The following is a 56,261-nucleotide window of genomic DNA, read 5'->3' on the forward strand; positions in this document are numbered from 1 at the left end:
TGATGTCCGCAGACACCCCAGCCACCACAAACCTGTGGCGAGGGAGCTTGCTCCCGCTGGGCTGCGAAGCAGCCCCAACCTGGTCACCCTCAATCAACCTGACCCACCGCGCTGCATGATTTGGGGCCGCTGCGCAGCCCAGCGGGAGCTTGCTCCCTCGCCACAAGAACCGGCGGAGGCGCATGCCCTGACACCAATAGCCCAAACACTGAAAAAAACCTGTGGGAGCGAGCTTGCTCGCGATAGCGGTACACCAGTCGACATCAATGTTGCCTGAGCTGGCCCCATCGCGAGCAAGCTCGCTCCCACAAAGGGTTGTGTCTGGCCAAACGATTCCTGTTGTTTTTTTTCATGCCTGACGCTTTGCCCACCCCCTGGTCAAAACGCCCAAGAAATAGAGCAAATTGGCATATTTCACTGCCAACCCCGCCCCCCTAACCTAGATCCCAACAACCTCATCACCCGGATCAAGGACATAACAAAAATGACTGAATACAAACTGGCGCTGGTCGGCTTCGGCGGTGTGAACCGGGCATTGGCTCAACTGATTGCCGAGCGCAACCAGCAGTGGAAAACCGAACTCGGCTTCACCCTGAAAATCGTCGGCGTGACCGACCTGTTCCTCGGTTCGGTGATGGACCGCCACGGCCTCGACGCCGCCTCACTGGCCAAACTGCCCACCACCAAGGGCGCCATGGCCCAGCTCCCCGGCGGCACCCTCGATGCCCTCAATGAAGCGGTGATCAAAGACTGCGGCGCCGACATCATCGCCGAAGCCACCTTCACCAACCCGGTGGACGGCGAGCCCGCCACTTCGTTCTGCCGCTGGGCCCTGGAGCGCGGCAAACACGTGGTCACCACCAACAAAGGCCCCATCGCCCTGCACGGCGCCGAGCTCAAAGCCCTGGCCCAACGCAACAACGTCGCCTTCGAATACGAAGGCTCAGTGATGAGCGGCACCCCCGTCATTCGCCTCGCCAAACAGTCCCTGGCCGGCAGCTCGATCAGCGGTTTCGAAGGCATCCTCAACGGCACCTCCAACTTCGTCCTCACCTGCATGGAAGGCGGCCTCGGGTTCGCCGAAGCCGTCAGCCAGGCCCAAGCCCTGGGCTACGCCGAAGCCGACCCAACGGCAGACGTCGAAGGCCACGACGTGCGCCTCAAAGTGGTGATCCTCGCCAACGAACTGCTGGACGCCAAACTCACCGTCAACGACGTCACCTGCCGCGGCATCTCCGCCCTCAGCCTCGCCGACATCGAAAAAGCCCGCCACGACGGCGCCCGCTGGAAACTCATCGGCGCCGCCACCCGCCAGGCCGACGGCTCCATCAGCGCCAGCGTCGAACCGCGCCTGCTGAGCAACGACCACCCACTGGCGAGCATCAGCGGCGCCACCAACGCTGTGTCGTTCACCAGCGAACTGCTCGGCGCCGTCACCGTCTCCGGTCCCGGCGCAGGCCGCACCGAAACCGCCTTCGCACTGCTGTCGGACATCATCCACATCCACCAATCGGCAACCCGTAAACAGGAGCACACCCTGTGAACGTATCGCGCCTGGCCCTGGCGGTCGTCGAACCGCACATCGAAGTCCTCAACCCATTTGACGGCAGCATCGTCGGCACCGTCGCCGACGTGTGCGCCTCAGAAGTCCCACACCTGCTCGAAACCGGACGCAACGGCGCAAAAGCCTGCGCGGCACTCCCACGTCATCGCCGCGCCAGCATCCTCGAACAAGCCGCACTGAACATCGAACGCGACGCCAAAGCCTTCGCCCGACTGATCGTCGACGAAGCCGGCAAGACCCTCAAACAGGCCGAAAAAGAAGTCAAACGCTGCGTCAACACCCTCAAGCTCTCCGCCGAAGAGGCCAAGCGCAACGCCGGCGAAATCGTACCGTTCGATGCCTACGAAGGCGCCGAATCGCGCCAGGGCTGGTTCACCCGCGAACCCCTCGGCCTGATCGTCGCCATCACCCCCTACAACGACCCGCTGAACCTGGTCGCCCACAAACTCGGCCCGGCCATCGCCGGCGGCAACGCGGTGATCCTCAAACCGTCCGAGCTGGCGCCGTTGTCGGCCCTCAAACTGGTCTCGTACCTGATCGCCGCCGGCCTGCCTGAAACCGTGGTCACCGTCGCCACCGGCGGCGCCGAACTGGGCAAAGCCCTGGTCGCCGCCCGCGACGTGCGGATGATCTCCTTCACCGGCGGCTTCGTCACCGGCGAACAAATCGCCCGCACCGCCGGCCTGAAAAAACTCGCCATGGACCTCGGCGGCAACGCCCCCGTCATCGTCATGGGCGATTGCAACCTCGACGCCGCCGTCGACAGCTGCATCTCAGGCGCCTTCTGGGCCGCCGGGCAAAACTGCATCGGCACCCAACGCCTGCTCATCCACGCACCGATTTACGCCGCCTTCCGCGAACGCTTCGTCAACCAGGCCCAAGCCCTCGTCGTTGGCAACCCACTGCTCGCCAACACCGACATCGGCCCGATGATCACCGAACAAGCCGCGCAGAACGCCGAACAGGTCGTCAACGAAGCCCTGCAACAAGGCGCCACCTTACTCTGCGGCCACCGCCGCCAAGGCACCTGCTACGCCGCCACCGTCCTGGAAAACGTCGATCATTCCAGCCGCCTCTGGCGCAACGAAGCCTTCGCCCCGGTGGTGGTGTTGCAGCCGTTCGACACGTTTGATGAAGCCATCGCCTTGGCTAACGAACCTGAATACGCGCTTCACGCCGGGATTTTCACCAACGACCTCAGCACCGCGATGAGCGCTGCCCGACGGATCGAAGCGGGGGGCGTGATGATCAACGACTCGTCGGATTTTCGGTTTGATGCGATGCCGTTCGGCGGTTCCAAGTACGGCAGTTTGGGCAGGGAAGGGGTGCGCTTCGCGTACGAGGAAATGACCCAGCCGAAGGTGGTTTGTCTGAATACGTTGGGGTGAGGGGCGAGTCAGTCCGAAGGAGTGGCTTTACCTTTCATGTCGCTAAAACGCCATTTTGACGACACGTTCTCTTCTCATGTCGCCGGCAGCGACATGAGAAGAGAACGTGTCGCAGAAATCAAAAAACAGCGACACGTTGTGGCAGCCCTCTGTGGAAGCGGGCTTGTTCACGAAAAGGCCAGTAAACCCAACCCCGCAACCAAGTCAAACCCCTGTGGGAGCAAGGCTTGCCCGCGATGGCGGCACACCAGTCAACATCACTACCGCTGACTCTCCACCTCACGAATAGCTCACGACGACCCGCTTCCTTTCATATCGCCGACGGCGACAAATCAAAGCTTTTTGTTCGGCTCCCCACCCTGCATTGGCCTTTGCGCAAAACCCGCAGCCTCAGTTAACCAATCCCCCTATGCACTGCTTTTCACCCATTGCCCCCTCACGCACGCTTTCCACCGATCTGCGTCCAGAGCACCGACCGTGCAGCCAACGTCGTCAATCTCTCCATGAACTAACTTCTTCAAACGTTCACAGCTGAAACGTATCAGCCCAAACAAAAACTCAAATTATGCACAAATGCATTTTTATGCTTGACCCGCATGCATAACCCCCTATAAGGTGGCTTCACTGTATGCACATACAGTATTTCTAAAGCATCATTTATTTGAATCCATTCATGGACGAGGTATTACCTTATGAAAACCACCACTGAAAAATTCGGTGTAACCCCCCATCAACCCAGCCTCTGGACCCGCGCCGACGCGTTGAAAGTCCGGGCGGATGACCCCACCACCACTCAACCACTGGTCAGCGCGGATTTCCCGACACTGAACAACGACGTGTTCATCTGGGACACCATGCCCCTGCGCGACTTGGACGGTAACGTGACGTCCGTCGATGGCTGGTCGGTGATCTTCACCCTGACGGCCGATCGTCATCCAAACGACCCGCAGTACCTCGACGAGGACGGCAACTACGACATCCTCCGCGATTGGAACGATCGCCACGGTCGGGCAAAGATGTACTACTGGTTTTCTCGTACCGGCAAGAACTGGGAATTCGGTGGCCGCGTGATGGCCGAAGGCGTTTCGCCGACCGCTCGCGAATGGGCCGGCACGCCGATCCTGTTGAACGACCGAGGTGAAGTGGATCTGTATTACACCGCCGTCACTCCAGGCGCGACCATCGTCAAGGTGCGCGGCCGGGTAGTGACCACTGAACACGGTGTCAGCATGGTCGGCTTCGAGAAGGTCAAGCCGCTGTTCGAAGCTGACGGCAAGATGTATCAGACCGAAGCACAAAACGCGTTCTGGGGTTTCCGCGACCCATGGCCTTTCCGCGACCCGAAAGATGGCAAGCTGTACATGCTGTTCGAGGGCAACGTGGCCGGTGAGCGCGGCTCGCACAAAGTAGGAGAGGCAGAAATCGGCGACGTGCCGCCGGGTTATGAAGATGTCGGCAACTCGCGCTTCCAGACCGCCTGCGTCGGCATCGCCGTGGCCCGCGACGCGGACGGTGACGACTGGGAAATGTTGCCGCCACTGCTGACCGCCGTCGGGGTAAACGACCAGACCGAGCGCCCGCACTTCGTGTTCCAGGATGGCAAGTACTACCTGTTCACGATTAGCCATACCTTCACCTACGCCGACGGTGTAACCGGGCCGGACGGGGTGTACGGTTTCGTCGCGGACTCGCTGTTCGGCCCTTACGTGCCGCTGAACGGTTCCGGCCTGGTGCTGGGCAACCCGTCCTCGCAGCCATTCCAGACCTACTCGCACTATGTAATGCCAAACGGCCTGGTGACCTCCTTCATCGACAGCGTACCGACCGACGAAACCGGCACGCAGATTCGTGTCGGTGGCACCGAGGCTCCAACGGTGGGCATGAAAATAAAAGGGCTGCAGACGTTCGTGGTGGCCGAGTACGACTACGGTTACATCCCGCCGATGCTCGACGTCACCCTCAAGTAACAGCAACGCCGGGGTTTCAGGCAGCGGTTTTGCGGTCGATGACAAAACCGTTGTGGATATGATCGAGATATCCCGCCTGATTCATTGCGACGTCGCTCGCAAGCCCCACTGAACAACGTGTCGTAACCCTCTTCGCGACTGGCTGCAAGGATGCAGCCAGTCGCGAATGCGTTCCCCAGCGACATACGTACACAAGCGCCTCTGTGGGAGCGAGCTTGCTCGCGATAGCGGTGTATCAGCCACATTCCGGCCCGCTGTTTATCGTCACTCCACGAGACCAGCCACGACCGACATCGCCTTGCGCCATTGCCTACAACTACGCCAGAATCCGCCGGCTTGTGCGTCTTGGAGGGCATCGGTAGTTTGAGTCCTGTCACTGAGCATCAGTGATCGGGTTTCGCAGCCCGGACTCTATAAGCGCACAACGTCACCTTCGAAAGCAGATCGCCCATGTCTGTGATTTCGTCAGAGGTGGCTGTGCGTGGGAGACCTTCGGGTCTGCCGGTCCCTAGAGTCCCGGTCTGCGAACCCGCGTACAGCTGCCACCCAATACTTCGTTTCGCAGCGAATGGTGGTAGCTCCAACAGACTCTAGGAGCTTTACCATGGCTAAAATCACACCGAATCCGCCAGCTACAGATGAACATGTGTCGCGCGCTCAGTCTGCTCGTAACAAGAAGCTTGATGATGCCGCTAACCGGGCTTTGGATTACTACCTGAAGCCTACGCCGAAGAAAGAAACGTCTGACAACCCCAACAGCATCTTCCGTATCGCACCTGATGTTGATTCGGAATGCCTGCTTGCCAGTCTCAGTGAAAACCTGGCTGCGGCCAATGCCATGATCAATGATCTGGCGTTTGACCTTGAGGGTTCGCGACGGCGTGTTGCGATGGGGATTTTGCAGGTGATTGAGGTGAGTGAACTGTTGGCGAATCGGGCTTTGGATATTGTTGAGGTGAGATAGGGAGGGGCATTGGTTGCCTTTCTGACGTAAAAAGGTCTTGCTTGGCAAGACCTTTTTTGTGTCTTCGAAGTCCTCGAAGCGATGAGCTCTAATTTGTGCAAGAGGTACTTGCACAATTGTCTTTGTTGAGTGCCACAGCACCTGCGAAGGAATGTCGATGGCTGTCCCGCTTTCAGCACATTACCTTGGTTTTCCTTAGAAGTAGCTGTCCTGCTTCAATCGTTTCAGAGCGGCGTCCTTTAAAGTCTTCTTCGACTGCATCTCACAAGGTAGCGTTTCAAAGGTGTAGCCTCTTTTCTCAGGGGTTGCTACGACTACACGATTTTCGCTGATTAGCGCAGCTCGTGCCTCCTCTGGTCTGCCTGGAATTGCGCAATCTCGGGGGTGAATGTGAAATGAAGCAAAAACGATGGTTTCTTGTAGATAGTCATCGGCGTCCCTAAGAATGTATTCCCACGAATTCCAAGCAATAACTACCGTATAAACGGATCCAACGAATACCGCGAAAAGCATTCGTGTGCGACGGTGATGGCCGAGTCCTGGTCTGTAGAGTTTCCATTGCTGTACCGTTAAATAATTTTTTCTGATCGTTCCAATGAAAGTTGGAGTGGTTAAGGCGATAGCAATGGAAGTGATGACGACCGTCAAGCTGACAATAAATGTCGTAATGAATGCCCACAGAGAAACCAAGATAAGCATAGACAAGGACTTTTGCGCAACTGGAAGCTGAGCTGCATCGACCCTGGTGAGGTTAATGATGAACGAGTCGGCGTATGCGCTAGCGACAAGCCCCAATCCTACTGTAGCTAGAGCCGTGAGAATGGTCATCCACCATGCATGTATTTTGAATTTTTCTACAAGCTTAAAATGCCTGATAGAAAGCACCGATGAGCTAAAGCAGATAACAATAAAAAAAACTTGAGCGACGTCTTTTCTGATCGGTCCTCCTACCATGTGCCAGAACATGAGCATGTGGAGGGCGGCAACCGAGCCCAGCGTGATAGCCGCCCAATATTCTTGAGGGCCCCACCATCTGATGTTGTAGTTGAGTTTCCAGGGGAAATGCTTTGAATGCGTTCTAATGAACATTGGTTGGTCGGTAAACCGGTCGATTGCTGCAAGGATAAGCGCGATGAGTAGATAGGTAGCTAGGTACGGAAGCATTGATCTGAAAGTCCTTTTCCAAAAATGGAAGGCTTTATCTCACAGACGTTGCTCGATTCCTAGTTCCGCAGGTAGGGGGGAATTGTTGACCGTTAAATATGAAAAAAGCTTTTCACTGATTTACCTCCGTGAGTCGGCCCAGTTCAGGATTTGTTTTTGGCTGCTTGGTAGCGGTCCTTGACCTCTGCGACACTCAGCCACTTACGGCGTGAATGCACCACTCGATGGCAATTGGCACATAACAAAGCGAGGTCCGCGAGCTTGGTTTTATCGCCAGGTTGGAGCGTATGCAGTGGCTTAGTGTGGTGCACATCGATAACACCTTCGATGTCCGGGCCATATGTTTTGCTGAAGTTGAAATCACAGGCTTCGCACTGGAGAACACCGTGCTTCTTGAGGGCTTCGTCCTTTTTTCGTTTTACGAGTTTTTTGTCCCTTTCCCGTACACGGTGCACGCGAGTTAGCACTTTTCCTTCCTCTGCTTCGAAGAAGCCCGGTTCTTCCTCCGCACTTAGATCCATTGGCGTAGTAGAAGAAGTGGTTCCGACGTTCGCCTTGATGGCTGCTACGACTTCGGCCAGACGCTCGGGATTATTAGCAAACTCCAGCCATACCAATTCCTCGTCCTTATTTCCTTTTGCAAGACCTGTGCGACCAGTGTTGGTGTAGCTCGGATCCCAACGACGGAAATTGTTGAGCTTCATGTAAACACCGTTGGTGTTACGAAAACTCTGGTTCTTGCTCAAACCGGTGGCGGTGCCGATGAGATTGAGGCTCTGCGATAGGGCTCGGACTTCTGGATGGTTAACGCCAGGTAAACCATTGCGGTGAAGAAGATACAGGTTCAGGGCTAGGACGAGTTCGTCACGGCTCCAGGGCGGGTTGGATTGATTGCTGTTAGGTGAAGAGGACATGGCGGGGGCTATCCGTAGGGTTCCCGTTTCGCTGTAGGACGCAGCGCAATATGTCGTCAGAATATTCTCTTCTGGTGGCGTTTGGGAATCATACGGTGTTCGATGACCTTTGCTGTCGAGCACGGGATACTTACGAGCGACGTTGTTTGGTCATCAGGCGGGATTTTGGATGGGGGGTGAAAAAGCTCAGACATTAAAAAGCCGGCTTATGGCCGGCTTCTCGTTGACTGATTCAGCTCGTTTTTGACAAACCTTACCAGCCTTCAAAACGTACATCCGGCTCTTGCGGCCGGCTGTGGGACTTGGTCAGAAAGTGATCTGCCTTGTCGGTGCGAGGCGTGGGCTCGCAAATGTGGGGCGGAGGATACGCGGGTTTGGTTCGGAAGCCCAGTGGTAAGTGGTGTGGAATCATTGGGTTATCGGTGATTCGGGGGAAAAGCAGGGGGGCTGCTGCGCAGCCCAGCGGGAGCAAGCTCCCTCGCCACAAAAGCTCTCTGCCACAAAAGCTCCTGCCACAAGAGCTCTCTGCCACAGAAGCTGCGTGACACAAAAGCTCCTTAGCGCAAGGAGCTTTGCTTGTCTGCCCGTTCGAGTGGGTTAGTCGAACACCGGCGGTCTCTGTTTGTTGAGGGTTGACCACCAGAACACCCAGCCGATCACGTGGATGTGTTGCGCGTCGATCTGTTCGGCGCTGAAGACCTCGTCGGGATACGCAGCGCTGTTGTGGCTGCGCAGGCGCAGTCGGTTGCCGGGGATTCTGTGCAGGTATTTGATACGCAGCATCCCGTCGTGCTCAAGCGCATAGATTTGGCCGTCGACGATTTGGGTCAGGCCGCGGTCGATGGCGAGGGTGGAGCCGTCGGCGATGCGTTCGGCCATGCTGTCGCCGACCATGGTGATGCAGATGGCGTCGTTGGGGTTTATTTCCAGGGATTCGAGGTGGCTACGGGGCAGGCGGATGGATTGGTCGGGGATTTCGGTGATGTGGGTTTTGGTTTCGCCGGTGGCGATGGGGACTTCCTTATAGAAAGGCAGTTCGATGTCCGTGGGTTCCGCCACGCTGTAGACGCCATCGTTTTCGGCCGCCTCATAGGTGGTGCCGGGGCCGAGGCCCAATGGGGTCTGCGGGCCTTCGCCGCGGGCGAGCCATTCGGGGCTGACGGTCAGCAGGCTGGCGATGGAGTGGATGCGCCCGGGTGGGATGCCACGGTTGAACCAGTTGTTCACGTGCTGGGATTTCACGCCGTATAACTTCGCGAAGTCGGCGGAACGGATGTTCGCTTCTCTTAGAAGGGCTCTGAAGCGGTCGCCACTGGAAAGTATTTTCATAAACGGAAAGTTTAGAGGCGACTGTGTTTTCGGCAATAAACAAGTCGTTCAAATATATAAGACGATCTTTCCGTTTGCGGGATCTGAAAGGTGCGGGCTAAACGTGCTTAAACGGTGTTAATACAGTTTCGTATTAGGAAGCATTAAGGCATAAAAAAACCCCGGGGCAAACCGGGGTTCTTTTTAAAGTTTGCTTCAGCCTTTGTAGGCGGCAGCCGACTTGATGATCGCTTCGCGGGCGGCATCAGCACCGGCCCAGCCTTCGATCTTGACCCACTTGCCTTTTTCGAGATCTTTGTAGTTCGCGAAGAAGTGCTCGATCTGCTGGATCAGCAGCGGTGGCAGGTCGGTGTATTCCTTCACGTCGACGTACAGTTGCGACAGTTTGTCGTGTGGCACTGCGATGACTTTTGCATCGCCGCCGCCGTCGTCGGTCATGTTCAGGATGCCGACCGGACGGGCGCGGATGACCGAGCCTGGGGCCACTGGGTAAGGGGTCACGACCAGCACGTCGAGGGGGTCGCCGTCGTCGGCCAGGGTGTTGGGGATGTAACCGTAGTTGGCCGGGTAGAACATGGGGGTGGCCATGAAACGGTCAACGAACAGGCAGTCGCTGTCTTTGTCGATTTCGTATTTGATCGGGGCGTGGTTGGCCGGGATTTCGATCGCGACGTAGATGTCGTTCGGCAGGTCTTTGCCAGCCGGAATCTTGCTGTAGCTCATTGGGCGGTGCCCCCGTTAGTTGACCAAATGACTGGTCGGATTGACCAAAAAGTGGCGGCGATTATAGGCATATTCAGCCGCTGTTGCCACGTTACCAGGGTCGTAGAGACCTTAGTATGACGCCTGATAGACCGGATCTTCGGCCTGAAGTTGCCGCAACCGGGCCAACGGATCCTGGCGGTAGAACGCCTTGAGCTGTTCGTAGACCTTGGGATAGGCCTGGTGCAGCAGGTCTGGGGCGCTGAAGAAGTATTCGCTGGTGACGGCAAAGAACTCCGCCGGGTTCTCGGCGGCGTAGGGGTCGATGACGGTTTCTGCTTCGGGGTTGTGGTCGAGTTGGCGGTCGAGGTCGTCGAAGGCTTGCTGCATGGCCTCGGCCCAGTCGCTGACGCGCATGTCGGCGTGCAGCGGTGGCAGGCCGTTGGCGTCGCCGTTGAGCATGTCGAGTTTGTGCGCCAGTTCGTGGATCACCAGGTTGTAGCCGTCCCAGCCGCCGCTGGCCATCACGCCGTCCCAGGCCAGGATGATCGGGCCTTGGGGCCAGGCTTCGCCGCTGTGTTCGCCGTCCCATTCGTGCTCGATGCCGCTGGCGTCGCGGTAGCGCTGGGGGCTGAGGAAGTCGTCGGGGTAGAGGACGATTTCGTGGAAGCCCTGGTACCAGTTCAGCTCGCCCAGGTGCATCAGCGGCAATTGGGCCTGGGCGGCGAGCAGCAGGCGTTGTTCCTGGTGCAGTTCGACGCCGGGCAGGGCGCTGAGGTGTTTATCGTGCAGGAACAGGATGCAGGCTTCCCGCAGCCATTGGTCCTCGGCGGCGCTGATGCCGTCGAGGAAGCTCAATTGCTGGCGCACCCGCTGCCAGGTGTCCTCGGCCACGGGGTGTTTGGCGAGGGGGCGTCGGCGGCGCCAGTTGCTCAGGGACCACATGGCGATCAGCGCGGGTGGGCTTTCGAGGCGCGCTGGCTCAGTTTGCTGCGCACCAGGCTGATGATCATCGGCAGCAGCGACACCAGGATGATGCCGACGACCAGCAGCGACAGGTTTTGCTTGATGAAGGGCACGTTGCCGAAGAAGTAGCCGAGGGTCACCAGGCCGCCGACCCAGAGGACGGTGCCGAGGACGCTGAAGCCGAAGAAGCGTGCGTAAGGCATTTTGCCGACGCCGGCGACGAAGGGTGCGAAGGTGCGGATGATCGGCAGGAAGCGCGCCAGGGTCACGGTTTTGCCGCCGTGTTTGTCGTAGAAGTCGTGGGTTTGCTGCAGGTAGTCGCGGCGGAAGATTTTCGAGTCGGGGTTGCTGAACAGTTTTTCGCCAGCGGTGCGGCCGATGAGGTAGTTGGTGCTGTCGCCGAGGATGGCCGCGAGCATCAGCAGGCCGGCCAGCAACAGTGGGTCCATGGCGCCACCGGCGGCTACGGCGCCGGCGATGAACAGCAGGGAATCGCCCGGCAGGAAGGGTGTGACCACCAGGCCGGTTTCACAGAAGATCACCAGGAACAGGATGGCGTAGACCCACGTCCCGTAGTTGGTCACCAGCATGTCGAGGTAGACGTCGAGATGCAGAATGAGGTCGAGGGGATTGAAATCCATGCAAAGCACCTGTGGTGGCGGCCCGACTCGGCAGGCTTGTGGGTCTGGCTTTGAGTATGGCTACAGAGTGTGTAGCTTTTTCTTACAAGCCGGGAAGAGCGGCATTATACGGCGAGGATTGTGAAGCGCGTGTTGAGTTTGTAGCGGGGGATTTCGGTGGATTTGTGGGCGGTGGAGCTCTTTGTGGGGGTGGGCTTGCTTGCGATGGCGGTGGGGCAGTCAGTATTGATGTTGCCTGGTGGATCGCTATCGCGAGCAAGCTCGCTCCCACAGGGGGTTGTGGTGAACATTGGTTTTTTGTGCATGCCTCAAAACCAGTGTGGGAGCGAGCCTGCTCGCGATGGCGGCGGGTCAGTCAGTATTGATGTTGCCTGGTGGATCGCTATCGCGAGCAAGCTCGCTCCCACAATGGGATCGGGTACGACTGGGAGAGCCAGGCCGGCTGTCAGGCCGCCTCGCGAGCAAGCTTTGCTCCCACAGGTCTGATGGGTGTATGAGCGGGAGAGCCAGGCCGGCTGTCAGGCCGCCTCGCGAGCAAGCTTTGCTCCCACAGATTTGACGGGTGTACGACTGGGAGAGCTAGGTCGGCCGTTAGGCCGCCTCGCGGTGGACGTTGATCTCGGGGCCCCGTTAACCACGCTGGCCGAACGCGGGCATTGTGGAGTGGGCATCCCGGCATGGATGCCGGGATAGCCGCGCTGGGCCATGGATGGCCCTTCGCGGCGGGCCCACGGAGCAATGCCGGAGTGAGGGCACACCGAGCCTAGGCGAGGTGCCGAGTGGTGGGGCAAAAGCGCTTTGGTTACTTTCGACTGGGCCGGCTTCCGGGCTTTTCGAAAGTGACCCGCCGTCAGGGCGGAACCCTAAGCCGCCCTCACCGCAGCAATGGATATGTCCCCGATCATTGCTCTGAACGGCTCAAATCCCGTCGCTGATCGGCAACACGTAGTTCTTGAACTCGGTGTCTTCCTTGAACCCAATCGACTCGTAGGTCTTCTGCGCCACTTCGTTGTTGCTGCTGGTGGAGACGCGCATGCGGACGGCGTTGGTTTCCTTGGCCATTTTTTTCGCGGTGCGGATCAGGTTGTCGGCCACCAGTTGGCGGCGGGCGTCTTCGGCGACGTAGATGTCGTTGAGGATCCACACGCGCTTGAGGGACAGGGATGAGTAGCTCGGGTAGAGCTGGCAGAAGCCCAGCAACCGGTGGTTATCGTCATCGGCCAGGGCCAGGTAGATCACCGACTCCTTGCGGCGCAGGCGTTTTTCGAGGAAAGCTCGGGACGAATCCGGGTAGGGCAGGGAGCCGTAGAATTCCCGGTACTTGACGAACAATGGGGTCAGCAGGTCCAGGTGTTCCAGGGTCGCTTGGATAATCCGCATGGTAGGTCTCGTCTGCAAAGGTCGACAGATATTCAGACAACAATGTCGCGCTGCCGTGCTTTTGATGCTGCCTGAAAGCGGATCAAAAACGCAATCGGATAAACGGATCAGTTTCGGGGCGGCGCCAGTAGGAAGTTACCTTTCATATCGGCAGCGTTTTCCGAATCCAGAGTGTGAACCTGGGCTTCGTCCTTCAGATTGACCCCCGAGAGCTGGCGGCGACAGGCTTCGCGCATCAGGTAGATCAGGCGGTGGGCGGCCATGCCGTAGCTCAAACCTTCGAGGCGAACATTGGAGATGCAGTTGCGATAGGCATCGGTCAGGCCGACCTTGGGCGCGTAGGTGAAATACAGCCCCAGGCTGTCGGGGGAGCTGAGGCCGGGGCGTTCGCCGATCAGGATCACCGACATTTTCGCGCCGAGCCGCTGCGCCACTTCATCGGCCACGGCAACGCGGCCTTGCTCCACTAAAACTATTGGCGACACAGACCAACCGTCAGCAGCGATCTGCTCTTCCAGCCTCGCCAGGAACGGCAGCGTATGGCGATGCACCGCCAGCGCCGACAGGCCATCCGCCACGACGATGGCCAGATCCACGCCGCCAGGGTGGGCCGTCGCGTAATCCAGCAGGACCTGCGCGGAGGCGTCGTCGAGCCGTCGGCCCAGGTCCGGGCGCTGTAGATAGCTGTGTCGGTCGGTCGCCGCGCTGTGGAGCAACAGGCTCTCACGGCCGCGCTCGCTCAGTTGCGCGCGAATGCCCTGGTGATCGAACGCCAGGTGCACCGCATCGCGGGCCTGGGCGTGGGCGAACTGGAAATCTAGTTGCGCCGAGGTCGGTAGGCTGGTGCCGGTGCGACCCAGGGCGATGCGCGCCGGGGTCAGGTTGCGCAGGTTCAGCCAAGGGTTTTGTGGGTCGACAGGTTTTTTATCCATGGGCAGTTCTCTCATCCCAAATGCGCGAGGGCGTGACGGAACGCCGGTGGCAGGTTGTCGCCGAACCGCACCCGGCCATCGGCCTGGGTGAAGATGCCCATGTTCGCCAGCCACGTTTCGAATTCCGGCGCCGGCTTCAGGCCCAGGGTCTGGCGGGCGTAGAGGGCGTCGTGGAACGAGGTGGTCTGGTAGTTGAGCATGATGTCGTCGGAGCCGGGGATGCCCATGATGAAGTTGATCCCGGCCACGCCCAGCAGGGTCAGCAGGGTGTCCATGTCGTCCTGGTCGGCTTCGGCGTGGTTGGTGTAGCAGATGTCGCAGCCCATCGGCACGCCCAGCAACTTGCCGCAGAAATGGTCTTCGAGGCCGGCGCGGATGATTTGTTTGCCGTTGTACAGGTATTCCGGGCCGATGAATCCTACAACCGTGTTCACCAGGAACGGGTTGAAATGCCGTGCCACTGCGTAGGCCCGCGTCTCGCAGGTCTGTTGATCGACGCCGTGGTGGGCGTTGGCCGACAGCGCGCTGCCCTGGCCGGTTTCGAAATACATCAGGTTGTTGCCCAAGGTGCCGCGATTCAGGCTGAGCCCGGCGTCGTAGCCTTCTTTCAAGACGCTCAGGCTGATGCCGAAACTGGCGTTGGCCGCTTCGGTGCCGGCGATGGACTGGAACACCAGGTCCAGGGGGACGCCGCGGTTCGCCGCTTCGATGGAGGTGGTGACGTGGGTCAGCACGCAGCCCTGGGTGGGGATGTCGTAGCGCTGGATGATGGCGTCGAGCATTTCCAGCATCGCGCAGATCGAGGCGGTGCTGTCGGTGGCCGGGTTGATGCCGATCATGGCGTCGCCGTTGCCGTAGAGCAGGCCGTCGAGGATGCTCGCGGCGATGCCTGCGGGTTCGTCGGTGGGGTGGTTGGGCTGCAGGCGGGTGGACAGGCGCCCGCGCAGGCCGAGGGTGCCGCGGAATTTGGTGACCACGCGGATTTTCTGCGCCACCAGCACCAGGTCTTGCACGCGCATGATCTTCGAGACGGCGGCGACCATTTCCGGCGTCAAGCCCGGGGCCAGTGCCCGCAGGCTCTGTTCATCGGCGGCGTCGCTGAGCAGCCAATCGCGAAAGCCACCGACGGTGAGGTGGCTGACGGTGGCGAAAGCTTGTTTATCGTGAGTGTCGACGATCAGCCGGGTGACTTCGTCGACCTCGTAAGGAATCAGCATTTCTTGCAGGAAATGGCTGAGGGGCAGGTCGGCCAGGGCCATTTGCGCGGCCACGCGCTCGCCATCGTTGAGCGCCGCGACCTCGGCCAAAAAATCCCCGGAACGCGCCGGGCTGGCCTTGGCCATCAGGTCTTTGAGGCTGTCGAAGCGGTAGGTCTGGGCGCCGACGGAATGGGCGAATGCGGCCATGGGGCGGTGTCCTCCTGGTTCTCTAAATAACTCAAATACACCGCAGATCCAACCCTGTGGGAGCGAGCTTGCTCGCGATAGTGGAATGTCAGTCGACAAATACTCTGCTGACCCACCGCTATCGCGAGCAAGCTCGCTCCCACAGAAGAGCAAAACCGCGTGCACTTCTATATGGCAGGCACCGGACCTTGGGCCCGGTGCCGGTGCAACTTCAGATACCTGTGAGCATAGCGTCCGCCGGTGCATCGGAGCGTTGCTTGGCGGTCAGTTGGAAATACAGGTAGCCGACAATCATGAAGCCAAGGAACACCAGCCCGATCACGGTGTTGAACCAGGCCATCGCAATCAGGCACACCACCGCCAGGAACAGCGCAATCCCCGGCACGATCGGGTAGCCCGGGGCGCGGAAGGTGCGTTCCAGGTTCGGTTCGGTCTTACGCAGCCTGAACAGGCTGAGCATGCTGATGATGTACATGACGATGGCGCCGAATACCGACATGGTGATCATCGCCGCCGTCAGCGTCATGCCTTGCAGGTTGACCAGGCCATCGCTGTAGATCGCCGCGATGCCGATCACGCCGCCGGCCAGGATCGCCCGGTGCGGGGTCTGGAAGCGCGACAGTTTCGCCAGGCCGCGGGGCAGGTAGCCGGCCCGGGCCAGGGCGAAGAACTGCCGCGAGTAACCGAGGATGATCCCGTGGAAACTCGCCACCAGGCCGAACAGGCCGATCCACACCAGCATGTGCATCCACGTTGAATTGTTGCCGACCACGGCCTTCATGGCTTGGGGCAGCGGGTCGTTGATGTTCGACAGGGTGCGCCAGTCGCCCACGCCGCCGGCCATGATCATCACGCCGATGGCCAGGAACACCAGGGTCAGGATGCCGCTGACGTAAGCGCGGGGAATCGTGCGTTTCGGGTCCTTGGCTTCTTCGGCGGCCATGGCCGCGCCTTCGATGGCGAGGAAGAACCAGATCGCGAAGGGGATCGCCGCGAAAATGCCCGGGATCGAGGCGAGGGTGAACTCATTGGAGCCCGACCAGCCGTTGAGCACGAAGTTACTGAAGCTGAAGCCCGGCGCGACCACGCCCATGAACACCAGCAACTCGGCGACCGCCAGCACGGTGACCACCAGCTCGAATGCCGCGGCAATGCTGACGCCGAGGATGTTCAGGGTCATGAACACGATGTACGCGCCGACCGCCGCCAGCTTGGGGTCCAACTCGGGAAATTGCACGTTGAGGTAGGCGCCAATCGCCATGGCGATGGCCGGAGGCGCAAAGACGAATTCGATCAGGGTGGCGATCCCGGCGATCAACCCGCCTTTCTCGCCGAAGGCCCGTCGGCTGTAGGCAAAAGGCCCGCCAGCGTGAGGAATTGCGGTAGTCAGTTCGGTGAAACTGAAGATGAAGCAGGTGTACATCAACGCCACCATGAGGGCGGTGACGAGAAACCCGAGGGTCCCTGCGGTGCCCCAGCCGTAGCTCCAGCCGAAGTATTCACCGGAAATCACCAGGCCGACGGCAATGCCCCATAAATGCAGGGTGCCGAGTGTGGGTTTGAGTTGAGTGGTAGAAGTCATAAGTCCTCTCTTTCTTTTTTATTGTTTGATCTGTTGGACTTTCGGGATTGCTGTGGAGCGGGCACGCAAGGCTCATGCCAGAGCGGTGGGACGGTAGTTTGATGTTGTCAGTGAGGGCGCTATCGCGAGCAAGCTCGCTCCCACAGTGGATCTGTTGCCAACCCTGGAAACGAGTTATCCACAGATCCCTGTGGGAGCGAGCTTGCTCGCGATAGCTATCTAAAGGGCGAAGCAGTCTGACCTGCCTCGCCCCCAGGGCTTAGAAGAACCCCAACGGATTGATGTCGTAGCTCACCAGCAAATTCTTGGTCTGCTGGTAATGGTCGAGCATCATCTTGTGCGTCTCACGACCCACGCCGGACTTCTTGTAGCCACCGAACGCGGCATGCGCCGGGTACAGGTGGTAGCAGTTGGTCCAGACGCGACCGGCCTTGATCGCCCGGCCCATGCGGTAGGCGCGGTTGATGTCGCGGGTCCAGAGGCCGGCGCCGAGGCCGAACTCGGTGTCGTTGGCGATCGCCAGGGCTTCGGCTTCGTCCTTGAAGGTGGTGATGCTCACCACTGGACCGAAGATTTCTTCCTGGAACACGCGCATTTTGTTGGTGCCCTTGAGCAGGGTCGGCTGGATGTAATACCCGGTCGCCAGGTTGCCCTCGAGTTTTTCCACCTTGCCACCGGTCAGCAGCTCGGCGCCTTCGCCCTTGGCAATTTCCAGGTACGAAAGAATCTTGTCGAATTGCTGCTCGGACGCCTGGGCGCCGACCATGGTCTCGGTGTCCAGCGGGTCGCCGCGTTTGATCTGCAGGACTTTCTTCATCACCACTTGCATGAATTCGTCGTAGATCGACTCCTGCACCAGGGCGCGGGATGGGCAGGTGCAGACTTCGCCCTGGTTGAAGAACGCCAGCACCAGGCCTTCGGCGGCTTTCTCGATGAAGCTCGGCTCGGCTTGCATGATGTCTTCGAAGAAGATGTTCGGCGACTTGCCGCCCAGTTCCACGGTAGACGGGATGATGTTTTCGGCGGCGCATTTCATGATGTGCGAGCCCACCGGGGTGGACCCGGTGAAGGCGATCTTGGCGATGCGCTTGCTGGTGGCGAGGGCTTCGCCGGCTTCTTTGCCGAAACCTTGCACCATGTTCAGCACGCCGGGCGGCAGCAGGTCGCCGATCAGCTCCATGAGCACGCTGATGCCCAGTGGGGTTTGCTCGGCCGGCTTGAGCACTACGCAGTTACCGGCGGCCAGGGCCGGGGCGAGTTTCCAGGCGGCCATCAGCAGCGGGAAGTTCCACGGGATGATCTGCCCGACCACGCCCAGCGGTTCATGGATGTGGTAAGCCACGGTGTTGCCGTCGATCTCGGCGGCGCTGCCTTCCTGGGCCCGCAGGCAACCGGCGAAGTAGCGGAAGTGGTCGGCGGCCAGGGGGATGTCGGCGTTGAGGGTTTCGCGCACGGCCTTGCCGTTGTCCCAGGATTCGGTGATCGCCAGCACTTCGAGGTTGGCTTCGATGCGGTCGGCGATTTTCAGCAGGACCAGCGAACGCGCCTGGGCCGACGTGGCACCCCAGGCATCAGCGGCAGCGTGGGCGGCGTCCAGGGCCTTTTCGATGTCTTCGGCTGTGGAGCGCGGGAATTCGGCAATGACCTCGCCATTGACCGGGGAAGTATTGGTGAAGTACTGACCTTTGACAGGCGCGACGAACTCGCCGCCGATGTAGTTACCGTATTTGCTCTTGAACGAAACGATAGCGCCTTCAGTACCGGGGTGAGCGTAACGCATGATGAGTTCTCCTTGGCTTTTGTGCTTATACGGGAGGGCCGCGCAAAATTGAGCGCTGGTAATTAAGCCTAGAGCAAAGGTTGGGCCATTGCCTTGCAGGGCCCGTAAATCAAGACTTTAGGAGGAGTTGGTCGGACAAACGGATAGGTTGTGTGACGCTTGCGATACAGCGGGTGTGACAGTTTGTGCCAGATGCGAGACAGTCTGTGACTGACAGGTCGCGCCAGCATTGCAAAGGTGGTTGGGCTGGAGGATGCTGGGCCTCGACGGCGAGGCCATGGACGGACCGCTTTTGTGGCGAGGGAGTTTGCTCCCGCTGGGCTCTGTAGGAGCTGGCGAAGCCTGCGATCTTTTGATTTTGATCTTTTGCTCTCGACTCAATTGTCAGTGGAAAGATCGCAGCCTCGTTGCACTCGTCAGCTCCTACGGCGCAGCTCAGCGGGAGCAAGCTCCCTCGCCACGGGGTAATGTGTCGGCAGGTCCAAAAGGTCCTTCAGGGGAGAATAATAAGAACATGCACAGCAACCATTTGAGTCGCCATGCCCAGCAAGTCCTGACGGTCACCCAGGGCAAGGCCCATTTGCAGGGCCCTGGCAGCGATCCGTCGATTGCCCGTTCCTGGCTGCGCTGCCTCGAGGACTATCACCTCGACCCGGCCCAGAACCTGGCGCCGACGGTGCTCGAACATGGCCGGGTGCTGGAAAGCCGCGAGCGCTTGCAGCAGGTGTTGCACATCGCCGGCAATGAAATGACCAGCCTGCACCAGCAACTCTCCGGCGCTGGCCACGCGGTGTTGCTGACCGACGCCCGGGGCGTGATCCTCAACTGCGTCACCGCCCCCAGCGAGCGGAAGATTTTCGAACGGGCCGGCCTCTGGCTCGGCGCCGATTGGAGCGAAGCCTGCGAAGGCACCAACGGCATCGGCACCTGCCTGGTGGAGCGCCAGGCCCTGACCATCCACCAGGAAGAACATTTTCGTGGCCGCCATACCGGCCTGACCTGCTCGGCCAGCCCGGTCTTCGACCCTCAGGGCGAACTGCTGGCGGTGCTCGACGTCTCTTCGGCCCGGCCGGACGTGTCGCGCCAGAGCCAGTTCCACACCATGGCCCTGGTCAATCTTTCGGCGAAGATGATCGAGAGCTGCTATTTCCTCCGTTGTTTCGACAATCAATGGCTGCTGCGCTTCCATTTGCAGGCCGAGTCCGTAGGACTGTTCAGCGAAGGCTTGATGGCGTTCGACGGCGAAGGGCGGATCAGCGCCGTCAACCAGAGTGCGCTGAACCTCTTGGGGCATATTCGCGGCGGCTTGCTCGGTCAGCGGGTCGAGGATTTTTTCGACTGCTCGCTGGACGAGTTGCTGGGCCGGGCCAGCGCCCAGGCCAGCGCCAGTTGGCCGTTGCGCACCCGTGACGGTCGGCATTTGTTCGCCGTGTTGCGTGGGCAGCCGCGCAGTGTGCCGGTGCCGGTCGCGCCGCTGCTCAAGGCCATCGAGCCCGCCCGCCTGCCAGGCATCTGCCTGGGGGATGCGGCGTTGCAGGAGCATTTTCGCAAGGCGCTGCGGGTGTTCGAGCGCGATGTGCCGCTGCTGATCCAGGGCGAAACCGGCTCCGGCAAGGAGGCGTTCGCCAAGGCCGTGCACCACGCCAGCCAGCGCGCCGGCAAGCATTTCGTCGCCCTCAACTGCGCGGCCATCCCGGAAAGCCTGATCGAGAGCGAGCTGTTCGGCTATCGCGGCGGCAGCTTCACCGGCGCGCGCAAGGAAGGCATGCGTGGCAAGTTGCAACAGGCCGACGGCGGCACGCTGTTCCTCGATGAAATCGGCGACATGCCCCTGGCCTTGCAGACCCGTTTGCTGCGGGTGCTGGAAGACCGCCAAGTGGTGCCCATCGGTGGCGAGCCCGAGGCAGTGAACGTGCGCATCATCAGCGCCACCCACCGGCAGTTGCTGGATCGGGTGCAGGACGGCAGTTTTCGTGAGGATTTGTACTACCGCCTCAACGGCCTGGAAATCCCGCTGCCGGCGTTGCGCGAACGCAGCGACAAGTCGCAGTTGCTGGATTTTCTGCTGGCTGAAGAGAGCGGGGCCGAGACGGTGTCCATCGAAGAGCCGGCGCGCCAGGCGTTGCTGGCGTTCGACTGGCCGGGCAATGTGCGGCAACTGCGCAACGTGCTGCGGACCCTTGCCGCGCTGTGTGACGACGGGCGCATCGGGTTGGAGGACTTGCCAGCCATGATCCGCCAGCGTCCGTCGATTGCGCTGGTTGAGGCGGTGGCGGAGCGGCCGCTGGAGGATGCCGAGCGGCTGGCATTGCTCGATGCGCTGGAGCGCCAGCGCTGGCACATGACCCACACGGCGGAACAACTGGGGATCAGCCGCAATACCCTTTACCGAAAGCTGCGCAAACACGCGATTGCCCGCTGAGCCACTGATAATTAATCTGCTGACTGCTGACTGCTGACTGCTGACTGCTGTTGTGGCGAGGGAGCTTGCTCCCGCTGGGCTGCGCAGCAGCCCCAAGCTTTCTTTCCAGCCTGAAACCGAAGGCGACTGCTGCGCAGTCGAGCGGGAGCAAGCTCCCTCGCCACAAAAGCCGGGTTGTACATTCAACTGTGGGAGCAAGCTCCCACAGAGGGGAGTTGCGGTGTTCTGGTGGTGGTAAGTTCGAAACACAAGGTGCGATTTCCCCCTCCCTACGCTAACCTGCGGCCATGTTTTACGAGGTCGACTATGCACATCCATATTCTCGGTATTTGCGGCACTTTCATGGGTTCGATGGCGGTCCTGGCCAAGGAGCTGGGCCATCACGTGACTGGCTCCGACGCCAACGTCTACCCGCCGATGAGCACTCAGCTGGAAGCCCAGGGCATCGAACTGACCCAAGGCTATGACCCGGCGCAACTGGACCCGGCGCCGGACCTGGTGGTCATCGGCAACGCCATGTCCCGTGGCAACCCGGCGGTGGAGTACGTGCTCAACAAAGGCCTGCCATACGTGTCCGGGCCGCAGTGGCTGGCCGATCACGTGTTGCAGGGCCGTTGGGTCCTGGCTGTGGCCGGTACCCACGGCAAGACCACCACCAGCAGCATGCTCGCCTGGGTCCTGGAGCATGCCGGCATGAGCCCGGGTTTTCTGATCGGTGGCGTGCCGCAGAATTTCTCGGTGTCGGCGCGCCTGGGCGGCACGCCGTTCTTCGTGATCGAGGCCGACGAATACGACAGCGCGTTTTTCGACAAGCGCTCGAAATTCGTCCACTACCGTCCCCGCACCGCGATCCTCAACAACCTTGAGTTCGATCATGCGGACATCTTCCCCGATCTGCCGGCCATCGAGCGACAGTTCCACCATTTGGTGCGCATCATCCCCAGCGAGGGCCTGGTGATTCACCCGACCACCGAACCGGCCTTGCAGCGTGTGATCGAGATGGGCTGCTGGACCCCGGTGCAAACCACCGGTGCGGGTGGCCAGTGGCAGGTAAAGTTGCTCAAGGATGACGGTTCGCAGTTCGAAGTCATGTTCGAAGGCGTGTCCCAAGGCGTGGTCGAGTGGGACATGACCGGCCAGCACAACGTCGCCAACGCCCTGGCGACCCTGGCGGCGGCCCGGCATGTTGGCGTGGTGCCGTCCATGGGCATTGCTGCGTTGAGCGCGTTCAAGAGCGTGAAGCGGCGGATGGAGAAGGTCGCCGAAGTGCGCGGCATCACCATCTATGACGACTTCGCCCACCACCCGACTGCCATCGCCACCACCCTCGACGGGTTGCGCAAGCGCATCGGCGAGGCGCCGCTGATTGCGATCATCGAGCCGCGTTCCAACTCCATGAAACTCGGCGCGCACCGTGACGGCCTGCCGGAAAGCGTGGTCGATGCCGACCAGGTGATCTGGTACGCACCGGCCAACCTGGGCTGGGACCTCGGCGCCACCGCCGCGCTGTGCACAGTGCCGTCGATTGTCAGCGATTCCCTGGAAGGCATCATCGAGCGCGTGAAGAGCCAGGCCCAGCCCGGCACTCACGTGGTGATCATGAGCAACGGCGGCTTCGGCGGGCTGCACGGCAAACTGGCCGAGGCGCTGAAATGAGCAATGGTCCGGAACGCATCACGCTGGCGATGACCGGTGCGTCCGGCGCCCAGTACGGCTTGCGCCTGCTCGATTGCCTGGTACGCGAAGACCGCGAGGTGCACTTCCTGATCTCCAAGGCCGCGCAACTGGTGATGGCCACCGAGACCGACGTGACCCTGCCGGCCAAGACCCAGATGATGCAAGCCTTCCTCACCGAATACACCGGTGCGGCGGCGGGGCAGATTCGCGTGTATGGCAAGGAAGACTGGATGTCGCCGGTGGCCTCGGGCTCCGGCGCACCGGCTGCCATGGTGGTGGTGCCGTGTTCCACTGGCACGCTGTCGGCGATTGCCACCGGGGCCTGCAACAATCTGATCGAACGGGCGGCGGACGTGACGCTGAAGGAGCGCCGCCAGTTGATCCTGGTGCCGCGAGAGACACCGTATTCGAGCATTCATCTGGAACATATGCTCAAGCTGTCGAACATGGGCGTGAGCATCCTGCCGGCCTCGCCGGGGTTCTATCACCAGCCGCAGACCATTGATGACCTGATCGATTTCGTGGTCGCGCGGATCCTCAATCTGCTGAACATCCCCCAGGACATGTTGCCGCGCTGGGGCGAGCATCATTTGAGCAGTGATGAATAAGCTGCTGATCGTGCTGTTGGCGCTGCAACTGACCGGCTGCGCCACCGCACGCACCCTCGACGCCGCCAAGCCCGGCGCGCCGGTGGTGTACGCCGGGACGCGCCTGGATCTGTACGCCCTCAACGGTGGCTGCTGCGCCAAGGACCGCTTTGGCGCCGAGGCGCCGAGCTACCCGGGTGTGGATCTGCCGGGCAGTGCGTTGCTGGATACCCTGTTGTTGCCGTTGTCGTTGTTCACGGCGATTGGTGTAGGGTTTCAAGCTACGGGCGGGATGTAGCGAACACCATAGAACCTGTGGCGAGGGAGCTTGCTCCCGCTGGGCTGCGCATGGAAGCTGTGTAGACGCTGTGTAGGAGCTGTCGAGTGGAACGAGGCTGCGATCTTTCCCCAGCCACTTGAGTTCCAAGCGAAAGATCAAAAGATCAAAAGATCGCAGCCTTCGGCAGCTCCTACAGGGCGCCCGTCCAGGCGCAGCAGAATCATTTGCCGAGCTTACGCAATTCATCCGACTCCACCACCCGCACCCCATCCTGCTCTTCCAGCGCCAGACGCCACATGGCCCGGGCCAGTTGGCAGGCTTCGATGCCGTGGTACTTGCCCGGGATCAACTTGGACAAGGGCCCGGCCAGTTGCTCGGCCAGGCGCGGTTCAACCCGGTCGCCCAGCAACAGGGAAGGGCGGCAAATAGTCAGTTGCGGCCAGCCCTGAGCCTTGAGTGCCGCCTCCATTTCACCTTTGACCCGGTTGTAGAAGATCGATGACTTGGCATCGGCCCCCAGCGCGCTGATCACCACCAGGTGCCGTGCGCCCAGTTCCCGGGCGCGCTTGGCAAACGTCACGACCAAGTCCAGGTCCACCGCGCGAAAGGCTGTTTCAGAGCCGGCTTTCTTGATGGTCGTGCCGAGGCAGCAGAAGGCGATGTCCACCTGGCCACTGAGTTGAGGCAGCACCTGGGCCGGCTCCCCAACCGGGTTTTCCAGGTGTGGATGCTCAGCCAGTGGCCGGCGTGAAGGCGCCAATACGCGAGTGATGGTCGGCTCGTTGAGCAGCCGGTCCAGTAGATGTTCTCCGGTCAGCCCGGTCGCACCGGCGAGCAAAACATGCTGAGGCGTCAAGTACATAGTGTTTCCCCCTTGATACGATTCAGCTTAGTTGCTCTTTGTGGCTCCGTCGTTCAATGCAGCACTTTGCAATGCTTTACGTGCCTGCTGTTTGCGCAGCAGTTGCCAGTGGGAAAGGACCGTCCTCGGCGCCCACATCTGTGGTTCGGACGCTTCGAAGTTGTCGGCCTGTTCGCGCTCGGCCACGGTGGCCTTGGCTCGCTTGAAGGCCTGCTCCAGGTCGTCGGTCTGGTTCAATGCCTGGGCGAACAGCGCATCGCCGAAATAGGTGAAGTTGGCTTCCTCGGAGCAGCCGAAGGACACCCGGTCGGCCCGTGAAGCGGTCATGATCAGGGTGCGTTCATCCTTGAGCGCCGGGATGAAGCCGCCGGAATAACAGGCCGAAATCACCACGATCTTGTCGCGGTTCTTCAACGGTGCCAGGACCACGGCCAGTTCATCGGCGGGCAGGTCGGCCAGTTCCATGCGCGGCTGGTCGAGCACCAGTTCATGTTCGCTGGTGCCGTGGCTGGTCAGGTAGATGAAGATAAGGTCTTCCGGACCACTGCGTTCGGCCAGGGTGGCGGCGGCGCGGCGCAGGCTTTCGCGGCTGGCCATGGGCCGGTCGCCAAGGTGATCGCGGTGGTTGACCAGGCGGATTTGCCCGAACGCGCCGAAACGGCTGGCGAGCATGTTGGCGACATAGTCGGACTCGCGCAGGAACACGCTTTGCTTGCCGTCGCCGCCCAGGGTCAGGCTGTACAGCTCCACCGCCGGGGTCGAGGCCGGGATGTTGGCGAGGGCATCGTCCAGCAGGCGGCCTTGGGCCAGCAAGCCGAGTTCGAGCACATCCGGCAGCAGCCTGCCGTCCGCGTCGCGCACCCGTTGGCCGTTGGCCCAGGTGCCGCTTTGCACGGTGCCGTCGGTCAGCACCAGGGTGCCGCGCCCGTGGTAACTGTCGCTTTCGAACTGGCCGACGTAAAAACTGCCGTCGGGCAGGTTCAGGCGACCATCGCCGGTAAAGCGCCAATCATTGAATTGACCGAGATAGTGGCTGCCGTCAGCGCCGATCAGTTCGCCCTTGCCGGTCAGCGCGCCGTCCTTGAACCGGCCGATCCAGACATCGCCGTCGGCATTTTCGTAGCGCCCGCGACCGTTGAGCTGGTTGTTCTTGAAGCCGCCGATGTAGACATCGCCATCGGCACTGTTGAAGGTGCCCTTGCCCTGCAGTTGCCCGTCGACAAAATGCCCGGTGAACTGGTTGCCGCTGGCGTCGAAGCGCTGGCCTTCACCGTTGGGCTTGCCGTTGGCGAACGGGCCTTGGTACTGGCTGCCGTCGTCGAGTTCCAGGCGTCCGAGGCCGGAATAGCGGTCGGCCTTGAACTCGCCCCGGTAGGTCATGCCGTTTTCCTTGAGTGTCCCTTCACCGTCCCGCCGCCCCAGCTTGAAGCCGCCGGTGTAGCTGCTGGTCGGTGTGGTCAGGCTGCCCTGGCCGTGGAACAGGCCCTGCTGGAACTGGCCGCGATAGACCTCGCCATTGCTGCCATGCCATTCCCCGGCGCCGTGCCACTGGCCTTTGTCGAACTGCCCGGCGTACCAGCTGCCATTGGGATAATCGATGCGCCCCTGGCCTTGCAGCAGCCCGTCCACCAGGTCGCCGCGATAGCGGCCGCCGTCGGGCAGGCGCGCGTCGGGAGGCAGCGGCGATTCGCCGTTGCCACAGGCGGTGAGCAGCAGGGTCAGGGTCAGTGGGACGAATAAGCGCATAACGGGATCCAGGTCATCAGGCCACGAGTATGCCGCAGCTATGCGCTTTAGATACAGAGAAGCGATGCGAAACTGCACGAGCGGTTTCGCGACCGCGCAGGTTTACACGAAGCAGAGCGACAGCGGCTCGGCGATGTAGGCCGGTTTTTCCGAACCTTCGATCTCCAGCGTGGCGGTGGCCTTGAGCAGCCATTGGCCAGGTTTTTTCTCGGTGACTTCCACCAGGTCGACCTTGAGCCGGACCTTGGAATCGACCTTCACCGGTTGGATGAAGCGCACGCTGTCCAGCCCGTAGTTGACGACCATCTTCACGCCCTCGGGCAGGATCAGGATGTCTTCCATCAGCTTGGGCATCAGTGACAGCGACAGGAAACCGTGGGCAATGGTGCTGCCAAACGGGGTCTGCGCGGCCTTGACCGGATCGACGTGGATGAACTGAAAGTCGCCAGTGGCTTCGGCGAACAGGTTGATACGCTCCTGATCGATGGTGAGCCATTCGGAACGTCCAAGTTCCTTGCCGACATAATCTTTGAGCGCTGCAACGGGGACGTAGGGCATTGAGACTCTCCTTGGGTTCATCGGTTTTACTTTTTCTGGAGCGGGGATCGGCATCCCCGGAGAACCACTGTAGATCAACATGGCGCGCCGGGAAGGTCATCGACCATGCTTTTTACGAATGCCGAACCATAGCGCGGGCGTGTTTAAATGTGTCGTCTGGTTACTCCCTGTAGGAGCTGCCGAAGGCTGCGATCTTTTGATTTGTTGATTTTTCGCTTCAGACTCAATTGGCAGGGGAAAGATCGCAGCCTCGTTGCACTCGACAGCTCCTACAGGCAGCTTCTGCAGGTGGTTTCTACGGGACGGGGTTCATGGGTGTTTGTGGGGGAGAGAGCGGATGTTGCTACGGGGCCTGACCTGGCTGGTGCTGTTTCAATTGCTGGGTACTGCGATCAATCATTTGTTCCTGCCGGTGCTGCCGGGCCCAATCATTGGCCTGCTGCTGTTGCTGGGTTATCTGGTCATGCGCGGCGAAGTCAGCGAGCCGCTGAACCTGGCCGCCAGCAGCCTGCTGCGTTATCTGCCATTGCTGCTGGTGCCGCCCGCGGTGGGGGTGATGGTCTATGCCCGGGCGATTGCCGCCGATTTCTGGGCCATCGTCGGTGCGTTGACCTTGTCCCTCGTGCTGTCCGTGGCGTTGACGGGGGTGCTGATGCAGCGCCTGGCCCGGCGTCACGTCGCCGCCCCGGAGGACAGCCAATGATGCTCGACTGGCAAGGTGCCTGGGCCTCGGTGATTCATCATCCGTTGTTTGGCATCGGCATTACCCTGGGCGCCTATCAACTGGTGCTGGCGGCGTTCGAAAAGACTCGCTGGGTGTTCCTGCAACCAGTGCTGATGTCGATGGTGCTGTTGATCGTCGTGCTGGTCGGTTGCGGCATCGACTATGCAGAATACCGCAAGAGCACCGAGATCCTCAGCATCCTGCTGGGCCCGGCCACGGTCGCCCTGGCCGTGCCGTTGTATTTGAACTTGCGACGGATCCGGCAGTTGTTCTGGCCGATTTTTACTACTCTGGTGATAGCTGGGGTGTTTGCCACGGGCTCTGCGGTGGTGTTGGGCTGGGCTTTTGGCGCCGAACACATGATCCTGATGACCATGGCGCCCAAGTCCGTGACCTCGCCGATCGCCATGCTGGTGGCCGAGCAGATCGGCGGTGTGGCGGCGATGGCGGCGGTGTTCGTGTTGATCACCGGTGTGCTCGGGGCGATCCTCGGCCCGAGCATCCTGACCAGGCTGGGTGTCCATAGCCCTGAAGCCCGGGGCATGGCCCTGGGGCTGGCGGCCCATGCGGTGGGCACGTCGGTGGCGTTGCAGGAAAGCGAGGAAACCGGCGCCTTTGCGGCGCTGGCGATGAGTCTGATGGGCGTGGCCACGGCGGTGTTGCTGCCGTTGGTGGTGTCGATGACGGTTTAAGGAACTGGTTATGAGCTTGCCGCTTTTCCCGTTGAACACCGTGCTGTTCCCCGGTTGCATCCTCGACTTGCAGATTTTCGAGGCGCGTTACCTCGACATGATCGGGCGCTGCATGAAAAAGGGCGAAGGCTTCGGCGTGGTGTGCATCCTCGATGGCGAGGAAGTCGGCATCGCGCCTGAGGGCTACGCGCGGGTCGGTTGTGAAGCGCGCATCACCGATTTCTCCCAGCAGGACAATGGTCTGCTGGGCATTCGCGTGCAGGGCGGGCGGCGCTTTATCGTCCATGGCAGCAGCGTCCAGGCGGATCAACTGACGGTCGCCGAGGTCGAGTGGCTGGAAGAAGAGCCGGAGCAGCCGCTGCAAGAGGAAGACGCCGACCTGGTGGCGCTGCTCAAGGCCCTGGCCGAGCACCCGATGGTCGAAGCCTTGAACATGGGCACCGAAGCGACCGGCCAGCAATCGCTGGCCAATCAACTGGCCTACCTGCTGCCGTTCAATGAGCTGGACAAGATCGACCTGCTGCAACTCGATGATCCTCAGCAGCGGCTGGATGCGATCCAGGCGTTGCTGGATGAGTTGCAGGGCGAACTCTTTGCCTGACACCCCTCATATCCACTGAACAACACCGCCCCCCTGTGGGAGCGAGCTTGCTCGCGATAGCGGTGGGTCAGCTTGCATCCATGTTGACTGTGCCGCCGTCATCGCGAGCAAGCTCGCTCCCACATGGGATCTCCAGTGCCCACAGATAGTGTATTCAATAGGCATACCGCAACATCGCATGCGGCAAGTGCCGCAGGGCGAAGAAGCTGAACACCGCCACCAGCGCCGGCAGGAGCAGCCACCAGACTTTTGGCGGCATGGCCGGTAGCGGGCTCTGGCGCTGGCTCAACCACAGGGCGGCCGCACAGATGCTGGCGGCGAGCATCGCCCCGGCGGCGATGTCGCTCGGCCAATGCGCGCCCAGGTAGACCCGCGACAGGGCGATGGCCAGCGCCGGCAAGCAGCCCAGCAACAGCCAGGTCAGGCGCAGGCGTGGTGGTTGGCCGCGGCCCGCCAGGACGGCGAGGGTCAGGAACAGCGCGAAGGCCCCGGAGGAGTGGCCGCTGGGCATGCTGTAGCTGGTCAGCGGGTCGGTGAGGATTTCCGGACGCACGCGGGCAAAGAAGTGTTTGCAGCCGGCATTGGCCAGGGCGGTGACCAGCATCGTGCCCCCGGCAAAGATTGCCTGGCGCCATTGCCGTGCCAACAGCAGCAACCCGGTCACCAGGCTGCAGACAATCAACATGTAGCGGAATTCGCCGATCAGCGTGAAGGTCACGGCGATTTCATCCAGCGTCGCGCTGCGGTGCTCCTGGACCAGGGCCATCAAGCCCTGGTCGAACGCCGTCAGGTAGCGAAAGCCGATGAACAGGCCGATCAGGATCACCAGGCCCAGGCCTGCGATCAGTGCCGTGGCATGGCGATGGCGGCGCATGCTGCTGTTGACGCTCAGCCCGATCATCACCGCGATACTGCCGATGACCACGCCGGCCTGTGGCCAGAAACCTTCGGGCAGCGGCAGGCGAAACGCCGCCCCGGTGGCCCAGCCCGGCAGCAGGTACGCCACGGTCCAGCCTGCCGCAGCCAACACGCTGACGGCGGCGAAGCGTGGGAACGGCATGTCGCACATCCCGGCCACCATCGGCAACATCGGCCGTAGCGGGCCGATGAAGCGGCCCACCAGCAGGCTGGCGATACCGTAGCGCTGGAAATAGTTTTCCGCAGCGCTCATCCATTCCGGGTGATGCCGCAGCCCCGGCAGGCGCCGGATGTTCTGGTGGAAATGCCGGCCCAGGAAATACGACACCAGGTCCCCGAGCAACCCGCCAAGCAGGCCCAGCAGTAGCGTCTCGCCCAAGGACAACGCGCCGCTGCCGGCCAGCACGGCAATCGCAAACAACAGCACGGTACCCGGCACGATCAGGCCGGCGATGGCCAGGCACTCCACGCAGGCGACGATGAACACCGCCACCGCCAGCCATTGCGGGTTGACGGTCAACCAGCCGGTGATGCTATCGAGCCATGGGCCCATAAATACAACTCCATTGAATAGTGATTGGCATGCACCGAACCCCCCTGTGGGATTCTGCTGCGAACACAAAACCTGCGGCCACTGAAGATCAACTGTGGGAGCGAGCTTGCTCGCGATGGCGGTGTATCAGTCGGCCCCCATTCTGCTGACCCGACGCCAWCGCGAGCAAGCTCGCTCCCACAGGGGGATGCGGTGTTTGTGTTCATGAAAGTAAAAAGTAATCACGTCCTTCGACCTGTCCGCGCCGCAAAGGGTTGCGGGTGCACCACGGGGCGTAGGCGGCGTCGACGAAGCGGTAGGGCAGGTGCTCGTCGCGTCCCTGGGGGATACCCAGGCGGGTGGTCTGGATCGCATTGACCGTCGGCACGCCGACATCTTCCACCAGCAAGCGCTCGGGGTCGAAGCGTTTGGCGTCCCAGTCCGGCACTTTCAGCCCCAGGGCTTTGCACAGCAAGGTCTGGCCGGCACAGAGTTTTTGCGGTGTGCGCGGCCGACCTTGGGCGTCGGGGTTGTTGAGCAGCATCTGCGCCAGGCTCGCCGGCCCGCAAAGGGCATCGACCCACGGGTACGCCGATTTGATCAGCACCGCATTGCCAGGCCCTTGGGCGCTGAAGTTCAGCGAATCGCCGCCCCGGGCGTAGTACATATAGATGTGGCCGCCATCCAGAAACAGAGCCCTGCGTTTTTCTGTGTAGCCCAGCGAGGCGTGGCTGCCTTTTTCGGCGAAGTAATACGCCTCGGTCTCGATGATCCGCGCGCTGAGCCACAGGTCACCGACCTTGTGACGGATGACTTTGCCCAGCAGGTCCTTGGCAAGCACCTGGGCGTCGCGATCGAAAAAGGCGTGGGGCAGGGCGTTGGGCGATGGCAAATCGGTCATGGCGATAAACGAAGTGAGGCCAAAGGAAGCGCGATGATAGCAATGGAAAGCTTAATCACCGCTGAACAGTCGCTTCAACCGGCTGTTTACGCCTGTTTTGCTCCTCCGCCGGTCACCACTGTGAGTCCATGCTGTTAGTCGAGGGTTACGACAGCTATAATCTGCCGCTTTCCTCATCGCCAAGACCACACAGACCATGACTGAGTCCGTTCTTGACTACATGACCCGCCTGGGTCGCGCCGCTCGTGCAGCGTCGCGCATCATCGGCCGGGCCAGCACCGCGCAGAAAAACCGCGCCCTGCAGGCCGCCGCCAATGCGCTGGACGCTGCGCGTGCCGAGTTGTCCGCTGCCAACGAACTCGACCTGGCCGCCGGCCGGGCCAATGGTCTGGAGCCGGCCATGCTCGAGCGCCTGGCGCTGACCCCGGCACGCATCGACGGCATGATCGTCGGTCTGCGCCAGGTCGCGGCCCTGCCGGACCCGGTCGGCGCGATCCGCGACATGAGCTACCGGCCGTCGGGCATCCAGGTCGGCAAGATGCGCGTGCCCCTGGGCGTGGTCGGGATCATCTACGAGTCGCGGCCGAACGTAACCATCGACGCCGCCAGCCTGTGCCTGAAGTCGGGTAACGCGACCATCCTGCGTGGCGGCTCCGAGGCGATCCATTCCAACCGTGCCATTGCCGCCTGCATCCAGCGCGGCCTGGCCGAGGCCGATCTGCCGGCGGCCGTGGTGCAAGTGGTGGAAACCACCGACCGTGCCGCAGTCGGCGCGTTGATCACCATGCCCGAGTTCGTCGATGTCATCGTGCCGCGTGGCGGCAAGGGCCTGATCGAGCGGGTCAGCCGTGACGCCCGCGTGCCGGTGATCAAGCACCTGGACGGCATCTGCCACGTCTACGTCAGCGCCCACGCCGAATTGCCGAAGGCCCAGCGCATTGCCTTCAACGCCAAGACCTACCGCTACGGTATCTGCGGCGCGATGGAAACCCTGCTGGTGGACCAGGCCGTGGCCAAGGACTTCCTGCCGTCGATGGCTGCCCAGTTCCGCGAAAAAGGCGTCGAACTGCGCGGTTGCGAGCGCACCCGGGCGATCATCGAGGCCGTCGCGGCCACGCAAGAAGACTGGGACACCGAATACCTGGCGCCGATCCTGTCGATCCGTGTGGTCGACGGGCTGGAGGAAGCCATCGAGCACATCAATCGCCACGGCTCGCACCACACCGACTCCATTGTCAGTGAAAACCTGGGGGAAACCCGGCGCTTCGTGGCCGAGGTGGACTCGGCGTCGGTGATGATCAACACCCCGACCTGCTTCGCCGATGGCTTTGAATACGGATTGGGTGCCGAGATCGGCATTTCTACTGATAAGCTGCACGCCCGTGGCCCGGTAGGCCTCGAAGGCCTGACCTGCGAGAAGTACATCGTGGTCGGTGACGGCCAGTTGCGCGGACAGGAGTCGGTCTGACTTGGGCGATCTCGACCCGCCGGCCTCTATGACTACGACCGCTGTGACGGCGACCACCGCGCCAAAGCGCATTGGCATCCTGGGCGGCACGTTCGACCCGGTGCACATCGGCCATTTGCGCGGTGCGCTGGAAGTCGCCGACGCCCTGGCCCTCGATGAGCTCCGCCTGACGCCCAGCGCCCGGCCGCCTCACCGGGATACGCCGCAGGTGTCGGCGCAGGATCGCCTGGCGATGGTCGAGTGCGCGGTGGCCGGTGTGGCACCGTTGGTGGTGGACGCCCGCGAATTGCAGCGGGACAAACCGTCCTACACCATTGATACCCTGGAGCTGATGCGCGCCGAACTGGCCGCTGATGCCCAGGTTTTTCTGCTTCTGGGCTGGGACGCATTTTGCGGCCTGCCCACTTGGCATCGCTGGGAAGAGTTGCTCCAGCATTGCCACATCCTGGTGCTGCAACGCCCGGATGCCGACAGCGAGCCGCCGGATGCCTTGCGCAACCTGCTGGCGGCCCGCTCGGTGAGCGACCCGCTGGCCCTGAAAGGGCCGAGCGGACAGATTGCATTCGTCTGGCAGACGCCGCTCGCGGTATCCGCCACCCAGATCCGTCAACTGCTGGCCAGCGGTAAGTCGGTACGTTTCCTGGTGCCCGACGCGGTCCTGGCCTACATCGATGCGCACGGGCTTTACCGTGCGTCGAACTGAAAAAGGTGTGCTTCAAGGCACGTGAATGCGTGTAGCGAAGCGCCCGAACATACGAGCAAAACGAGTTTTATATGACTGACAAAGACGTAAGCAAAGTAAAGCGCAAAGGCACGTTCAAAAGCGCCCCGCTGCCGGTAGAGGCCCACACCGGCGTCGTACTGGCCGGTGAAGAACTGGTCAAGGTGGCCGTGGCGGCCCTGGAAGACGTCAAGGCCCAGGACATCCAGGTGATCGACGTTCGTGAAAAGCAGAGCATCACGGACTACATGATCATCGCCACCGGTACCTCCAACCGTCAGATCGGCGCCATGCTGGACAAGGTCCGCGAAGCGGTCAAGGCCCAGGGCGTCAAGCCGCTGGGTGAAGAAGGCAAGGGCGACAGCGACTGGGTACTGCTGGATATGGACGACGTCATCGTGCACATGATGACTGCCTCGGCGCGCCAGTTCTATGACCTGGAGCGCCTGTGGGCCGGTGCCGAGCAGAGCCGTTCGGCCAGCGCCGCGCACCACAGCCCGGAAAACCCCCATGAGCACTTCACCAAGCTCAACAAAGACCAGCAATAAGGGACCGCTGTGCGACTGCGCCTGATCGCCGTCGGTTCTCGCATGCCCAAGTGGGTGGAAGAAGGCTGGCATGAATATGCCAAGCGTCTTCCGTCCGAGCTGGCCCTGGAACTGGTGGAAATTCCGCTCAACACCCGTGGCAAGAACGCCGACGTGGCGCGCTTCATCCGCCAGGAAGGCGAAGCCATGCTGGCCAAGGTCGGGCCGAACGAGCGCATTGTCACCCTCGAAGTCCATGGCAAGCCCTGGAGCACCGAGCAACTGGCGGTTGAGCTCGATCGTTGGCGGTTGGATTCGCGCACGGTCAATTTCATGGTCGGTGGCCCGGAAGGGCTGGCGCCGGAAGTCTGTGCCCGGGCCGATCAGCGCTGGTCATTGTCGCCGTTGACGTTGCCACACCCGCTGGTGCGGATCCTGATCGGCGAACAGCTGTATCGTGCCTGGACAGTTCTGTCCGGGCACCCTTACCACAAGTAATCCTGCCCCATGCCCCAGCCGATCCGCATCAAGGACCACGAAAAAGACGCCCGTCTGGTGCGGGGTCGCGTCGTGTTCGGCGCTATTACGGTGGTGACGCTGATCTGCGTGCTGATTGCGCGCTTGTATTTCCTCCAGGTGATCCAGTACGAGTACCACTCGACCCTGTCGGAAAACAACCGGGTGCATGTGCAGCCGATTCCGCCGACCCGCGGGTTGATCTTCGACCGCAACGGCGTGGTGGTGGCGGATAACCGGCCCAGTTTCAGCCTGAGCATGACCCGCGAGCGCTCCGGCGACTGGCAGCACGTGCTCGACGTGATCGTCGAGGTGCTGCAACTGACGCCCGAGGACCGGGCGATCTTCGAGAAACGCATGCGCCAGGGCCGACGTCCGTTCGAGCCGGTGCCGATCCTGTTCGAGCTGACCGAAGAGCAGATCGCCCTGATCGCCGTGAACCAGTTCCGCCTGCCCGGCGTCGAGGTGGTGGCGCAGTTGGTGCGTCATTATCCCCAGGGGCCACACTTTGCCCACTCGGTCGGCTACATGGGGCGGATCAACGAGAAAGAGCTCAAGACCCTCGATCCGGTCAATTACAGCGGCACCCACCATATCGGCAAGACCGGCATCGAGCGTTTCTACGAGCCCGAGCTGCATGGCCAGGTGGGTTACGAGGAAGTCGAAACCAACGCCCGCGGCCGCGTATTGCGGGTGCTCAAGCGCACCGACCCGATTCCTGGCAAGGACATCGTCCTGAGCCTGGATATCAAGCTGCAAGAGGCCGCCGAAGCGGCGCTGGGCGGTCGGCGTGGTGCCGTGGTGGCGCTGGATCCGAACACCGGCGAGGTGCTGGCGATGGTCAGCCAGCCGAGTTTCGACCCGAACCTGTTCGTCACCGGTATCAGCTTCAGGGCCTACGCCGATTTGCGCGATTCGATCGATCGGCCACTGTTCAACCGTGTGCTGCGCGGCCTCTATCCGCCGGGGTCGACCATCAAGCCGGCCGTGGCGATTGCCGGGCTGGACTCCGGCGTGGTGACCGCGTCGAGCCGGGTCTATGACCCCGGCTATTACATGCTGCCCAACTACGACCACAAGTACCGCAACTGGAACCGCACCGGCGACGGTTATGTGGACCTGGAAACGGCCATCATGCGTTCCAACGACACCTACTTCTATGACCTGGCCCACAAGCTGGGGATCGATCGGTTGTCGTCCTACCTGGGCAAGTTCGGCATCGGCCAGAAGGTCTCCCTGGACATGTTCGAAGAGTCGCCTGGCTTGATGCCGTCCCGGGAATGGAAGCGCGTGACCCGGCGCCAGGCCTGGTTCCCCGGCGAAACCCTGATCCTGGGGATCGGCCAGGGCTACATGCAGGCCACGCCCTTGCAGCTGGCCCAGGCCACGGCGCTGGTGGCGAGCAAGGGCAAGTGGTATCGCCCGCACCTGGCCAAGACCATCGAAGGCCAGAAACCGGTGGACCCGGACCCGATGCCAGACATCATCCTGCGCAATCCGTCGGACTGGCAGAAGGTCAACAACGGCATGCAGCAAGTGATGCACGGCGCCCGGGGCACCGCCCGCAAGGCGGCCATCGGCTCGCCCTATCGCATTGCCGGCAAGAGCGGTACGGCCCAGGTCGTCGCCATCAAGCAGGGCGAGAAGTACGACCGCTCCAAGGTCCAGGAACGCCATCGCGACCACGCCTTGTTCGTCGGCTTCGCGCCGGCCGACAACCCGAAGATCGTCGTGTCGGTGATGGTCGAGAACGGTGAGTCGGGTTCCGGCGTCGCCGCGCCGGTGGTGCGCCAGATCATGGACGCCTGGCTGCTGGACGAGCACGGCCAGCTCAAGCCTGAATACGCAAGCCCCACCACTGCGGAGGCTACGGCCCGTGAAGAATAATTTCGACCGGATCCTCTCCAGCGAAGATGTGATGCGCCGCCGTGCCACCTTGTTGCAGCGCATGCACATCGATGGTCCGTTGCTGATCCTGCTGCTGACCCTGGCCGCAGGCAGCCTGTTCGTGCTGTATTCGGCCAGTGGCAAGAACTGGGACCTGCTGGGCAAGCAGGCCACCTCGTTCGGCATCGGCCTGGTGTCGATGATCGTCATTGCCCAGCTCGAGCCGCGCTTCATGGCCCGCTGGGTGCCGCTGGCCTATGTGGTGGGCGTGAGCCTGCTGGTGGTGGTGGACGTGATGGGCCACAACGCCATGGGCGCCACTCGCTGGATCAACATTCCCGGGGTGATCCGCTTCCAGCCATCGGAGTTCCTCAAGATCATCATGCCGGCGACCATCGCCTGGTACCTGTCCAAGCGCACCCTGCCGCCGCAGCTCAAGCACGTGTGCATCAGCCTGTTGCTGATTGGCATCCCGTTCATCCTGATCGTGCGCCAGCCGGACCTCGGCACTTCGCTGCTGATCCTGGCCGGCGGCGCTTTCGTGCTGTTCATGGGCGGGTTGCGCTGGCGCTGGATCCTCAGCGTGGTCGCCATCGCCGTGCCGGTGTCGGTGGCCATGTGGTACTTCGTGATGCACGACTACCAGAAGCAACGCATCCTGACCTTCCTCGACCCGGAGAGCGATCCGCTGGGCACCGGCTGGAACATCATCCAGTCCAAGGCCGCCATCGGCTCCGGCGGGGTGTTCGGCAAGGGTTGGCTGATGGGCACCCAGTCGCACCTGGACTTTCTGCCGGAAAGCCATACCGACTTCATCATCGCCGTGATGGGCGAGGAGTTCGGCCTGGTGGGCATCTGCGTGCTGCTGTTGATCTATTTGCTGCTGATCGGCCGGGGGCTGGTGATCACCGCCCAGGCCCAGACGTTGTTCGGCAAGTTGCTGGCGGGCAGCCTGACCATGACGTTTTTTGTTTATGTTTTCGTCAACATCGGTATGGTCAGTGGCCTGTTGCCGGTCGTGGGGGTGCCGTTGCCATTCATTAGCTACGGAGGAACTTCGCTGGTGACACTACTGTCAGCGTTTGGGGTCTTGATGTCGATTCATACGCATCGCAAGTGGATCGCGCAGGTTTGAATAAGGTGAAGAGTTCAATGCAAGCAATGCGTGGCTGGTCGACGCGATATGCGCCGTGGATCGGCCTGGTCGGCTTCCTGGGCGGTGCATCCCATGCCCAGGCCGGCGAATACGAAGGCTCGCCGCAGGTGGCCGAATTCGTCGGTGAGATGACCCGCGACTACGGTTTTGCCGGTGAGCAACTGATGGGGGTGTTTCGCGAGGCCGAGCGCAAGCAGTCGATCCTTGACGCCATCTCCCGGCCCGCCGAGCGGGTCAAGCAGTGGAGCGAGTACCGGCCGATGTTCATCACCGAGGCGCGTATCGCCCGGGGCGTGGACTTCTGGCGCCAGCACGAGGCGGCCCTGGCCCGTGCCGAGCAGGAATACGGCGTACCGGCCCAGTTCATTGTGGCGATCATTGGCGTCGAGACCTTCTTTGGCCGTAACACCGGGAATTTCCGGGTGATCGACGCGCTGTCGACCCTGGGCTTCGATTACCCGCCGCGCGCCGAATTCTTCCGCAAGGAGCTGCGCGAGTTCCTGCTGCTGGCCCGCGAAGAGCAGGTCGATCCGCTGACCCTCAAGGGTTCCTATGCCGGGGCCATGGGCTTGCCGCAATTCATGCCCAGCAGTTTTCGCGCTTACGCGGTGGACTTCGACGACGACGGCCACATCAATATCTGGACCAACCCGACCGATGCCATCGGCAGTGTTGCCAGCTATTTCAAGCGCCACGGCTGGGAAGCCGGCCAGCCGGTGGTCAGCCGTGCCGACGTGCGTGGCGAGCAGGTGGACGAGGGCCTGACCGAGGGCATCGAGCCGACGAAAACCGTCGGGGAGTTGCGGGCGTTGGGCTGGTCGAGTCATGATGCGCTGCGTGACGACATGCCGGTCACCGCGATACGCCTGGAAGGCGAACAAGGCCCCGAATACTGGATGGGCCTGAAGAATTTCTACGCGATTACGCGTTATAACCGCAGCGTGATGTACGCCATGGCCGTATATCAACTGTCTGAAGAGCTGGTCAAAGCACGGGGCGTCAAATAATGCGGGCATTGCCTACCTATCTACCCCTGAAAGCCAAGCCCCTCAAGCTCGTGGCGTTGGCCGCGCTGTCGCTGTTGGTCGTCAGTTGTTCGACCAGCCGCGCGCCGGCCCAGAAAAACTCCACCGCCGTGCGCGCGACGCCCGGCCTGGACATCAACCGGGCCCACAAGGACGGCGCGCCGTGGTGGGACGTGGATGTCTCGCGCATTCCCGACGCCACGCCGACCCTGCACACTGGCCCCTACAAGGCCAACCCGTACACGGTGCTGGGCAAGACCTATTTCCCGCTGTCCGACTCCAAGCGCTACGTGGCCTCGGGCACGGCGTCCTGGTATGGCACCAAGTTCCACGGCCAGAACACCGCCAACGGCGAAGTGTATGACCTGTATGGCATGAGCGCGGCCCACAAGACCTTGCCGCTGCCCAGCTATGTGCGGGTGACCAACCTGGACAACAACAAGAGCGTGATCCTGCGGGTCAATGACCGTGGGCCGTTCTATTCCGACCGCATCATCGACTTGTCGTATGCGGCGGCGAAAAAACTTGGTTACGCTGAAATCGGCACCGCGCGGGTCAAGGTTGAAGGTATCGACCCGCAGGAATGGTGGGCCCAACGCGGCCGTCCGGCGCCTTTGATGCTCAACGAGCCGAAAGTGGCGCAAAATGCCGCGCCGACCGTAACGGCGTCCACCGGTACGGTCGAGCAGTGGACGCCACCGCCGCAGCAGCACGCGGCGGCCGTAGTGCCCGTTCAGCTCGACGCAAAAAAAAACGCTTCTGCAACAGCGTCTGGCCAGTTTCTGCAAGTGGGCGCGTTCGCCAACCCGGACGCTGCCGAGCTGCTGAGGTCGAAGCTCAGCTCGATGGTGAGCGCTCCGGTGTTCATCAGCTCGATCGTGCGCAACCAGCAGACACTGCATCGGGTGCGCCTGGGGCCAATCGGTTCTCCGGGTGAAGTCCAGCAAGTGCAGAACAGTGTGCGCCTGGCCAATCTCGGTTCGCCGAGCCTGGTCACCGCCGAGTAATTGATTGAGGCCCGCTTGCGGTTGGAGCGGGTCAGGTTGTTGGCTCCATGAATAATAAAAGCCCGGCAAGGGTTGTGAGTGAGCAACTTAAATACGCGGCGACCCGTTAGAAGGTTGCCTGTTTTAGTTTTGCCTTCGGGCAGTCCCATTAGCGATTTCGAGAGACGGATGAACATCACCACCTTTGCCAAACGCCTTTGCCTGCTAGTCCCGCTGCTTCTCTCCCCAGCCGCGTTCGCGGTCGAGATGATGCCTGCGCCTCCTCAATTGGCCGCCAAATCCTTTGTGCTCATGGATGCCAGCAGCGGCGAGGTCCTGGTAGAGAACAACGGTGACCAGCGCCTGCCACCGGCCAGCCTGACCAAGCTGATGACCGCCTACATCGCCACCCTGGAAATTCGTCGCGGCCAGATCGGTGAAAACGATCCGGTGACCGTCAGCGAAAACGCCTGGCGTACCGGCGGTTCGCGGATGTTCATCAAGGTCGGTTCGCAAGTGACCGTCAGCGACCTGCTGCACGGCATCATCATCCAGTCCGGCAACGACGCCAGCGTCGCCCTGTCCGAGCACATCGCCGGCAGCGAAGATGCGTTCGCCGACATGATGAACAAAACCGTGGCCGACCTGGGCATGACCAACAGCCACTTCATGAACCCTACCGGTCTGCCGAACCCTGAGCACTACTCGTCGGCTCACGACATGGCGCTGTTGGCACGGGCGATCATTCACGAAGACCCGGCGCACTATGCCATCTACTCCCAGAAGGAATTCTTCTGGAACGGCATCAAGCAGCCTAACCGCAACCTGCTGCTGTGGCGCGACAAGACCGTCGATGGCCTGAAGACCGGCCACACCGACGAGGCCGGCTACTGCATGGTGTCCTCGGCTGTCCGTGAAGGCATGCGCCTGATCGCCGTCGTCTTCGGCACCAGCAGCGAAGTGGCCCGGGCCGCTGAAACCCAGAAGCTGCTGACCTACGGTTTCCGCTTCTTCGAAACCCAGACCTTCTACCAGAAGGGCACCGAACTGGCCCAGGCCCAGGTCTGGAAAGGCACCACCAATCAAGTGAAGGCCGGTCTGGCCCAAGACCTGACCATGACCTTGCCTAAAGGCCAGCTCAAGAAGCTCGCTGCCAGCATGACCATGAACCCGCAACTGACCGCTCCCATCGCCAAGGGCGACGTGATCGGTAAAGTCGAAGTCAAACTGGACGACAAAGTGGTGCACAGCGCCGACCTGATCGCTCTGGACGCGGTCGAGGAAGGTGGTATCTTCCGCCGCATGTGGGATAGCATCCGTCTATTCTTCTACGGCTTGTTCAACTGATTGAAGTGTTGACCTGCATGGCCTCGTTCCCATCCGGAGCGGGGCCATGTGCGTTACCACGGCTTACGAGGCCGTTACCCCATGACAGACTCTGAAGTAAAAGCGCCAAAGATCGAATTCCCCTGCGCGGATTATCCGATCAAGGTCATCGGCGACACCGGTGTGGGTTTCAAGGATCGGATCATTGCGATCCTTGAAAAACATGCCACCGTTGACCACAAGACCCTGGCCGAGCGCCAGAGTACCAACGGCAAGTACACGACGATCCAGTTGCACATCATTGCCACCGGCCAGGAACAGCTCTACGACATCAACAGCGAGCTGCGTGCGACCGGTTTCGTGCACATGGTGTTGTGATGCCGGGCACGCTGGGCTTTCGCGAGCTGGGCACGATGGCTTACGAGCCGGTCTGGCATGCCATGCAACGCTTCACGAACGAACGCGGCACCACCGCCGACGATGAAGTCTGGCTGGTGGAACACCCACCGGTGTTCACCCAGGGCCAGGCCGGCAAGGCCGAGCACCTGTTGCTGCCGGGGGATATCCCGGTGGTGAAGGTCGACCGGGGCGGGCAGGTGACCTACCATGGCCCTGGCCAACTGGTCGCCTACCTGTTGCTGGATGTGCGCAAGCTGGGGTTTGGCGTGCGCGAGCTGGTCACCCGCATGGAGACATGCCTGATCGAGCTGCTGGCCAGCTACGGTGTGACGGCGGCGGCCAAGCCGGATGCGCCGGGCGTCTATGTCGACGGGGCGAAGATCGCCTCCTTGGGATTGCGAATCCGCCACGGCTGTTCGTTTCATGGCCTGGCGCTGAACGTGGACATGGACCTTGCGCCATTTCGACGGATTAATCCCTGTGGCTACGCGGGACTGGCGATGACCCAGTTGAGCGAGCATGCAGGATCGATTGAATTTGCCGAGGTAAGTGCCCGGCTGCGCGCGCAGCTCGTCAAACACCTCGACTATGCTGAGCAGACGACCCTCACGGGCGGAATCGACTGATATGACTACTGATGCAGTGCAAACCATTATCCCGACGCAGGACGTCACCGAGCGTCCGGCCCCACGTGCCAAGGTAGAGGCCGGCGTCAAGCTGCGCGGCGCCGAGAAGGTTGCACGCATCCCGGTCAAGATCATCCCGACCACCGAATTGCCGAAGAAGCCTGACTGGATCCGCGTGCGCATCCCGGTGTCCCCGGAAGTCGACCGGATCAAGGCCCTGCTGCGCAAGCACAAGCTGCACAGCGTCTGCGAAGAAGCCTCCTGCCCGAACCTGGGCGAGTGCTTCTCCGGCGGCACTGCCACGTTCATGATCATGGGCGACATCTGCACCCGTCGCTGCCCATTCTGTGACGTCGGCCACGGCCGTCCGAAACCATTGGACACCAACGAGCCGGAAAGCCTGGCCATCGCTATCGCCGACCTGAAGCTCAAGTACGTGGTCATCACCTCGGTGGACCGTGACGACCTGCGTGACGGCGGTGCCCAGCACTTTGCCGACTGCATCCGCGAGATCCGCAAGCTGTCGCCGAACGTCCAGCTGGAAACCCTGGTGCCCGATTACCGTGGCCGCATGGACATCGCCCTGGAAATCACCGCCGCCGAGCCACCGGATGTGTTCAACCACAACCTGGAAACCGTGCCGCGCCTGTACAAGGCCGCGCGTCCGGGTTCGGATTACCAGTGGTCGTTGACCTTGCTGCAACGCTTCAAGCAGATGATGCCGCACATTCCGACCAAGTCTGGCTTGATGCTGGGCCTGGGTGAAACTGACGAGGAAGTCATCGAGGTCATGAAGCGCATGCGTGAGCATGACATCGACATGCTGACCTTGGGCCAGTACCTGCAGCCTTCGCGTAGTCACCTGCCGGTGCAGCGTTTTGTGCATCCGGATACCTTTGCCTGGTTTGCAGAGGAAGGGTACAAGATGGGCTTCAAGAACGTGGCTTCGGGGCCGTTGGTGCGGTCTTCGTATCATGCGGATGAGCAGGCTAAGTTGGTCAAGGCTGAGCTGCTCGGGTCCTGATTTTTTAGCGTTGGTTTTGGGGTGGTGTGTATATCCGTTTTTGCGTAACGGCGGCTTATGGTTCCGCTCTTACAGCGGGTCACTTTTGGAAGAGCGCCAAAAGTAACCAAAAGCGCTTTGCCCCACCACTCGGTGCCTCGCCTAGGCTCGGCATGCCTTCACTCCGGCATTGGTTCGTGGGCCGCCGCGAAGGGCCATCCATGGCCCAGCGCGGCTAACCCGGCATCCATGCCGGGTTGCCCACGAACCAATGCCTGCGTTCAGCCATCGTGGTTAACGGGGCACCCGAGATCAACGTCCTCCCCGAGGCGGCCTTAGAGCCGACCTGGTTCTCCCGGTCGTGCTCCGATCCAATTGTGGGAGCGAGCTTGTTCGCGATGGCGATGTGTCAGTTTGCGGTGATGTTGGATGTGCCGACCTCATCGCGAGCAGGCTCGCTCCCACAGGGTTTTGCGGTGTATATGGGTTTTGTGACTGCTGAAGATCCAATGTGGGAGCGAGCCCGCTCGCGAAGGCGATGTCACAGTCAATGAAGATGTTGGATCTGCTGGCCTCATCGCGAGCAAGCTCGCTCCCACAAAGGGGATCTGCGGTGTATATGGGTTTTGTGGCTGTTGAAGATCCAATGTGGGAGCGAGCTTGCTCGCGATAGCGGTGGTGCAGCTACATAAATGCTGGATGTGCCGCGCTTTGGCTTTTGATCTTGGACGCCCCGTTAAACCACGCTGGCCGAACGCAGGCATTGTGGAGTGGGCATCCCGGCATGGATGCCGGGATAGCCGCGCTGGGCCATGGATGGCCCTTCGCGGTGGGCCCACGGAGCAATGCCGGAGTGAGGGCATGCCGAGCCTAGGCGAGGCACCGAGTGGTGGGGCAGAGCGTTTTTGGTTACTTTTGGCGCTCTTTCCAAAAGTGACCCGCTGTAAGAGCGGAACCGCCAGCCGCCGTTACAAAAAAAACGGATATACACACGATCAAAAAACCGGGAACCCCATGGCCCTAACCCCACACCACCCCGTCCCAGCCCTCCCTCAAGAAGGCCTGATCGCAGTGATCGCCCCCGCCGGTCCCGCCCCCCTGGACACGGAAAAAGCCATCCAATGGATGCGAGCCCGGGGCCATGAGCTGCGAATATTCCCAGGCGTCTATGAAAAGAACGACTACCTGGCCGGCAGCGACGAGACAAGGCTCAACGACCTGCACACCGCCTTCGCCGACCCAGAAGTCAAAGCCATCATCTGCCTACGCGGCGGCTACGGCACCCCCCGTCTACTCGATCGTATCGATTTCGAGCTCTTGAAACGCAACCCCAAACCATTCGTAGGCTACAGCGACATCACCGCCCTGCACCTGGCCATCAGCCGCTACGCAGGCTTCGTGACCTTCCACGGGCCGTTGCTCAACGCCGATCTGCTGGGCGACAAGGAACCCCCAACCGTCACCTCGTTTTTCAGCCTGCTGCATGGACAGTTGAAGTCCGGCAGCACGCTGAACCACCCCGCCGCCTACCCATTGACCACCGTCGAGCCAGGCATCGCCCACGGGCGTCTGCTGGGCGGCAATCTGTCGATGATTGCCGCGACCATGGGCACGCCTTATCAGATCGACGCCGAAGGGGTGATCCTGTTCATCGAAGACGTCAACGAGCCGCTGTACCGCATCGACCGACTGCTGACGCAACTGCGGTTGGCCGGCACGTTGCACCAGCTACGCGGCGTTTTGGTGGGGGATGTGGCCGGGGTCGACGTCGAGGCGTTGAACCGCTTGCTCAAGCAGACCTTCGAGCCATTGCGCATCCCGGTGCTGTCCGGCTGGCGCAGCGGGCACTGCGATCCGAACCTGACCTTGCCCATGGGGGCGTTGGTGAGATTGGATGCGGGGGAGAAGAGGTTGGTGCTGGAGCAGGATGTGGTGGTCGGTCGCTAGTCGTGTAGCGTCTGTCACTCAGTCATCGCGAGCAAGCTCGCTCCCACAGGTTGATCGAATGTGGGAGCGAGCCTGCTCGCGATAGCGGTAGCCGCCAGAACCCAATTCAGCGGCTACGCAACGCCTCCAGCAACTGGTGCGTCGGATACCCATCCGCCGGCCAGCCGAAGAACTGCTGGGCGCTGCGGATGGCCTTGCGAGTGTTGGCGCCGATGATGCCGTCGGGGTTGCCCGCGTCGTAGTTGTGCTTGCCCAGCAGGGTTTGCAGCTCGATGCGTTCGCTGCGGCTCAGGGGCAGGTCTTCCTTGGGCCACTGGCCATAGACCAGCCCGCCGTCGGTGAAGCGCTTTGACAACAACCCGACCGCCAAGGCATAGGACGACGAGTTGTTGTACTTGAGGATGGCGCGGAAGTTATCGAAGATCAGGAACGCCGGGCCGCGATGGCCGGCCGGCAGGAGCAGGGACGCCGACAGCTGTTTGTCATCCGGGGTTATTGGCAGGCCACCATACTCTGAAACCCCCAGTCGCTCCCATTCAGCAACAGGCTTGCGGATCGTGCCATCGGCCAGTGTGTAGTCGAAGCCCTCTGGGAGATCGACCTCGAACCCCCACGGCTGGCCACGCTGCCAGCCGGAGCTTTGCAGGTAGTGGGCGGTCGAGGCCAGGGCGTCGGTGGAGCTGCCCCAGATGTCGCGGCGACCGTCGCCGTCGAAATCCACTGCATGGGTGTTGTACGTGGTGGGAATGAACTGGGTCTGGCCCATGGCGCCGGCCCAGGAACCGAGCATTTTTTCCGGTGTGATATCGCCCTGTTGCAGGATTTGCAGCGCGGCGATCAGTTGTGCATGGGCAAAACCCGGGCGCCGTCCTTCGTAGGCCAGGGTCGCCAGTGAGTTGATCACCGACTTGCTGCCTTGGAACTGGCCGAAGTTGCTCTCCATGCCCCACACCGCTACCAGCGCTTCGCGATCGACGCCATAACGCTGCTCGATGCTTTGCAGGACCTGGGCGTTCTGTTGGATCAGGCTCTTGCCTTTGTTGACCCGCAGTGGTGACAGCGCGCCATCGAGGTATTCCCACACGGGACGGGTGAATTCCGGCTGGCTGCGGTCGGCCTTGATCACGCTCATGTCCGGGCTGACGCCGACAAACGCACGGTCGAACAAATCGGCGCGGATCCCGGCGGCCAGGGCTTCCTTGCGAAACCCGGACTGCCATTGCGCGAAGGTCTGGGTAGGCGCAATGGCCAGGTCATCACCGGTGGGCACCACAGGCGGCACGATGGCCGGAGCGGTCACGGCGGGAGCGGTCTGGAGCGGTTGGGCGTCGGCGGCGGTAGGTTTTTCGGCGCAGGCGACAAGCAGGACAACGCTTGCGGCAACAATCATTTGGCGCAGTGGCCAACGATGGGAAAGACAGAAGGGCATGCACGGGTCCAGAAATACAAATCAGGTGCTGACCTTAACATGCGAAAGGGGCGTAGGGCTTGTCCGGTTGTTTCAAGCGGCCAGAAAGCAAGAAGCCTCCCAGTTGTCAGACTGGAAGGCTTCGCGGCGGTAGCTGCCTTTGCCCTTGGCGGGTCGTTCCTGGCGGCTGCGGAACAGGGGCTGGGCGACGATGGATTTGGCCTTGTTGGGGCCATGCTTGGATGGCTTTTTGCTCATGATGGGTACTCTCGTGGGGTGGTTTTTGCGGGGCAAATCATGGGACAGAGTTGGGTGGTTGTCCAGTCCCTGCATTGCGTAGGAAATTTCATCTGAGATGAAGCGCTTTTGTGGCGAGGGAGCTTGCTCCCGCTGGGCTGCGACTGTAGGAGCTGTCGAGCGCAGCGAGGCTGCGATCTTGTCCCAGGCAGTTGAGTCGCAAGCGAAAGATCAGGATCAAAAGATCGCAGCCTTCGGCAGCTCCTACACGCAGTCCAGCGGGAGCAAGCTCCCTCGCCACAGGTACTGTGTTATTCAGCGGGCAAAGGGAGTCGCTGCCCAGCCATCAACAGCGACAAGCGACTGAGGCTCATCCATGGTGAGCCAGCGGCCTGGCCCTTGATCTGCGCATCGATGCGCTGGGCTTCGAGCAGCAACTGCGCCCAACGCGACGCGGAATAACGTTGCAGGGCCTTGCTCATCAGCGGTTTGCGTTTGTCCCAGACGGGCGGGCGGGCCTGGCTGAAGGCCTTGTCCAGCGGTACGCCCTGGCTGTATTGCAGCGACAGGTTGGCCAGCAGGCGCAATTCCCGGGCCAGGGCCCAGAGGATCACCGGCGGCTCGACGCCTTCGCCCCGCAGGCCTTCGAGCATGCGCAGGGCATGGGCGGCCTCACCGTTGAGGATCGCATCGGTCAGCCCGAAGACATCGAAGCGCGCACTGTCGGCCACGGCAGCCTGCACCGTTTCCACGGTGATCTGCCCGCTCTCGGCCATCAGCTTGAGCTTCTCGATTTCCTGGGCGGCGGCCAGCAGGTTGCCTTCGACCCGGGCGGCAATCAGCTCCACTGCGTCCTGGCTGGCCGAGAGACCGGCTTGGGACAGGCGCTGGCGGATCCAACTGGGCAACTGGCTGACATCCACCGGCCAGATTTGCACGAACTGGGTCTGCGGGCCTTCGACCAGGGCCTTGCCCCATTTGGTCTTCTGCGCGCTGCCGTCGAGTTTCGGCAAGCTGATGAGCAGTACCGTGTCCTCGGCCGGGCGTGAGCAATATTCGATCAGCGCAGCGGTGCCTTTGTCACCGGGTTTGCCAGACGGCAAACGCAGTTCCAGCAGGCGTTTTTCGGCGAACAACGACATGCTCGCCCCGGCCTGCAGCAGCGTGCCCCAGTCGAAACTGGCGTCGGCGGCGAAGACCTGGCGTTCGTCGAAGCCTTGCTGGCGTGCAGCGGCGCGGATGGCGTCGGCGGCTTCCTGGCACAGCAGCGGGTCATCGCCACTGATGATGTAGACCGGCGCGAGGGCGCCTTGCAGGTGTTTGCCGAGTTGGGCGGGAGCGAGCTTCATAAGAGAAGGCGAGCGGGGCGCCGGAACGCCCCGCAAGGCTTATTCAGCCGGGATCTGCATCGGCGACTGTTGCGGGGTTTCCGCTTCAGCCTTGCGTGCCGCTTCCAGCGCATCGGCTTCGGCCTTGGCGCGGGCGTCGGCGGTCTGCTGCAGTTGCTCCAGTTGGGCCGGGTTCAACTGTTGCAGGCGCAACATCATGCGCTGTACGAGCTCACGACGCATTTCGCCGCGCACTTCGATGGACTCCTGGTCGGAGCCGGTGATGTTGTTGCCATCGTGCAGGTAGACCTTCTGCACCTGGAGCTTGTCATCCAGCAGCGACAGGTTGTTGTGGCCACGGATCTCATAGCTCAGCACGTTGGTCAGCTCGTATTCGGCCGAACGGCCGGCACCGGCATAGCTCAGGCTGCGCTGGCTTTGTTGTTCACTCGCCAACACCAGCTTGTACGGTGCACCGCTATAGACCTTGACGCCGCTGTTCTCCAGGGTCTGGCGCAGCATTTTCACGGTTTCGCCATAGGCGTCCCGTGCGCTGAGGTCCAGTTCCTTGATCGCCAGCTCGGTGGTGCCGGTGCCGCGCAGTTGGAAGCCGCAGGCGCTCAACAGGACCGCCAGGCCCACTACCAGCAGATTACGTTTGATCATCTTGTTGCTCCCCTTGAACCCTATGGGGGTCGATCATGCGACCCCGCAGGTTGTATTCGGCGCCAGGCTCAAGCCCGCGCCCGATCCAATTAGCTTGCGACGATGTTGACCAGCTTGCCGGGCACGACGATCACTTTGCGAATCGTCAGGCCATCGACGAAGCGCAGTACGTTTTCATTCGCCCGTGCAGCGGCTTCGACTTCTTCGCGAGTGGCGGCGGCCGGCATTTCGATCTGGCCGCGCAGCTTGCCGTTGACCTGGATGACCAGGGTCAGGCTGTCCTGCACCAGCGCGGTTTCGTCCACCAGCGGCCAGCGTGCGTCAATCACCGGATCGGCGTGACCCAGTTGATTCCACAGTTCGTGGCTGATGTGCGGGGTGATCGGCGCGAGCAGCAACGTCACGGCTTCCAGGCCTTCGTGAACCAGAGCGCGATCCTGCTCGGTGCCTTGCGCAGCTTTTTCCAGCACGTTCATCAGCGTCATCACCTGGGCGATGGCGGTGTTGAATTTGTGGTTCTGGCCGACGTCATGGCTGGCCTGCTTGATGGCCAGGTGGATCGAGCGGCGAATGGCTTTCTGCTCGTCGTTCAGGCTGGCGACGTCCAGTTTGCCCGGCAGGCCCTGGGTGACGTGGGCTTGCGCCAGGCGCCAGACGCGCTTGAGGAAACGGTGCGAACCCTCGACGCCCGAATCGGACCACTCTGCGCTCATGTCAGGTGGCGAGGCGAACATCATGAACAGGCGGCAGGTGTCTGCGCCGAACTGGTCGATCATCGACTGTGGGTCGACGCCGTTGTTCTTCGACTTGGCCATTTTCTCGGTGCCGCCGATTTCCACCGGCAGGCCGTCGGCGATCAGCTTGGCGCTGATGACCTTGGCCTTGCTGTCGCGTTCGAGCTCGACGTCGCTCGGGTTGAACCAGGTGTAGGCACCGTTGGCTTCGCGACGATAGTAAGTCTCGGCGATCACCATGCCTTGGGTCAGCAGGTTCTTGAATGGCTCGTTGGAGCTCACCAGGCCTTCGTCACGCATCAGCTTGTGGAAGAAGCGTGCGTAGAGCAGGTGGAGAATGGCGTGTTCGATGCCGCCGATGTACTGGTCCACTGGCAACCAGTGGTCAGCCGCGGATTTTTCCACCAGGCCGCCTTGATAGTGCGGCGAGGCGTAGCGCGCGTAGTACCAGGACGACTCGACGAAGGTGTCCATGGTGTCGGTTTCACGCTTGGCCGGTGCGCCGCATTTCGGGCAGCTGCACTCATAGAACTCGGGCATGCGCGCCAGGGGCGAACCGGCGCCGTCGGGTACGACGTCTTCCGGCAGGACCACGGGCAGTTGATCTTCCGGCACCGGTACGTCACCGCAGGTGTCGCAATGCACGATCGGGATCGGGCAGCCCCAGTAGCGTTGGCGGCTGATGCCCCAGTCCCGCAGGCGGAACTGGGTGCGCGAGGCACCGAGGTTCTTCTTGATCAGGGCGACTTCGATGGCATCGAACGCGCCAGGGAAATCCAGGCCGTTGAACTCACCGGAGTTGATCAGCTCGCCATGTTCGCCATAGGCGTCCTGCCAAGGTTCCGGGGTCTGGTCGCCGGCGCTGGTGCGCACCACGGCTTTGACCGGCAGGTTGTACTTGTGGGCGAATTCGAAATCGCGCTCGTCGTGGGCCGGCACTGCCATGACAGCGCCGTCGCCGTAGTGCATCAGCACGTAGTTGGCGACCCACACCGGCAGTTTCTCGCCGGTGAGCGGGTGCTCGACGAACAGCGAGGTTGGCAGGCCTTTCTTCTCCTGGGTGGCGACGTCGGCTTCGGCGACGCTGCCGCCCTTGCATTCGGCGATGAACGCCTGCAGCTCAGGGTTGTTCTGTGCCGCCAGGGTGGCCAGCGGATGCTCGGCGGCCACGGCCACATACGTGGCGCCCATCAGGGTGTCCGGGCGGGTGGTGAAGACTTTCAGGGTGCCGGCTTCGCCAATGGAGGCGACGTCGTAGGGGAACTGCACTTCCATGCCCCGGGACTTGCCGATCCAGTTGCGCTGCATGGTCTTGACCTGCTCGGGCCAGCCGGTCAGTTCGTCGAGGCTCTCCAGGAGCTCATCCGCGTAGGCGGTGATCTTGAAGTAGTACATCGGGATTTCGCGCTTTTCGATCAGCGCGCCCGAGCGCCAGCCGCGACCGTCGATCACTTGCTCGTTGGCCAGTACGGTCTGGTCCACCGGGTCCCAGTTCACGGTGCCGTTCTTGCGGTAGATCACGCCTTTTTCGAACAGGCGGGTGAACAGCCATTGTTCCCAGCGGTAGTAGTCGGGCTTGCAGGTGGTGACCTCGCGGGACCAATCCACCGCCAGGCCCAGGCTGCGCAGCTGGGTCTTCATGTAGGCGATGTTTTCGTAGGTCCACTTGGCGGGGGCCACGTTGTTCTTCATCGCGGCGTTTTCCGCCGGCATGCCGAAGGCGTCCCAACCCATGGGTTGCAGGACGTTCTTGCCTTGCATGCGCTGGTAGCGGGAGATCACGTCGCCGATGGTGTAGTTGCGCACGTGCCCCATGTGTAGCTTGCCGCTGGGGTAAGGGAACATCGACAGGCAGTAGAAAGTCTCCTTGCCTGGCTGTTCGCTGACTTCAAAGGACTTTTGCTCGTCCCAGAACGACTGGGCGGCGGCTTCGATCTCACGGGGCTGGTAGTGTTCGTGCATGGCTACTTTTGTACTGAATGGGGTGGCCCAATCCTCTTCGTTGCCATGCTGGACGCAGACGACGCCGAATGCGGCGTTTTCGATGCCCAGCCAAGCTGGAAGTGGAGTTACAGGAAGCGCCGTAGCATACATGACCGCGCTCTGCCGAGGGAAACCCTGATTGCTGCCGAACCACCGCCGAGCCATTGCCGATCATCGGCGATGACCCGTGTTCAGGGCCGTTGGTCGCGGCGCCCTGCCGGTTTGCCCAGCGAAGCTAAGCTTCTCAATGGGGAGTGAGTCTTATCTTCAATGAGGTGAGGGATGGTTGAATCACAACGAAAAGTCGCTACACCTGAGTTGTACGAAAAACTGATCGATCGTCTCGGGGTGGCCCTGGACGCTGCAAGAACCGCCGGTCGCTTGCGTGATGAACGCCCGGTAGAGCTGGAACTGCGAGGCTTGAGCCCCGCGGAGTTCGAACTGGTCGAGGCTTACCTCGAACAGGTCGGACATCAAACCTCCACCAGTGGGGCCCAGGTACTCAAGCGTCTCGATACGCCCCGTTCGGCCAAGGTTGTGTGGCTCAAGGACCGGACGCCTGATAAGGATGCTGTAAAGATCCGGTCGCTGCAGTTCAAGTAAAGCCGGATTCACGCGTGTCGCTTTTTTGGTTCAAGGCTTTTTCGAATCTGTTGTCGCTTTGCGTCAACCCACTTAGGCTTCGGGCATCTATGGAGATGCCCGATGCCGTTTCGCTATTTCATCAAACAACTTTTATTGCCGCCCGGCATTCTTTTGCTGCTGTTGGCGCTGGCCTGGTGGTGGCGCCAATCTCGGCCGCGCCTGGCCCGGCTGTGTTTCGCCGTGGGCCTGGGCGGGTTCTGGTTGATGAGCCTGCCGGTGGTGGTGCAGTGGACTGCCAAGGCATTGGAGCGTGAGCCGCCGCTGCTGCGCAGTGAATGGGCGACCCTGGCCCAGCGTGCCGACGCCATCGTGGTGCTGGGTTCCGGTCGCGAGCGCGGCGACCTGGCCTGGGGCGCCGACCAACCCACCGGTGTTGGCCTTGAGCGCCAGCGTTATGCGGCGCGGCTGGCCAAGGCGTCGGGCTTGCCCGTACTGACCACCGGTGGCTTGCACTACGGCACCCCACCCAGCGAGGCCAAGTTGATGGCCGACTCGATGCTGGATGATTTCGGCGTCAACGTGCGCTGGCAGGAGGGGCGTAGCCGCACCACCTGGGAAAACGCCCAGATGAGCGCCGGGATCCTGTTGCCGGAAGGCATCAAGCGGGTCGTGGTGATCACCCAGGCCTGGCACATGCCGCGGTCGGTCTGGAGTTTCGAGCGCGCGGGGTTTGAAGTGGTACCGGCGCCGGTGGGTTTCCTGGGGCAGGACAACGCCCGGCCGTTGGGCGGCTGGATGCCGGAGTTCAAGTCGATCTGGCAATCCGGGCAGTTGATGAATGAGGCGGCGGGGCTGGTGGGGTATGCGTTGTTCTACCGTTGAGCACTGTAACGGCAAGTGAAATTATCCCGCTGGAACGCACCTGTAGGAGCTGTCGAGCGGAGCGAGGCTGCGATCTTGTCCCAGACAATTGAGTCGGGAGTGAAAGATCAAGATCAAAAGATCGCAGCCTTCGGCAGCTCCTACAGAGTCCAGCAGGAGCGAGGATTATCGAAAACCTTAAACCGTCCTGGCCATCCGTCCCGTCATCAACGCCCAGCCCAGCAACAACACGCACAAGATGATCAGCGGCCACGAGCGCCATTGCAGGTAAGGCGTCAGGTCATGCATCGGCACCACTTCGCCGTAGAGGATGCCGCGCTCGAATTGCGGGATCTGTGCGGTGATCTGGCCGAAGGGGTTGATCAGCCCGGTCACGCCGTTGTTGGTGGCACGGATCATCCAGCGGCCGGCTTCCAGGGCACGCATCTGGGCCATCTGCAGGTGTTGCAGCGGGCCGATCGAAGTGCCGAACCAGGTGTCGTTGCTGATGGTCAGCAGCAGGTCGCTGCGCGCTGACAGGCTGGCGGCAAATTCCGGGTAGACCACTTCATAGCAGATGAACGGCGCGATCTGGTAACCCTTGGCTTGCAGCAGTGGCTGGTCGGCCGGGCCCCGGGCGAAGTCCGACATGGGCAGGTCGAAGAAGGCGATCAGGCCGCGCAGGATGTCCTGTAGCGGTACGTACTCGCCGAACGGCACGAGTTTTTGCTTCAAGTAAGTACCGTCACCTTCGCCGGTCACGGTGATGCCGTTGTAGTAACGCTTCTCGTGACGCACCAATTGGCGAATCGGTACGCCGGTAATCAACGCCGAATGCCGCTCGGCGGCGAAGCTGCCCATCATGTCCAGGTAACCCTGGGCAGATTCCTTGAGCACCGGTACTGCGGTCTCCGGCCAGATCAACAGGTCGACGCGCTTGGACGCAAAGCTCATGTCGCGGTACAGCGCCAACTGCGCGTTGAGCTGCTCGGGGTCCCACTTCATGCTTTGTTCGATGTTGCCCTGGATCGCCGCGACGCTCAGCGGGTCGCCCGAGGGGTTGGTCCAGGCATGGCCCTTGAGGGCCAGGCCGGCCACCCATGGGCCGATCAGCAGCACCACGCCCGCGGCGATAAAGCCCTTGCGCCCGGTGCGGATCAACCGCGGCGCGTTGTACAGCAGCGCGGCGGTCAAGGCCAGGGTGAAGGAAATCAGCCACATCCCGCCCAGCGGCGCGAGGCCGGCCAGCGGGCCGTTGAGCTGGCTGTAACCGGAATACAGCCAGGGGAACCCGGTGAGGAACCAGCCGCGGAAAGCTTCCTGGCCCAACCACAGCGCGGCGAACGCCAGGGCATCGGCCAGCGGCGCCTCGTTGCGGCGCAACCAGCGTGCCCACAGCCAGGCGGGCAGGGCGAAGAACCAGGCGATGGCGGCGATGAACAGCAGCATCAACAACCCGGCGAGCAGCACCGAGGCGCCGCCGAAGTTGTGGATACTGACGTAGATCCAACTAGTGCCGGCACCAAACAGGCCAAAACCGAAACACCAGCCTCGGCCCAGGGCCTGGCGTGGCGAGAGTTCGCGTAGCCCGGCGTAGAACAAGCCGACCGCCAGCAATGCCAGCGGCCAGAGGTCGAACGGCGCCAGGGCCAAGGTGGTGATCGCACCGGCCGCCATGGCCAGCAGGTTACCGGGCCAGCCGGGGCGGGTTATCCAGCGCATTTTTGTCCTTAGCGGGTCTCGCAGGGGTTATCGGCTAATGGGCGACAGGCGCAGCAAGTGAATCCGACGGCTGTCGGCATTCAGGATGCGGAAGCGCCAGGAGCCGATTTCCGTGGTTTCGTTGCGCTTGGGCAGATGCCCGAAAGCACTCATCACCAGGCCGCCGACGGTGTCGAACTCATCGTCGGAGAATTGGCTGTCGAAGAACTCGTTGAAGTTCTCGATCGGCGTCAGGGCCTTGATCAGGAAGTCGCCGCTGGGCAGGGGCTTGATGTAGCTGTCTTCCTCGACGTCGTGCTCGTCCTCGATGTCGCCGACGATCTGCTCGAGCACGTCTTCGATGGTGACCAGGCCGGCCACGCCGCCGTATTCGTCGATGACGATGGCCATGTGGTTGTGGTTGGCGCGAAATTCACGCAGCAGCACGTTCAGGCGCTTGGACTCGGGCACGAAGGTGGCCGGGCGCAACAGGTCCTTGATGTTGAAGCTGTCGCCGTTTTCCTGAAGGATCAGCGGCAGCAGGTCCTTGGCCAGCAGCACGCCCATGACGTCGTCATGGCTCTCGCCGACGACCGGATAGCGCGAGTGAGCGGAGTCGACCACGGCGGGCAAAAATTCGCGAGGGGTCTGGGTCGCCTTGATGCTGACCATCTGCGAGCGCGGGACCATGATGTCCCGGACTTGCAGGTCAGCGACCTGGATGGCGCCTTCGACGATGGCCAGCGCTTCGCTGTCCAGCAGTTTGTTCTGGTGTGCGTCGCGCAGCAGCTCCAGCAGCTCCTGGCGGTTTTTCGGCTCATGGGCAAAAGCCTGGGTGAGCTTGCCCAGCCATGACTTCTGCCCGTTGCTCGATCGATCTTCGCTCATAGCGATTACTCTGAATCCTTTGTCGTTACAGGTTGATGTATCAGTGTTCGTCGCCGGCGTAGGGGTCGGGATGACCCAGCTCTGCAAGCAACGTTCGTTCCAGTGCTTCCATTTCTTCGGCTTCGTCATCTTCTATATGGTCGTAACCCAGTAGATGCAAGCAGCCGTGAATCACCAGATGGGCCCAATGGGCCTCAGGGGTCTTGTCTTGTTCCGCCGCTTCACGCTCCACCACCGGGACGCAGATCACCAGGTCGCCCAGCAGTGGGATGTCGAGCAGTTCGTCGGGTACGTCGGCGGGGAACGACAGCACGTTGGTGGCGTAGTCTTTCTGCCGCCAGGTGTGGTTCAGTTCACGGCCTTCGGGTTCGTCCACCAGGCGGATCGTCAGCTCCGAGTCGGCACTGCGCTGGCGCAGGGCCAGTTCGCACCATTGGCGGAACTGGGCTTCGCTGGGGGCGGCGTGTTCGCAGGCCACTTGCAGGTCGAGTTCAAGCATTGTGACGATTGCCTTTGCTTTCGGCCGAGTCTTCATCGGCGCGATTCTCGAAGCGCTCGTAGGCTTCGACAATGCGTTGCACCAACGGATGGCGCACGACGTCCTTGGGCATGAAGTGCGTGAAGCTGATGCCCGGCACGTCCTTGAGGACCTGGATCACATGGTTCAGCCCGGACTTGGTGCCCTTGGGCAGGTCGACCTGGGTGATGTCCCCGGTAATGACGGCGGTGGAGCCGAAGCCGATCCGGGTCAGGAACATTTTCATCTGCTCGACCGTGGTGTTCTGGCTTTCGTCGAGGATGATGAAGCTGTTGTTCAGGGTACGACCGCGCATGTAGGCCAGCGGCGCGACCTCGATGACCTGGCGCTCGATCAGCTTGGCGACGTATTCGAAGCCGAGCATTTCATACAGCGCGTCATAGAGCGGGCGCAGATACGGGTCGATCTTCTGGGCCAGGTCGCCGGGCAGGAAGCCGAGTTTTTCACCCGCTTCGACCGCCGGGCGCACCAGCAGGATGCGCCGCACCTGTTCGCGTTCCAGTGCATCGACGGCGCAGGCCACGGCCAGGTAGGTCTTGCCGGTACCGGCCGGGCCGATGCCGAAG

The 56,261-nt window shown here is 61.6% G+C and carries 51 protein-coding genes and 1 pseudogene (1 of these 52 running past the window's edge); 27 read left to right on the forward strand and 25 right to left on the reverse strand.

All coding sequences use genetic code 11. From position 1 onward, the window contains the following. Positions 1-484: 484 nt before the first annotated feature. The 4 genes from AB4Z20_RS20695 to AB4Z20_RS20710 all read left to right on the forward strand — a co-directional run bounded on the left by AB4Z20_RS20695 (position 485) and on the right by AB4Z20_RS20710 (position 5,883). A complete protein-coding gene (locus AB4Z20_RS20695; RefSeq protein WP_442090510.1) occupies positions 485-1,543 on the forward strand; it encodes a homoserine dehydrogenase in 1,059 nt (352 codons plus the stop codon). Further along, complete coding sequence (locus AB4Z20_RS20700; RefSeq protein ID WP_442090511.1) at positions 1,540-2,952, forward strand: aldehyde dehydrogenase family protein; 1,413 nt, start codon at positions 1,540-1,542, stop codon at positions 2,950-2,952. The genes AB4Z20_RS20695 and AB4Z20_RS20700 overlap by 4 nt, the downstream gene beginning before the upstream one ends. 692 nt (positions 2,953-3,644) lie before the next feature. Continuing rightward, on the forward strand, positions 3,645-4,919 hold the full coding sequence (locus tag AB4Z20_RS20705; protein ID WP_018611294.1) for a glycoside hydrolase family 68 protein: 1,275 nt from the start codon (positions 3,645-3,647) through the stop codon (positions 4,917-4,919). Positions 4,920-5,523: 604 nt separating this feature from the next. After that, entirely contained in the window at positions 5,524-5,883 is a 360-nt protein-coding gene (locus tag AB4Z20_RS20710) for a DUF6124 family protein (protein ID WP_024617040.1), read from the forward strand. Between the two features lie 195 nt (positions 5,884-6,078). Here the strand turns inward: AB4Z20_RS20710 and AB4Z20_RS20715 are convergent, their stop codons facing one another. From AB4Z20_RS20715 to exaC, 11 genes are all read right to left on the reverse strand, one after another. Further along, positions 6,079-7,047 carry a hypothetical protein gene (locus AB4Z20_RS20715; RefSeq protein ID WP_442090512.1) on the reverse strand — a complete coding sequence of 323 codons (969 nt, stop codon included), beginning with the start codon at positions 7,045-7,047 and terminating at the stop codon, positions 6,079-6,081. A 143-nt stretch (positions 7,048-7,190) separates the two neighbouring features. Then, positions 7,191-7,961: an HNH endonuclease gene (locus tag AB4Z20_RS20720; RefSeq protein WP_442090513.1), complete on the reverse strand. Its 771-nt coding sequence runs from the start codon at positions 7,959-7,961 to the stop codon at positions 7,191-7,193. 597 nt (positions 7,962-8,558) lie between these two features. Then, positions 8,559-9,290 (reverse strand): LexA family transcriptional regulator, encoded by a 732-nt coding sequence (locus AB4Z20_RS20725; protein WP_442090514.1) that lies wholly within the window; start codon positions 9,288-9,290, stop codon positions 8,559-8,561. Between the two features lie 195 nt (positions 9,291-9,485). Continuing rightward, on the reverse strand, positions 9,486-10,013 hold the full coding sequence (gene ppa / locus AB4Z20_RS20730) for an inorganic diphosphatase (protein WP_018611265.1): 528 nt from the start codon (positions 10,011-10,013) through the stop codon (positions 9,486-9,488). A gap of 111 nt (positions 10,014-10,124) precedes the next feature. Continuing rightward, on the reverse strand, positions 10,125-10,937 hold the full coding sequence (locus AB4Z20_RS20735; RefSeq protein WP_442090515.1) for a zinc-dependent peptidase: 813 nt from the start codon (positions 10,935-10,937) through the stop codon (positions 10,125-10,127). Between the two features lie 5 nt (positions 10,938-10,942). Continuing rightward, positions 10,943-11,599: a DedA family protein gene (locus AB4Z20_RS20740; protein ID WP_442090516.1), complete on the reverse strand. Its 657-nt coding sequence runs from the start codon at positions 11,597-11,599 to the stop codon at positions 10,943-10,945. Between the two features lie 918 nt (positions 11,600-12,517). Next, entirely contained in the window at positions 12,518-12,979 is a 462-nt protein-coding gene (locus tag AB4Z20_RS20745; RefSeq protein WP_253469696.1) for a GNAT family N-acetyltransferase, read from the reverse strand. A gap of 107 nt (positions 12,980-13,086) precedes the next feature. After that, the gene (gene eutC, locus AB4Z20_RS20750; RefSeq protein ID WP_442090517.1) at positions 13,087-13,911 is read right to left on the reverse strand and encodes an ethanolamine ammonia-lyase subunit EutC; all 825 of its coding nucleotides are present in this window, start codon (positions 13,909-13,911) and stop codon (positions 13,087-13,089) included. An 11-nt stretch (positions 13,912-13,922) separates the two neighbouring features. Continuing rightward, positions 13,923-15,317 carry an ethanolamine ammonia-lyase subunit EutB gene (locus AB4Z20_RS20755; protein ID WP_003205921.1) on the reverse strand — a complete coding sequence of 465 codons (1,395 nt, stop codon included), beginning with the start codon at positions 15,315-15,317 and terminating at the stop codon, positions 13,923-13,925. Between the two features lie 211 nt (positions 15,318-15,528). After that, positions 15,529-16,899 carry an ethanolamine permease gene (gene eat / locus AB4Z20_RS20760; RefSeq protein WP_253469690.1) on the reverse strand — a complete coding sequence of 457 codons (1,371 nt, stop codon included), beginning with the start codon at positions 16,897-16,899 and terminating at the stop codon, positions 15,529-15,531. Positions 16,900-17,158: 259 nt separating this feature from the next. Then, positions 17,159-18,679 carry an acetaldehyde dehydrogenase ExaC gene (gene exaC, locus AB4Z20_RS20765; RefSeq protein WP_442090518.1) on the reverse strand — a complete coding sequence of 507 codons (1,521 nt, stop codon included), beginning with the start codon at positions 18,677-18,679 and terminating at the stop codon, positions 17,159-17,161. 514 nt (positions 18,680-19,193) lie between these two features. On the opposite strand from exaC, the gene AB4Z20_RS20770 reads away from it, so the two are divergent. From AB4Z20_RS20770 to AB4Z20_RS20785, 4 genes are all read left to right on the forward strand, one after another. Beyond that, a complete protein-coding gene (locus AB4Z20_RS20770; RefSeq protein WP_442090519.1) occupies positions 19,194-21,101 on the forward strand; it encodes a sigma-54-dependent Fis family transcriptional regulator in 1,908 nt (635 codons plus the stop codon). 306 nt (positions 21,102-21,407) lie between these two features. After that, on the forward strand, positions 21,408-22,757 hold the full coding sequence (mpl, locus tag AB4Z20_RS20775; RefSeq protein WP_320389501.1) for a UDP-N-acetylmuramate:L-alanyl-gamma-D-glutamyl-meso-diaminopimelate ligase: 1,350 nt from the start codon (positions 21,408-21,410) through the stop codon (positions 22,755-22,757). Continuing rightward, complete coding sequence (ubiX, locus tag AB4Z20_RS20780; RefSeq protein ID WP_024619363.1) at positions 22,754-23,386, forward strand: flavin prenyltransferase UbiX; 633 nt, start codon at positions 22,754-22,756, stop codon at positions 23,384-23,386. Before mpl ends, ubiX begins: the two co-directional genes overlap by 4 nt. Beyond that, positions 23,379-23,663: a YceK/YidQ family lipoprotein gene (locus tag AB4Z20_RS20785; protein WP_053125688.1), complete on the forward strand. Its 285-nt coding sequence runs from the start codon at positions 23,379-23,381 to the stop codon at positions 23,661-23,663. Before ubiX ends, AB4Z20_RS20785 begins: the two co-directional genes overlap by 8 nt. Before the next feature lie 202 nt (positions 23,664-23,865). Here AB4Z20_RS20785 and AB4Z20_RS20790 read toward each other — a convergent pair whose 3' ends face one another. The 3 genes from AB4Z20_RS20790 to AB4Z20_RS20800 form a co-directional block, all read right to left on the reverse strand. Next, a complete protein-coding gene (locus AB4Z20_RS20790; protein WP_253469684.1) occupies positions 23,866-24,507 on the reverse strand; it encodes an oxidoreductase in 642 nt (213 codons plus the stop codon). Positions 24,508-24,534: 27 nt separating this feature from the next. Beyond that, complete coding sequence (locus AB4Z20_RS20795) at positions 24,535-26,253, reverse strand: C13 family peptidase (protein ID WP_253469681.1); 1,719 nt, start codon at positions 26,251-26,253, stop codon at positions 24,535-24,537. A gap of 102 nt (positions 26,254-26,355) precedes the next feature. Next, positions 26,356-26,811, reverse strand: a complete 456-nt coding sequence (locus AB4Z20_RS20800; protein ID WP_003205908.1) for a MaoC family dehydratase — start codon at positions 26,809-26,811, stop codon at positions 26,356-26,358. A gap of 337 nt (positions 26,812-27,148) precedes the next feature. Between AB4Z20_RS20800 and AB4Z20_RS20805 the strand changes: the two genes are divergently transcribed. The 3 genes from AB4Z20_RS20805 to AB4Z20_RS20815 are packed head-to-tail and all read left to right on the forward strand — an operon-like array spanning position 27,149 to position 28,828. Further along, the gene (locus AB4Z20_RS20805; RefSeq protein ID WP_253469678.1) at positions 27,149-27,514 is read left to right on the forward strand and encodes a CidA/LrgA family protein; all 366 of its coding nucleotides are present in this window, start codon (positions 27,149-27,151) and stop codon (positions 27,512-27,514) included. Continuing rightward, entirely contained in the window at positions 27,511-28,227 is a 717-nt protein-coding gene (locus AB4Z20_RS20810; RefSeq protein WP_253469675.1) for an LrgB family protein, read from the forward strand. The genes AB4Z20_RS20805 and AB4Z20_RS20810 overlap by 4 nt, the downstream gene beginning before the upstream one ends. Before the next feature lie 10 nt (positions 28,228-28,237). Continuing rightward, positions 28,238-28,828 carry an LON peptidase substrate-binding domain-containing protein gene (locus AB4Z20_RS20815; protein ID WP_014340384.1) on the forward strand — a complete coding sequence of 197 codons (591 nt, stop codon included), beginning with the start codon at positions 28,238-28,240 and terminating at the stop codon, positions 28,826-28,828. Between the two features lie 154 nt (positions 28,829-28,982). Here AB4Z20_RS20815 and AB4Z20_RS20820 read toward each other — a convergent pair whose 3' ends face one another. Together AB4Z20_RS20820 and AB4Z20_RS20825 are read right to left on the reverse strand one after the other, a co-directional pair. Beyond that, positions 28,983-30,299, reverse strand: coding sequence for a bifunctional DedA family/phosphatase PAP2 family protein (locus AB4Z20_RS20820; protein ID WP_253469669.1), 1,317 nt, complete (start codon positions 30,297-30,299; stop codon positions 28,983-28,985). A gap of 202 nt (positions 30,300-30,501) precedes the next feature. Then, positions 30,502-31,179 (reverse strand): DNA-3-methyladenine glycosylase, encoded by a 678-nt coding sequence (locus tag AB4Z20_RS20825; RefSeq protein WP_214512952.1) that lies wholly within the window; start codon positions 31,177-31,179, stop codon positions 30,502-30,504. Between the two features lie 196 nt (positions 31,180-31,375). On the opposite strand from AB4Z20_RS20825, the gene AB4Z20_RS20830 reads away from it, so the two are divergent. The 14 genes and pseudogenes from AB4Z20_RS20830 to AB4Z20_RS20895 all read left to right on the forward strand — a co-directional run bounded on the left by AB4Z20_RS20830 (position 31,376) and on the right by AB4Z20_RS20895 (position 44,766). Then, a complete protein-coding gene (locus tag AB4Z20_RS20830) occupies positions 31,376-32,647 on the forward strand; it encodes a glutamate-5-semialdehyde dehydrogenase (protein ID WP_053189916.1) in 1,272 nt (423 codons plus the stop codon). A 28-nt stretch (positions 32,648-32,675) separates the two neighbouring features. Then, complete coding sequence (gene nadD / locus AB4Z20_RS20835) at positions 32,676-33,350, forward strand: nicotinate-nucleotide adenylyltransferase (protein ID WP_092150587.1); 675 nt, start codon at positions 32,676-32,678, stop codon at positions 33,348-33,350. Positions 33,351-33,421: 71 nt separating this feature from the next. Then, positions 33,422-33,916: a ribosome silencing factor gene (gene rsfS / locus AB4Z20_RS20840; protein ID WP_214512950.1), complete on the forward strand. Its 495-nt coding sequence runs from the start codon at positions 33,422-33,424 to the stop codon at positions 33,914-33,916. Positions 33,917-33,925: 9 nt separating this feature from the next. After that, entirely contained in the window at positions 33,926-34,393 is a 468-nt protein-coding gene (gene rlmH, locus AB4Z20_RS20845) for a 23S rRNA (pseudouridine(1915)-N(3))-methyltransferase RlmH (RefSeq protein WP_003185785.1), read from the forward strand. Between the two features lie 9 nt (positions 34,394-34,402). After that, positions 34,403-36,298 (forward strand): penicillin-binding protein 2, encoded by a 1,896-nt coding sequence (gene mrdA / locus AB4Z20_RS20850; RefSeq protein ID WP_214512949.1) that lies wholly within the window; start codon positions 34,403-34,405, stop codon positions 36,296-36,298. 31 nt (positions 36,299-36,329) lie between these two features. After that, complete coding sequence (gene rodA / locus AB4Z20_RS20855) at positions 36,330-37,433, forward strand: rod shape-determining protein RodA (RefSeq protein ID WP_214512977.1); 1,104 nt, start codon at positions 36,330-36,332, stop codon at positions 37,431-37,433. 17 nt (positions 37,434-37,450) lie between these two features. Continuing rightward, positions 37,451-38,461 (forward strand): lytic murein transglycosylase B, encoded by a 1,011-nt coding sequence (mltB, locus tag AB4Z20_RS20860; RefSeq protein WP_003205890.1) that lies wholly within the window; start codon positions 37,451-37,453, stop codon positions 38,459-38,461. Next, the gene (locus AB4Z20_RS20865; protein WP_063324229.1) at positions 38,461-39,486 is read left to right on the forward strand and encodes a septal ring lytic transglycosylase RlpA family protein; all 1,026 of its coding nucleotides are present in this window, start codon (positions 38,461-38,463) and stop codon (positions 39,484-39,486) included. The genes mltB and AB4Z20_RS20865 overlap by 1 nt, the downstream gene beginning before the upstream one ends. 168 nt (positions 39,487-39,654) lie before the next feature. Beyond that, complete coding sequence (locus AB4Z20_RS20870) at positions 39,655-40,812, forward strand: D-alanyl-D-alanine carboxypeptidase family protein (RefSeq protein WP_214512948.1); 1,158 nt, start codon at positions 39,655-39,657, stop codon at positions 40,810-40,812. Positions 40,813-40,893: 81 nt separating this feature from the next. Continuing rightward, positions 40,894-41,169 carry a DUF493 domain-containing protein gene (locus AB4Z20_RS20875; RefSeq protein ID WP_003185772.1) on the forward strand — a complete coding sequence of 92 codons (276 nt, stop codon included), beginning with the start codon at positions 40,894-40,896 and terminating at the stop codon, positions 41,167-41,169. Continuing rightward, positions 41,169-41,816, forward strand: coding sequence for a lipoyl(octanoyl) transferase LipB (gene lipB, locus AB4Z20_RS20880; protein ID WP_003205887.1), 648 nt, complete (start codon positions 41,169-41,171; stop codon positions 41,814-41,816). Before AB4Z20_RS20875 ends, lipB begins: the two co-directional genes overlap by 1 nt. Position 41,817: 1 nt before the next feature. Further along, positions 41,818-42,840, forward strand: a complete 1,023-nt coding sequence (lipA, locus tag AB4Z20_RS20885) for a lipoyl synthase (RefSeq protein ID WP_003205886.1) — start codon at positions 41,818-41,820, stop codon at positions 42,838-42,840. Between the two features lie 224 nt (positions 42,841-43,064). Next, positions 43,065-43,154: pseudogene (locus AB4Z20_RS20890) on the forward strand (nucleoid-structuring protein H-NS); the annotation flags it as partial. Positions 43,155-43,833: 679 nt separating this feature from the next. Next, positions 43,834-44,766: a S66 peptidase family protein gene (locus AB4Z20_RS20895; RefSeq protein ID WP_442090520.1), complete on the forward strand. Its 933-nt coding sequence runs from the start codon at positions 43,834-43,836 to the stop codon at positions 44,764-44,766. Between the two features lie 106 nt (positions 44,767-44,872). Here AB4Z20_RS20895 and AB4Z20_RS20900 read toward each other — a convergent pair whose 3' ends face one another. The 5 genes from AB4Z20_RS20900 to leuS all read right to left on the reverse strand — a co-directional run bounded on the left by AB4Z20_RS20900 (position 44,873) and on the right by leuS (position 51,101). Then, positions 44,873-46,195, reverse strand: a complete 1,323-nt coding sequence (locus tag AB4Z20_RS20900) for a lytic murein transglycosylase (protein ID WP_442090521.1) — start codon at positions 46,193-46,195, stop codon at positions 44,873-44,875. Between the two features lie 72 nt (positions 46,196-46,267). Further along, the gene (arfA, locus tag AB4Z20_RS20905) at positions 46,268-46,432 is read right to left on the reverse strand and encodes an alternative ribosome rescue factor ArfA (protein WP_003205882.1); all 165 of its coding nucleotides are present in this window, start codon (positions 46,430-46,432) and stop codon (positions 46,268-46,270) included. 290 nt (positions 46,433-46,722) lie between these two features. Next, entirely contained in the window at positions 46,723-47,760 is a 1,038-nt protein-coding gene (gene holA / locus AB4Z20_RS20910; protein WP_442090522.1) for a DNA polymerase III subunit delta, read from the reverse strand. Between the two features lie 39 nt (positions 47,761-47,799). Next, positions 47,800-48,405, reverse strand: a complete 606-nt coding sequence (locus AB4Z20_RS20915; protein ID WP_320389496.1) for an LPS-assembly lipoprotein LptE — start codon at positions 48,403-48,405, stop codon at positions 47,800-47,802. A gap of 89 nt (positions 48,406-48,494) precedes the next feature. Then, the gene (gene leuS / locus AB4Z20_RS20920; RefSeq protein WP_320389495.1) at positions 48,495-51,101 is read right to left on the reverse strand and encodes a leucine--tRNA ligase; all 2,607 of its coding nucleotides are present in this window, start codon (positions 51,099-51,101) and stop codon (positions 48,495-48,497) included. 303 nt (positions 51,102-51,404) lie between these two features. On the opposite strand from leuS, the gene AB4Z20_RS20925 reads away from it, so the two are divergent. Continuing rightward, positions 51,405-51,725 carry a hypothetical protein gene (locus tag AB4Z20_RS20925; RefSeq protein ID WP_253469640.1) on the forward strand — a complete coding sequence of 107 codons (321 nt, stop codon included), beginning with the start codon at positions 51,405-51,407 and terminating at the stop codon, positions 51,723-51,725. A gap of 102 nt (positions 51,726-51,827) precedes the next feature. Continuing rightward, entirely contained in the window at positions 51,828-52,589 is a 762-nt protein-coding gene (locus tag AB4Z20_RS20930) for a YdcF family protein (RefSeq protein ID WP_442090523.1), read from the forward strand. A gap of 177 nt (positions 52,590-52,766) precedes the next feature. Here AB4Z20_RS20930 and lnt read toward each other — a convergent pair whose 3' ends face one another. The 4 genes in view from lnt to AB4Z20_RS20950 are tightly spaced (at most 40 nt apart) and all read right to left on the reverse strand, a layout consistent with a single transcriptional unit that may run on beyond the window. After that, entirely contained in the window at positions 52,767-54,290 is a 1,524-nt protein-coding gene (gene lnt, locus AB4Z20_RS20935) for an apolipoprotein N-acyltransferase (protein WP_442090524.1), read from the reverse strand. 27 nt (positions 54,291-54,317) lie between these two features. Next, the gene (locus tag AB4Z20_RS20940; protein ID WP_253469634.1) at positions 54,318-55,157 is read right to left on the reverse strand and encodes an HlyC/CorC family transporter; all 840 of its coding nucleotides are present in this window, start codon (positions 55,155-55,157) and stop codon (positions 54,318-54,320) included. Between the two features lie 40 nt (positions 55,158-55,197). Continuing rightward, positions 55,198-55,656 carry an rRNA maturation RNase YbeY gene (ybeY, locus tag AB4Z20_RS20945; RefSeq protein ID WP_003205868.1) on the reverse strand — a complete coding sequence of 153 codons (459 nt, stop codon included), beginning with the start codon at positions 55,654-55,656 and terminating at the stop codon, positions 55,198-55,200. Beyond that, positions 55,649-56,261 carry the 3' portion of a PhoH family protein gene (locus AB4Z20_RS20950; protein ID WP_442090525.1) on the reverse strand. 398 nt of this gene lie beyond the right edge of the window, so 613 of the gene's 1,011 nt are visible here — the last part of the coding sequence; the start codon falls outside the window, past its right edge; it ends in the stop codon at positions 55,649-55,651. Before AB4Z20_RS20950 ends, ybeY begins: the two co-directional genes overlap by 8 nt.

The organism is Pseudomonas sp. KB_12, assembly GCF_052114545.1.
GTDB classification, from domain to species: Bacteria; Pseudomonadota; Gammaproteobacteria; order Pseudomonadales; family Pseudomonadaceae; genus Aquipseudomonas; species Aquipseudomonas brassicacearum.

Excerpts from the sequence above, each read along its gene's own strand:
- AB4Z20_RS20715 (WP_442090512.1), bottom strand. The coding sequence starts at position 7,047 with ATGCTTCCGTACCTAGCTACCTATCTACTCATCGCGCTTATCCTTGCA.
- AB4Z20_RS20710 (WP_024617040.1), top strand. The coding sequence starts at position 5,524 with ATGGCTAAAATCACACCGAATCCGCCAGCTACAGATGAACATGTGTCG.
- lipB (WP_003205887.1), top strand. The coding sequence starts at position 41,169 with ATGCCGGGCACGCTGGGCTTTCGCGAGCTGGGCACGATGGCTTACGAG.
- AB4Z20_RS20725 (WP_442090514.1), bottom strand. The coding sequence starts at position 9,290 with ATGAAAATACTTTCCAGTGGCGACCGCTTCAGAGCCCTTCTAAGAGAA.
- AB4Z20_RS20940 (WP_253469634.1), bottom strand. The coding sequence starts at position 55,157 with ATGAGCGAAGATCGATCGAGCAACGGGCAGAAGTCATGGCTGGGCAAG.
- AB4Z20_RS20720 (WP_442090513.1), bottom strand. The coding sequence starts at position 7,961 with ATGTCCTCTTCACCTAACAGCAATCAATCCAACCCGCCCTGGAGCCGT.
- ubiX (WP_024619363.1), top strand. The coding sequence starts at position 22,754 with ATGAGCAATGGTCCGGAACGCATCACGCTGGCGATGACCGGTGCGTCC.
- AB4Z20_RS20755 (WP_003205921.1), bottom strand. The coding sequence starts at position 15,317 with ATGGCCGCATTCGCCCATTCCGTCGGCGCCCAGACCTACCGCTTCGAC.
- leuS (WP_320389495.1), bottom strand. The coding sequence starts at position 51,101 with ATGCACGAACACTACCAGCCCCGTGAGATCGAAGCCGCCGCCCAGTCG.
- ppa (WP_018611265.1), bottom strand. The coding sequence starts at position 10,013 with ATGAGCTACAGCAAGATTCCGGCTGGCAAAGACCTGCCGAACGACATC.
- AB4Z20_RS20745 (WP_253469696.1), bottom strand. The coding sequence starts at position 12,979 with ATGCGGATTATCCAAGCGACCCTGGAACACCTGGACCTGCTGACCCCA.
- AB4Z20_RS20705 (WP_018611294.1), top strand. The coding sequence starts at position 3,645 with ATGAAAACCACCACTGAAAAATTCGGTGTAACCCCCCATCAACCCAGC.
- AB4Z20_RS20830 (WP_053189916.1), top strand. The coding sequence starts at position 31,376 with ATGACTGAGTCCGTTCTTGACTACATGACCCGCCTGGGTCGCGCCGCT.
- AB4Z20_RS20820 (WP_253469669.1), bottom strand. The coding sequence starts at position 30,299 with ATGGGCCCATGGCTCGATAGCATCACCGGCTGGTTGACCGTCAACCCG.
- AB4Z20_RS20875 (WP_003185772.1), top strand. The coding sequence starts at position 40,894 with ATGACAGACTCTGAAGTAAAAGCGCCAAAGATCGAATTCCCCTGCGCG.
- mltB (WP_003205890.1), top strand. The coding sequence starts at position 37,451 with ATGCAAGCAATGCGTGGCTGGTCGACGCGATATGCGCCGTGGATCGGC.
- AB4Z20_RS20800 (WP_003205908.1), bottom strand. The coding sequence starts at position 26,811 with ATGCCCTACGTCCCCGTTGCAGCGCTCAAAGATTATGTCGGCAAGGAA.
- AB4Z20_RS20805 (WP_253469678.1), top strand. The coding sequence starts at position 27,149 with ATGTTGCTACGGGGCCTGACCTGGCTGGTGCTGTTTCAATTGCTGGGT.
- AB4Z20_RS20810 (WP_253469675.1), top strand. The coding sequence starts at position 27,511 with ATGATGCTCGACTGGCAAGGTGCCTGGGCCTCGGTGATTCATCATCCG.
- holA (WP_442090522.1), bottom strand. The coding sequence starts at position 47,760 with ATGAAGCTCGCTCCCGCCCAACTCGGCAAACACCTGCAAGGCGCCCTC.
- AB4Z20_RS20790 (WP_253469684.1), bottom strand. The coding sequence starts at position 24,507 with ATGTACTTGACGCCTCAGCATGTTTTGCTCGCCGGTGCGACCGGGCTG.
- AB4Z20_RS20930 (WP_442090523.1), top strand. The coding sequence starts at position 51,828 with ATGCCGTTTCGCTATTTCATCAAACAACTTTTATTGCCGCCCGGCATT.
- AB4Z20_RS20825 (WP_214512952.1), bottom strand. The coding sequence starts at position 31,179 with ATGACCGATTTGCCATCGCCCAACGCCCTGCCCCACGCCTTTTTCGAT.
- AB4Z20_RS20695 (WP_442090510.1), top strand. The coding sequence starts at position 485 with ATGACTGAATACAAACTGGCGCTGGTCGGCTTCGGCGGTGTGAACCGG.
- AB4Z20_RS20915 (WP_320389496.1), bottom strand. The coding sequence starts at position 48,405 with ATGATCAAACGTAATCTGCTGGTAGTGGGCCTGGCGGTCCTGTTGAGC.
- AB4Z20_RS20900 (WP_442090521.1), bottom strand. The coding sequence starts at position 46,195 with ATGCCCTTCTGTCTTTCCCATCGTTGGCCACTGCGCCAAATGATTGTT.
- rsfS (WP_214512950.1), top strand. The coding sequence starts at position 33,422 with ATGACTGACAAAGACGTAAGCAAAGTAAAGCGCAAAGGCACGTTCAAA.
- eat (WP_253469690.1), bottom strand. The coding sequence starts at position 16,899 with ATGACTTCTACCACTCAACTCAAACCCACACTCGGCACCCTGCATTTA.
- AB4Z20_RS20795 (WP_253469681.1), bottom strand. The coding sequence starts at position 26,253 with ATGCGCTTATTCGTCCCACTGACCCTGACCCTGCTGCTCACCGCCTGT.
- exaC (WP_442090518.1), bottom strand. The coding sequence starts at position 18,679 with ATGCGTTACGCTCACCCCGGTACTGAAGGCGCTATCGTTTCGTTCAAG.
- AB4Z20_RS20865 (WP_063324229.1), top strand. The coding sequence starts at position 38,461 with ATGCGGGCATTGCCTACCTATCTACCCCTGAAAGCCAAGCCCCTCAAG.
- AB4Z20_RS20895 (WP_442090520.1), top strand. The coding sequence starts at position 43,834 with ATGGCCCTAACCCCACACCACCCCGTCCCAGCCCTCCCTCAAGAAGGC.
- AB4Z20_RS20925 (WP_253469640.1), top strand. The coding sequence starts at position 51,405 with ATGGTTGAATCACAACGAAAAGTCGCTACACCTGAGTTGTACGAAAAA.
- nadD (WP_092150587.1), top strand. The coding sequence starts at position 32,676 with ATGACTACGACCGCTGTGACGGCGACCACCGCGCCAAAGCGCATTGGC.
- ybeY (WP_003205868.1), bottom strand. The coding sequence starts at position 55,656 with ATGCTTGAACTCGACCTGCAAGTGGCCTGCGAACACGCCGCCCCCAGC.
- rodA (WP_214512977.1), top strand. The coding sequence starts at position 36,330 with ATGCGCCGCCGTGCCACCTTGTTGCAGCGCATGCACATCGATGGTCCG.
- mpl (WP_320389501.1), top strand. The coding sequence starts at position 21,408 with ATGCACATCCATATTCTCGGTATTTGCGGCACTTTCATGGGTTCGATG.
- lipA (WP_003205886.1), top strand. The coding sequence starts at position 41,818 with ATGACTACTGATGCAGTGCAAACCATTATCCCGACGCAGGACGTCACC.
- AB4Z20_RS20785 (WP_053125688.1), top strand. The coding sequence starts at position 23,379 with ATGAATAAGCTGCTGATCGTGCTGTTGGCGCTGCAACTGACCGGCTGC.
- AB4Z20_RS20770 (WP_442090519.1), top strand. The coding sequence starts at position 19,194 with ATGCACAGCAACCATTTGAGTCGCCATGCCCAGCAAGTCCTGACGGTC.
- lnt (WP_442090524.1), bottom strand. The coding sequence starts at position 54,290 with ATGCGCTGGATAACCCGCCCCGGCTGGCCCGGTAACCTGCTGGCCATG.
- AB4Z20_RS20815 (WP_014340384.1), top strand. The coding sequence starts at position 28,238 with ATGAGCTTGCCGCTTTTCCCGTTGAACACCGTGCTGTTCCCCGGTTGC.
- eutC (WP_442090517.1), bottom strand. The coding sequence starts at position 13,911 with ATGGATAAAAAACCTGTCGACCCACAAAACCCTTGGCTGAACCTGCGC.
- mrdA (WP_214512949.1), top strand. The coding sequence starts at position 34,403 with ATGCCCCAGCCGATCCGCATCAAGGACCACGAAAAAGACGCCCGTCTG.
- AB4Z20_RS20740 (WP_442090516.1), bottom strand. The coding sequence starts at position 11,599 with ATGGATTTCAATCCCCTCGACCTCATTCTGCATCTCGACGTCTACCTC.
- AB4Z20_RS20735 (WP_442090515.1), bottom strand. The coding sequence starts at position 10,937 with ATGTGGTCCCTGAGCAACTGGCGCCGCCGACGCCCCCTCGCCAAACAC.
- arfA (WP_003205882.1), bottom strand. The coding sequence starts at position 46,432 with ATGAGCAAAAAGCCATCCAAGCATGGCCCCAACAAGGCCAAATCCATC.
- AB4Z20_RS20870 (WP_214512948.1), top strand. The coding sequence starts at position 39,655 with ATGAACATCACCACCTTTGCCAAACGCCTTTGCCTGCTAGTCCCGCTG.